Below are 57671 nucleotides of genomic sequence, written 5' to 3' on the forward strand. Positions count from 1 at the left end.
GCGTGGTTCCGCCGCCGCCCCTAAGATCTTCCGATCATGGACATGGTTATGGGCGGCAACGAGATGATCGCCATCCCTCCGGGGCGAGTGACGCTGTCGGACCGGCGGACGCGGCGCAGTTGGCAGGTCGAGCTCGCGCCCTACCGGCTCGGGGCGTTTCCGGTCACCCAGGCGTTGTACGCGCGGGTCACAGGTCGGCGGCCGAGTGCCGCCCAGGGCGACCGGCTCCCCGTCGAAGGGGTTTCCTGGTGGGACGCGGTGCGGTTCTGCAACGAGCTGTCCCGGCGTGAGGGGTTCACGCCCGCGTACCGCTTCCGCACCGACGGCGAAGGCGAAGGCGAAGGCGTCGAGTGGGACGCGTCCGCCGACGGGTACCGGCTGCCGACCGAGGCCGAGTGGGAGCACGCGTGCCGTGCGGGTACGACAGGGCCGCGTTACGGGGAGCTGGACGAGATCGCCTGGTACCGGGGCAACTCGCGCGAACGGATCCATGATGTGGGCGGGAAGAGCCCCAACGCGTGGGGGATGCACGACATGCTCGGCAATGTCTGGGACTGGTGCTGGGACGTCTACGACGCCGAGGTCTACGGCGAGTACCGGGTGCTCCGCGGCGGTGGCTGGTTCGATGAGCACTGGAGCTGCCGGGCCTCGGCGCGACGCCGCAGCCACCCGACCTTCCAGGTCGACGACGTGGGTTTCCGTATCGCGCGTTCGGTCGTGTGACGGCCGGTCGCCGGTCCCTGGTTCAGCGGTGCGGGCGGGCGGCGACCATCGCGTCGTGGAGTTCCCCGGGGCCGGGCGCCGGGGGCAGTGTCGACGTCGGCCGGTCGGCGCGGCAGGAATCGAGGAGCAGCGCGACGAGGCGCTGCCACGCGCCCGGTGCGGCGTGGCGGGTCGAGGACAGCACTCCGGCGTTGGCCATCAGGAACAGCATGACGTCGCCGCTCGTCAACTCGGGGCGCAGGCTGCCCTGTTCCTGAGCGCGGCGGATCAGCGCGTCCACGGCGGCCAGGGCGCGGGACCTCGGCTCCTCCATGCCCGGTGAGTCGGGGAAGCAGGCGGTGAAGCCCTCGGTCACTCCGCGGTCGGCGGCCTGCATGGCGCAGACGTGTTCGACGAAACCCCGGAATCCGTCCCACGGGTCGGCGGCGAGCGAGGCCTCCTCGGCGAGACGGGCCAGTTCGTTCATCCGGTCGGTGAGGACGGCCTCGATGAGCGCCTCCCGTTCGGGGAAGCGCCGGTAGAGCGTGGCGATGTTCACCTCCGCCTGCCGGGCGATCTCCTCCAGTGGCGCCCCGAGCCCGCGCTCCGCGAATACGGTGCGCGCCGCCGATGTGATGCGCGTCCGGTTGAACTCCGCGTCCTTGCGAAGCCCCCGGCGCTCGTCCGATGTCATGCGCCCATCCTACAAGTGAAGGATCGACTGCGGTTCTGCTAGGTTGACGCCCGCCATCAAAACGCAGGCATCCCTTCACTTTTGGAGAACGCACCGTGAACGTCGTTCTGTGGGTCGCCCGGGCCCTCCTTGCCGTGCTGTTCGCCGGAGCGGGCGGCATGAAGATCGCCCTGCCGCCGGACTCGCTGATTCCACTGATGCCCTGGGTCGTCGACTTCGCCCCGCTCGCGGTACGGGCCATCGGAGTGGCCGAAGTACTCGGCGCGGCCGGGCTGATCCTCCCCGCCGCCACCTCGATCGCCCCCGTGCTGACCCCGATCGCCGCCGCCGCGCTCGGTGTCCTCATCACCGGCGGAACGGTCGTGCACCTCGCCAGATCCGAGCACCCGGCCGCCCTCGCCAACATGGTGGTGCTCGCGGCAGCCGTACTGGTCGCCCGGGACGGATTCCGGCGCCTGGCGGCCCCGTAGGGCCCGCAGGGAATCCACCGTCCCACTGTGCGTGCGCGGCCCGCGATCCTATGCTGACCACCGGGGGGCGGAGACGACCTGAAGGGCATGCCTCATGAAGGCGGCGGGCAGGGGAACGTCAGCGGTGAGGTCCGGGGTGAAGTCAGGGGTCAAGCGGCTCCTGGGACGCGCCGGATTCGACATCGTGCGCAGCACCAACAACCTGGGAGGCGTCGACGACTTCATCCCGTTCGAGGCGACGATGCGAGCCGCGCGGGCGGCGGGCCTCTCGGTCGGCGACCACATCGACCAAGTCATGAACGGCACACCCGGCGCCACCCAGTCCACCATCGACGAACTGCGCGCCCTCGGCGTCTTCGCCGCCGCCCCGGACACCGTGCTGGAGATCGGTCCCGGCTCCGGCCGGTATCTGGAGAAGACGCTGAAGGAGTGCTCGCCGAGCCGCTACGAGATCTACGAGACGGCCGCGCCCTGGGCCAGCCATCTGGTGGAGACCTTCGGCGTCGTCGCCCGGCCGGCCTCGGGGAGCAGCCTCGCCCCGACACCCGACGCCAGCGTCGACCTCGTCCAGGCCCACAAGGTCTTCAACACCGTGACCTTCCTCTGCGCCTCCCGCTACTTCTTCGAAATGGCCCGGGTCACCCGCCCCGGCGGCCGAATCGTCTTCGACGTCATGACCGAGACCTGTCTCGACCCGGCCACCGTGCGCGCCTGGGCCACCCAGGGCGGCGCGGGCCACGACTCCTATCCCGCCGCGATGCCCCGCCGCACCTGCGTGGACCTCTTCGCGACCCTCGGCTGCGTCCTGGAGGCCGGCTTCCTCGCGCCCATGGGCGTCGCCTCCACGGAGGTGCTCGTCTTCGCGAAGACGGCTTGACCCTCAGACCGAAACCGGAAGGTCCTTTCGGACGAGCAGGTGAATCGCCTGAAACTGCCGCAGGTCCGCGGGCCGGGGCTCACACACCATCCGGGCCACCTCGGCCAGCCCCGATTCGAGCAGCATCGCGGCGAGACGGTCGGGCCACCACCGATACGCGGGCGCGACCGCGTGGTCGAAGACCCGCGTCGGGCGGGAGGGGTCGCCGCCTGCCCAGAAACCGAGCAGGAGGCAGCCGCCGGGCGCCAGCACCCGGTGGAACTCCGAAAGGACGGCCGGGAGTTCCCGCGGCGGGGTGTGGATGATGGACCAGCGCGACAGTACGCCGCCCAGCTCACCGTCGGCGAAGTCCAGCGCGGCCATCGAACCGACGTCGAACCGCAGGCCCGGATACGCCCGCCGAGCCAGCCCGATCATCTCGGGAGAGGCGTCGACGCCGGAGACCTCCAGCCCCAGCCCGTCCAAGTACGCGGTGACATAACCGGGCCCGCACCCCAGGTCCGCGACCCGACCGCTCCCACTCGCGCGCGAGAGCTCGGCGAAAGCGCCCAAGAGCGCGCGGTCGAGGGGCTCGTCGCGCAACGAGTCGGTGAACCGGTCCGCGTAGACGGGGGCGACGGCGTCGTACGCGTCGCGGACGAGACTGAGGGCATCGTGTTCGGCCATGCCCGTGACCGTACCCCTGGCGTCCCTGGCGCTGTTGCCCCATTCGGCCCTTGGCGCTCGCACGGGCCGGGTGGCGATGCCCCGCCCCGCCCCGCGTCCCGCCCATACTGGGCGGATGCCGCCCGCTCCACGGGCCCTGACCGGCCATCAGAGGAGATACCGATGAGGATGCTGATCAACACCCCGGAGACCGTGGTCGCCGACGCCCTGCGCGGGATGGCCGTCGCCCACCCCGAGCTGCGCGTGGATGTGGAGAACCGGGTGGTGGTGCGGCGGGACGCGCCGGTGGCGGGGAAGGTGGGGATCGTGTCCGGGGGCGGGTCCGGGCATGAGCCGCTGCACGGGGGTTTCGTCGGGCCGGGGATGCTGACGGCGGCCTGTCCGGGGGCCGTTTTCACGAGTCCGGTGCCGGATCAGATGGTGCGGGCGGCACTCGCGGCCGACAGCGGGGAGGGGGTGCTGTTCATCGTGAAGAACTACACCGGAGATGTGCTCAATTTCGACATGGCCGCCGAACTCGCCGAGGAGGAGGGCGTACGGCTGGCGAAAGTCCTGGTGGACGACGATGTCGCGGTCACCGACAGCCTCTTCACGGCGGGGCGGCGAGGTACCGGGGCGACACTCTTCGTGGAGAAGATCGCCGGGGCGGCGGCCGAGGCGGGCGCGCCCCTGGAGGAGGTGGCGGCCGTGGCGCGGCGGGTGAACGAGAGCTCGCGCAGCTTCGGTGTGGCCCTCAGCTCGGTGACGACTCCGGCGAAGGGCACCCCGAATTTCGATCTCCCGGACGGTGAGCTGGAGTTGGGCATCGGGATCCATGGGGAGCCCGGGCGGGAGCGGCGTCCGATGATGACCTCGCGCGAGATCGCCGATGTCGCTCTGACAGCGGTGGTGGAGGACCGGCCGCCGACGGGTCCGGTGCTGGTGCTGGTGAACGGCATGGGGGCGACCCCGCTGCTGGAGCTGTACGGGTTCGCGGCGGAGGTGGGCCGGGGGCTCGCCGAGCGGGGGATCGAGGCCGCCCGTACCCTCGTCGGGAACTATGTGACCTCGCTCGACATGGCCGGCTGCTCGGTGACGCTCTGCCAGGTGGACGAGGAGTCGCTGCGGCTGTGGGACGCTCCGGTGCAGACCGCCGCGCTCCGCTGGGGCCGCTGAGGGCCGCTGAGCCGAACGGGTATCGACCGGACCGACCGGGGTCTACCGGGATCTACCGGGAAACGACGACCGCAGGGAGTTCATGTGCTCGACGCCGATTTCTTCCGCCGCTGGCTGATCGCCTGTGCCGCCCTGGTCGACCGTGACGCCGCGCGGCTGACCGAGCTGGACTCGGCGATCGGCGACGCCGACCACGGCAGCAATCTCCAGCGCGGTTTCACGGCGGTGGCGGCGGCCCTGGAGAAGGAGCCGCCCCCGACGCCCGGGGCCGTGCTGACGCTCGCGGGCCGGCTGCTGATCTCGACCGTGGGCGGTGCGTCCGGTCCGCTGTACGGGACACTGCTGAGGCGTACGGGAAAGACCCTCGGCGACGCGGCCGAGGTCACGCCCGCGCGGCTGGCCGAGGCCCTGCGGGCGGGGGTGACCGCCGTCGCGGAGCTGGGCGGGGCGCGGCCCGGCGACAAGACCATGCTGGACGCGCTGGAACCGGCGGTGGAGGCCCTCGGCTCCGCCGACGCGCCGTTCGCCGCCGCCCGGGAGGCCGCCGAGCGGGGCGCGCTGGCGACCGTGCCGATGCGGGCCCGCAAGGGCAGGGCCAGCTATCTGGGCGAGCGCAGCATCGGGCATCAGGATCCCGGCGCGGCCTCGTCGGCGCTGATCGTGGGCGCGCTCGCGGAGGTGGCGGCCGGATGAGCGGGGACGGCCGGACGGCGGTCGGCGGGCAGGTCGGCATCGTGCTGGTCTCGCACAGTGCCAAGGTGGCCGCCTCCGTCGCGGAGCTGGCCAGGGGGCTGGCGGGCGGGGGCGCGACCGCGCCCGTCACCCCGGCGGGCGGCACCCCGGACGGCGGGCTCGGCACCAGCTCCGAGCTGATCGCCCGGGCGGCCCACGCGGTCGACGGCGGTGCGGGGGTCGCCGTGCTCGTCGATCTCGGCAGCGCGGTCCTCACGGTGAAGTCGCTGCTCGCGGAGGGCGACGAACTGCCCGGCGGAACCAGACTGGTGGACGCTCCCTTCGTCGAGGGCGCGGTCGCCGCCGTGGTGACGGCCTCGGCGGGCGGGGATCTCGACGCGGTGGTCGCGGCGGCGGAGGAGGCGTACGGCTACCGCAAGATCTGACGGACAGGACACAGGGCGGCGGTCGGTGAGAGGACCCCTCCGAGCTGTCGGCGCGCGGCGGTGGACGGGGAGCGGTACGAGACCGTCCGCGAGTGAGCGTACGACCGCTTCGGCATGAACACGCGGGGGCGGCGGGGCGACCGTTCGGCCCTCCAAGAGTGGCAGGGGCGCGGCGGCGCTCCTAGCGTCGGTCTCCTGTGATGTCCACCCAGCATCGGAGGCCTGCCCATGTGTGCCGTGCGTGCCGGACGTGTCGTGTCCCTCACCCTGGCCGGCGTCGCCGCGCTCGCCCTCGGCGCACCGGCCGCGCTCGCCGACGAGGAGGTGCCGGGCGGTGCCGCCCCCTCCGTGGCCGGGGAGGAGGTGCCGGGCGGTGCCGCGCCCCTGGGCGGCGACGAGGAGGAGGTGTCGCGGTTGGACACGCCCTTCGGCGCACCGGACGGCGGCGGGCCTGACGGCGGCGGCCCGGGCGGCGGCGGTCACGAAGACGGCGGGCAGCAGTCGGGTACCGGGCCGCACACCCCGGCGGACCCGGCGGAGCGGATCGGCCCGGAGAAGCCGGGCGGCGGGGTGCGGGCGGGTACCGGAGGGAGTCCGGCCGGGCCGGACGCGGGGACGCTCGCCGCCGGGTCCGCGCTGGTCGCGGGCGCGGTCGGCGGGGGCGCTCTGCTGGCGTACCGCCGCCGCTCCGGAGCCCGTGGCTGACCCGGTACGGACCCGGGTGCGGCACCCGGTCCCGTACCCCGCCAGGCCCGCCCACCATCCGGCGGCCCGGCACAGCCCCTGGTTCGCCCTGCTGTCCGTGCTGCTGTTCGGGGTCTTCCTGCTGCGCGCCGGTACGGCGGGGAGCGCGGCCGGGCCGCCGCCCGCGCCCCGCGCCGAGGCGGCGGTCCCGCACCGGGCCGCCGCGACCGCCGCAGCGACCGCCACGGCCGCCGGGCGCCCGGCCGTGCCGGACCCGCTCCCCCGCTCCCGGCCGCTGCGGATCGCCATCCCCTCGCTGCGGGTGGACGCCCCGCTGGTCGGGGTCGGTCTCGGCGCGGACCGCCGGATCGCGGCCCCGCCGGCGGCGGACGGCGGGTCGGCGGGCTGGTACGCGGGGGCGGCGGCGCCCGGGGAGCGGGGCACGGCCGTCGTGGTGGGCCATGTGGACAACGCGGCCGGGCCCGCCGTGTTCTATCCGCTGGGCTCGCTGGAGCGGGGCGGCCGGATCGAGGTCCTGCGCGAGGACGGCAGAACCGCCGTCTTCACGGTCTACGGCAATGAGGCGCACCCGCTGGCGTCCTTCCCCGCCGAGCGGGTCTACCGGGACGGCCCCCGGCCCGAGCTGCGGCTGATCACCTGCGGCGGCCGGTACACCGAGAGGACCGGCTACGACGGCAATGTGGTGGTCTTCGCCCGGCTGACGGAGGTGCGCTGAGCCCCGGCCCCCTCGGCCCCGGACTCCCCGGGCCCGGGCGGCTGGCAGACTGGGGGTATGTCCGCTCCTCGCCGTCTGTGCCCGGTCTGCCGTCGTGAAATCGCCGTTGTCGCGGGCCGGTTCGCCCGCCATGATCCTGCGGGTTCCCGGGTGGCGGCGGAGTTGGTCTCCTGTCCCGGCTCGCGGCGGCAGGCTCCGTACGACTCCGCCCTCCAGCCCTCGCTCGACGGCTCCGTGGTGCCCGTCTTCCCCGGTCAGCTGCCCCTGTTCTGAGGTGTTCGGGGCGCGTGCGCGGGGTGCGGCGGGACGGCCGGTCCCCCGGCGGGTCCCCGGCCGGTCCCCGGTCCGGCGGTCCATCCCCTGGCGGGTACGCGACAGATGCCCCACCCACCCGGTAGATTGGTCTACACCATTGCGCATACCGAGACGCACACAGAGACAGGGATCTTCGTGGAAGTTGTCATCGTTCCGGACGCCGCCGCAGGCGGCGAGCTCATCGCCGAGGCCATGGCCGACCTGCTGCGCCGCAAGCCCGACGCCCTGCTGGGGGTGGCGACCGGGTCGACGCCGCTCCCGATCTACGAAGCCCTCGCGGCCAAGGTGCGCGCCGCCGAGGTGGACCCGTCCCGGGCCCGGATATGCCAGCTCGACGAGTATGTGGGGCTCCCGGCGGGACACCCCGAGTCCTACCGCTCGGTGGTGCTGCGCGAGGTCGTCGACCCGCTCGGGCTGACCGAGGAGTCCTTCATGGGCCCCGACGGCTCCGCCGAGGACGTCGCCGCCGCCTGTACCGCCTACGACCGCGCCCTCGGCGAGGCCGGCGGCGTCGATCTCCAGTTGCTCGGCATCGGGACCGACGGGCACATCGGCTTCAACGAGCCGTGCTCCTCGCTCGCCTCGCGCACCCGGATCAAGACGCTCACCGAGCGGACCCGCACCGACAACGCGCGGTTCTTCGACAGCCTCGACGAGGTCCCGCACCACGTGATCACCCAGGGCATCGGCACCATCCTGGAGGCCCGCCACCTGGTGCTGCTGGCCACCGGGGAGGCCAAGGCCGACGCCGTGGCGCTCGCCGTCGAGGGCCCCCTCTCGGCCCTGGTGCCCGCGTCGGCGCTCCAGCTCCACCCGCACGCCACGGTCGTCGTCGACGAGGCCGCCGCGTCCCGGCTGAAGCTGGCCGACTACTTCCGCGCCACCTTCGCCGCCAAGCCGGACTGGCAGGGCATCTAGGCCATTCAGGCCGTGTCCTCTTGAGGACGTCCGGGCTCTCTCGTCCGATCGGGTCCCCGCCGCACGGCGGGGACCTCGCGGAACCTTCGCACCACGGCGGCGGGCCGGTCGGCCGCCACTCGCGCACCGGCCCGTGTATCAATTTCGCGTCCGCCGGAACAATTCCGCGCCCAACGGCTCGTTTTCGCCGTTGAGTTGATACGGTGCGCTCGCTCGGCACTTGTCGCACGTCGAACTGACGCGCAACCGTGCAGCCCCGGGGGATCTTCATGGACGACGACAGCGCCCGCGACCTTCTTGTGGTCAGGGAGAGCCTGGAACGTGTCAGACGGCGGGCCGGTCACGCGGTCCGCTACTTCTACGCCCATTTGTTTAGTCACCATCCTCATCTGCGGGCGCTGTTCCCCGCCGTGATGGCCGACCAGTACGAGAGGCTCTTCGCCGCCCTGGTCCACGCGGTGGACCATCTCGGCCATCCCGGGCTGCCCGCCCATCTGGAGCGGCTCGGCCGGGACCACCGCAGATTCGGGGTGGTGGACGAGGACTACGCGGCCGTCGGCGACAGCCTGCTCGCCGCGATCCGCCGGCACTCGGCCTTCACCTGGGACGAGCCGACGGAAACGGCCTGGCGCCGGGTGTACACGGGCGTGGCAGAGGCCATGAAGGAGGGGGCGCACCGCTCCGAGGCCTCGGGGGAGCCCGCGTTCTGGGAGGCCACCGTCGTCTCGCACCGGCTGCACGGCGATCACACGGCCGTGGTCCGCGCCGCCGTGCGCACCCCGTATCCATGGCGTCCCGGGCAGTACGCCACCGTCGAGCACACCGGGCTGCCCGGGGTGTGGCGTCCCTACTCCCTGGCGGGCGGCTCCTCGGGGGCGGGCGACCGGGAGCGGATTCTTGAGTTCCATATCGGCCGGGTGCAGAACGGGCTGCTGAGCACGGTCTTCTGCGACCACACCGAGCCCGGCCAGCTGCTCCGGCTGGGCGCGGCCTCGGGCGCGGCGCTCGCCCCGCCGCCCGGCACCCCCGCCGTCACCCTGATCGCCGCCGGCACGGGCTGGGCCCCGGTCAAGCCGGTGCTGGACGAGTTACTCGCCCGCAGACCCGCTCCCCGGGTCAGGATCGACGCCGTGGCCAGGGGGGAGTCGCACTTCTACGACGGCGCCTCGCTCGACGGGCTGCTGCGCGACCATCCCTATCTCAGCGCCTACTGGTGGTACCAGGAGTACGGCGAGGGCCGGATGAGGGCGGCGGAGCGGCTGCACACCCATCTGCGGGCGCGCCGCGACTGGGCGGGCGAGAGCGTCTATCTCTGCGGGCCGGTGAAGTTCGTCCAGGAGACGGCCGATCTGCTGTACGAGAGCGGATTGCCGCACTCCTCTCTGATCCGCGATCCGCAGCCGTACTCACAGCGCCAGCGCGGCCATGTCTCGCACGCGGAGGCGTTCCTCGACCCCGTGCCGGTGAACTGGATCGATCCCCAGGCGCGTACCGAGCCGCTCCGGGCACCGCTGCCCGCGACGCTCCAGGCCCCGGTGGCGGCGCCCGGCGGCTGACCCGGGGGCCGTTCACGGCTCCCGCCCGCCGGCCGGTCCGTACCAGAGCGTGGTCACCTCGCAGAACTCGCGGATGCCGTGCGCCGAGAGCTCCCTGCCGTAGCCGGAGCGCTTGACGCCGCCGAACGGGAGGGCCGGGTGGGAGGCCGTCATCCCGTTGAAGAAGACGCCGCCCGCCTCGATGTCGCGGGCGAAGCGCTCCTGCTCGCCCTCGTCCCGGGTCCAGGCGCTGGAGCTGAGCCCGAACGGGGTGTCGTTGGCGAGGGCGACCGCCTCGTCGGCGTCGGCGACCCGGTAGACGGCGGCGACCGGGCCGAAGGTCTCCTCGCGGTGGATGCGCATGGTGTCGCGGATCCCGGTGAGCACGGTGGGCTCGTAGAACCAGCCCCGGCCCCGGCCCGGCGGTCGGCGGCCCCCGGTGAGCGCGGTCGCGCCCCGGCGTACGGCGTCGTCCACGAGTGCTTCGAGGTCCTCGCGGCCCTGCTCGGTGGCGAGCGGGCCGATCTGGGTGGCCTCGTTCAGCGGATCGCCGACGGTCAGCGCGCGCATGCCCTCGGTGAAGCGCTCGCAGAACGCGTCGTGGACGTCGGTGTGGACGATGAAGCGCTTGGCGGCGATGCAGGACTGGCCGTTGTTCTGCGCCCGCGCGGTGACGGCGGTGTCGGCGGCCCTTCGGACGTCGGCCGACGGCATCACGAGATAGGGGTCGCTGCCGCCCAGCTCCAGCACGGTCTTCTTCACCTCGTCGCCCGCGACGGCGGCGACCGCGCGGCCGGCGCCTTCGCTGCCGGTGAGGGTCGCGGCGGCCACCCGGCGGTCCCGGAGGATCGCCTCCACCGCGCCCGAGCCCACCAGCAGGCTCTGGAAGCAGCCTTCGGGCCAGCCCGCGCGCCGGAAGAGTTCCTCCAGGTAGAGGGCGGTCTGCGGCACATTGGACGCGTGTTTGAGCAGGGCGGTGTTCCCCGCCATCAGGGCGGGGGCGGCGAAGCGGACGACCTGCCAGAGCGGGAAGTTCCAGGGCATGACGGCGAGCACCACGCCGACCGGGCGGTAGCGGACGACGATCCGGGCGGCCCCGGAGTCCTCGGTGTCGGCGGCGGACGGGTGCTCGTCGGCGAGCAGGGCGGGGGCGTGGGCGGCGTACCAGCGCATCGCCCTGGCGCATTTGGCGGCCTCGGCCCGGGCGGCGGTGATCGGCTTGCCCATCTCGGTGGTCATGGTGCGGGCGATGGAGTGGCGGTCCTCGTCGAGCAGATCGGCGGCGTGTTCGAGCAGCCGGGCGCGGTGGGCGAAGCCGGTGGCGCGGTGCTCGTCGAAGGCGCGCCGGGCGAGGGCGACGCGCCGGTCGGTCTCCTCGGCGGTCAGCGGCTCGAAGGTTCTGCGGGTCTCCCCGGTGGTGGGGTCGACGGTGGCGATGGGCATCGCGCTCTCCTCTCCTCCGCGCTCGCCCGGAAGACGTGTCTAGAGCCTGCTCTCCAGTCTCAGCTGGACGTCCTTCTCCTGGTCGCCCGCCGCCATGCCCTCGTCATGGACGACGAAGGCGGCGGCGAGGGTCTCGCGCATCCGGTCGACGGCCCAGTAGCCGCCCTGGACCTCGGCCTCCACGGGGGAGCCGAGCCGCTTGGGGCCGGGCGCGGGCCGGGCGGCGGTGACGTCGAAGGTGGCGGTCCACACGGTCGTACGTCCCTCGGAGACGTACTGCGGGACGTCGTCGGCCGCGCGATCGGACGCGTAGGACTCACCCAGGAGGTGGAACACCGTGTCGGCGTCCTCCCTGGTGCAGCCCGCGATCGTCACCACGACCGGCGAGACGGGCTGTTCGCTGCTGTTCACCGTTGTTCCTCGCTCTCCTGGACCGTTGTCCCGCGAGCCGTCCGCGCACGGGGCGGGCGTCGTCTCCCGGGCTCCAGGCTCACCCGTCGTCGCGCCGCCCGCCACTCGTCGACCGTTTCGATGGCGGGGCCGACGGGCGGCGGACGGCGGGCCCGGGGCGGACGGTCCGGCGGGCGGTCCGGTGGGCGGGCGGGCGTCAGAGCCTGCGGTTGGCCAGCACCGGTACCAAGGCGCGTACGGCGGCGACCTCCGCCACGTCCACATCGGCGATGAGCAGCCCGGGAGCGGCCTCCAGCCGGGCGCGTACGGTGCCGTCCGGCCCCACGAGGGCGCTGTGGCCGATTCCGGCGGGGGTCTTCGGCGGCGCGGGGCGGCCGGACGCGACCGGGTCGGCCTGGTCGACGGCGGCGACCCAGAGGGTGGCGTCGAGCGCCCGGGCGCGGACGAGCAGCTCCCACTGGTCGCGCTTGCCGGGGCCGTCGCCCCAGGAGGCGGGGAGCAGGGTGAGGACGGCTCCGGCGTCGGCGTGCGCCCGGAACAGCTCGGGGAAGCGGACGTCGTAGCAGGTGGCGAGGCCGGTACGGACTCCGGCCACCTCGATGGTGACCACTTCGGAGCCGGCCGCGACGGTGGCGGACTCGGTGAAGCCGAAGGCGTCGTACAGATGGATCTTGTCGTAGGAGGCCTCGACGCCGGGGCCGGTGGCCAGCAGGGTGTTGGTCACCCTGCCCTCCCCGGCGGGGGTGAACATCCCGGCGACCACGACGAGTCCGGCGTCCTGGGCGATCCGGCGCACCTCGGTGGCCCAGGGGCCGTCCAGCGGTTCGGCGAGGGGGGCGAGCGGGGTGCCGAAGCAGGCCATGGTCGCCTCGGGGAAGACAACGGCGTCCGCGCCGGAGTCCGCCGCGCGGCGGGCCTGTTCCCGTACGGTGGCAAGGTTGTGCGCGGGGTCGGGGCCGGTCGTGATCTGGCTCAGTGCGATACGCATGGCGGTCCTTGGGGTGAGACGGTCGTCGAGGGCGCGCGTCGAAGGCGGAGTGCCCCATCTTCCCCGTGCCGCCGCTTCCGCGCACGGGTGTTCCCTTTCATCGCTTCATGTCGCCCGGTGTCGCTCAATGTGGCTTCCTGCGCGCTTTCATGGCCGCGAACAGGACAACGGAGGGAGGGAGTCCGGTTTCTCCCGGGATGTAGTGCATCAGGGATGCCGAATCAAGGCCGACTCGGCGTATACAAGATCACAGAGCATTGGCCGCTGCCTCACCGCGTGATTGTCCTAGCATCCGAACCATGACGGTCATCCCAGACGACGGGTTCCCCCTGGCCGCCGAGTTCCCGGACGCCTCACAGGAGCAGTGGCGGCGGCTGGTGGCCGGCGTGCTGCGCAAGACCGGCAAGGACGTCTCCGACACGGCGCCGGAGGAGATGCTCTCCACAGTGGTGGAGGACGGCCTCCGCACCCGCCCCCTCTACACGGCGGACGACAGCACGGCCCCCGAGGGGTTCCCGGGCTTCGCCCCCTTCCTCCGGGGCGGTACGCCGGAGGGCGGCGCGGTCTCCGGCTGGGACGTCCGCCAGCGGCACGAGCGGCCGGACCCCCGCCGCACCAATGAGGCCGTGCTCGCGGACCTGGAGCACGGCGTGACCTCGCTCTGGCTCTCCGTCGGCCCGTCCGGAATCCCCCTCTCCGGTCTCGCCGCCGCGCTGGAGGGCGTCTATCTGGACCTCGCCCCCGTGGTGCTCGACGCCGGGGACGGATTCGAGGCCGCCGCCGAGGAGTTCCTGCGGCTGCTGGACGAGCGGGGCGTCGAGAGCCCCGGCGGGAACCTCGGCGCGGACCCGCTGGGCCACGCGGCCAGGACCGGGTCCTACGAGGAGGTCGCGGAGCTGACGGCGGCGGCCGCCCGGCTCGCCCTGCGCTGCCACGACACCCGCCCCGGGCTGCGGGCGCTGACCGCCGACGCGCTCCCGTACCACGAGGCCGGGGCCTCGGCCGCGCAGGAGGTGGGCTGCTCGCTGGCGACCGGCGTCGCCCTGCTGCGCGCCCTCACCGACGCGGGTCTCTCCGCCGAGGCCGCCCTCGGCCAGCTGGAGTTCCGCTACGCGGCCACCGCCGACCAGTTTCTGACGATCGCCAAGCTGCGGGCCGCCCGCCGGGTCTGGGCCAGGGTCGCCGAGGCCTGCGGGGCGCGGGACGCGGGGGCCCAGCGCCAGCACGCGGTGACCTCGCCGGTGATGATGACCCGGCGCGATCCCTGGGTGAACATGCTCCGCACCACGGTGGCCTCGCTCGCCGCCGGAGTGGGCGGGGCGGACTCCGTGACCGTGCTCCCCTTCGACCACGCCATCGGACTGCCGGACGACTTCGCCCGCAGGATCGCCCGCAACACCTCCACAATCCTGCTGGAGGAGTCGCACGTGGGCCGCGTCATCGACCCGGCCGGCGGCTCCTGGTACGTGGAGCGGCTCACCGACGAACTGGCGCACAGCGCCTGGGAGTGGTTCCAGGAGATCGAGGGCGCGGGCGGCCAGCTCGCCGCGCTCCGCTCCGGCCTGGTCTCCGAGCGGATCGGGACGGCCTGGACCGAGCGCCTGGCGAAGATCGCCAAACGCCGTGAACCGATCACCGGGGTCAGCGAGTTCCCACTGCTCTCCCAGCCCCCGGTGGAGCGCGATCCCGCACCCGCCCCGCCCTCCGGCGGACTGCCCAGGGTCCGCCGCGACGAGGCCTTCGAGGCGCTGCGCACCCGCTCGGACGCGCATCTGGACACCACCGGCTCCCGGCCGAGGATCTTCATCGCCGCGATCGGCCCGGCCTCCGCGCACACCGCGCGCACCACCTTCACGGCCAACCTCTTCCAGGCGGGCGGGATCGAACCCGTCCACGACCCCGTCTCGGTCGACGCGGCCTCCGCCGGTGAGGCGTTCCGGGCCAGCGGGGCGAGTGTGGCGTGCGTCTGCTCCAGCGACGCGCTCTACGCCGAGCAGGCGGCTCCGGTGGCGAAGGCGCTGAAGGAGGCAGGGGCGGTGCGGGTGTATCTCGCGGGTCGCCCCGGCGAGCTGCGGGAAACCTATGTACGGGCCGGAGTCGACGAGTTCGTCGCCGTCGGCGGCGACGCGGTCGCCGTCCTCTCCCGCGCCCTCGACCGGATCGGAGTGGCGTGATGGGTATTCCGGACTTCACGGGCATCGCGCTGGGCCCCGCGGCGGGCACCGGCTCGGTGGACCAGTGGCGTGCCGCGGTCAAGGAGTCCACCGGCCGCCGGGACGCCGATCTGATCTGGGACACCCCCGAGGGCATCCCGGTGAAGCCGCTCTACAGCGGCCAGGACACCGCGGGCCTCGACTTCCTCGGCGGCTACCCGGGCATCGCGCCGTATCTGCGCGGCCCGTACCCGACGATGTATGTGAACCAGCCGTGGACGATCCGGCAGTACGCCGGGTTCTCCACCGCCGAGGAGTCCAACGCCTTCTACCGGCGCAATCTGGCCGCCGGGCAGAAGGGCCTGTCGGTCGCCTTCGACCTGCCGACCCACCGGGGGTACGACAGCGACCACCCCCGGGTGACCGGCGACGTCGGCATGGCGGGCGTCGCCATCGACTCGATCTACGACATGCGGCAGCTGTTCGACGGGATCCCGCTGGACCGCATGAGCGTGTCGATGACGATGAACGGCGCGGTGCTGCCCGTTCTGGCGCTGTACATCGTGGCCGCCGAGGAGCAGGGGGTGCCGCCGGAGAAGCTGGCGGGGACCATCCAGAACGACATCCTCAAAGAGTTCATGGTCCGCAACACCTATATCTATCCGCCGACCCCGTCGATGCGGATCATCTCGGACATCTTCGCGTACACCTCGCAGCGGATGCCGCGCTACAACTCCATCTCGATCTCCGGCTATCACATCCAGGAGGCCGGAGCGACAGCCGATCTGGAACTGGCGTACACCCTCGCCGACGGCATGGAGTATCTGCGCGCGGGGCTGGGAGCCGGGCTGGACGTGGACGCGTTCGCGCCCCGGCTGTCGTTCTTCTGGGCGATCGGCATGAACTTCTTCATGGAGATCGCCAAGCTGCGGGCGGCCCGGCTGCTGTGGGCGAAGCTGGTGCGCACCTTCGATCCCAAGAACCCCAAGTCGCTGTCGCTGCGCACCCACTCGCAGACCTCGGGCTGGTCGCTGACGGCGCAGGACGTCTTCAACAATGTGACCCGCACCTGTGTGGAGGCGATGGCGGCGACCCAGGGGCACACCCAGTCGCTGCACACCAACGCGCTCGACGAGGCGCTGGCGCTGCCGACGGACTTCTCGGCGCGCATCGCCCGCAACACCCAGCTGCTGCTCCAGCAGGAGTCGGGGACCTGCCGGGTGACCGACCCCTGGGGCGGCAGCGCCTATGTGGAGCGCCTCACCCACGATCTGGCCCGGCGGACCTGGCAGCACATCGAGGAGGTCGAGGCGGCCGGGGGCATGGCCAAGGCCATCGACGCGGGCATCCCCAAACTGCGGGTGGAGGAGGCGGCGGCGCGCACCCAGGCGCGGATCGACTCCGGACGGCAGCCGGTGATCGGGGTCAACAAGTACCGCGTCGAGACCGACGAGCAGATCGATGTGCTGAAGGTCGACAACTCCTCGGTGCGCACCCAGCAGATCGCCAAGCTGCGCCGGCTGCGGGAGGAGCGGAACGAGGACGTCTGCCAGGACTCGCTGCGGGCGCTGACCGAGGCGGCCGCGCGCGGCTCCGGCCCGGGTCTTGAGGGCAATCTGCTGGCGCTCGCGGTGGACGCGGCGCGGGCGATGGCGACCGTGGGAGAGATATCAGACGCCCTGGAGAAGGTGTACGGGCGGCACGCCGGCCAGATCCGTACCATCTCCGGTGTGTACCGGACCGAGGCAGGAGAGTCCCCTTCCGTGGAGCGCACCCGGACGCTGGTCCAGCGGTTCGAGAAGGCCGAGGGCCGCCGTCCGCGCATCCTGGTGGCCAAGATGGGCCAGGACGGGCACGACCGCGGCCAGAAGGTGATCGCCACGGCCTTCGCGGACCTCGGCTTCGACGTCGACGTCGGCCCGCTGTTCCAGACCCCGGGCGAGGTGGCCCGTCAGGCGGTGGAGGCGGACGTCCATGTCGTCGGGGTCTCCTCGCTGGCCGCCGGGCATCTGACGCTGGTGCCCGCGCTGCGGGAGGAGCTGGCGGCGGAGGGCCGCGAGGACATCATGATCGTGGTGGGCGGGGTGATCCCGCCGCAGGACGTGCAGACCCTCCGGGACGAGGGCGCCGCCGCCGTGTTCCCGCCGGGCACGGTGATCCCGGACGCCGCGTACGAGCTGGTGCGCACCCTGGCCGACTCGCTCGGCCACGAGCTGTGAGACAGGGCCACCGATGCCACAGACGATCGATGTAGACAGCTATGTCCAGGGTGTCCGGGCCGGTTCCCGGGCCTACATCGCGCGGGCGATCACCCTGTTGGAGTCCACCAGGGCCGATCACCGCGCGCTGGCGCAGCGGCTGCTGACCGAGCTGCTGCCGTACGCGGGCGCGGCCCGGCGGGTGGGCATCAGCGGGGTGCCCGGGGTGGGCAAGTCCACCTTCATCGACGCGCTGGGCACCATGCTCACCTCGCTCGGCCACCGGGTGGCGGTCCTGGCGGTGGATCCCTCCTCCAGCCGGACAGGGGGTTCGATCCTCGGCGACAAGACCCGGATGGAGCGGCTGGCGGTCGACCCTTCGGCGTTCGTCCGGCCCTCTCCGACCTCGGGGACGCTCGGCGGGGTGGCGAAGGCGACCCGCGAGACCATCGTGGTGGTGGAGGCGGCGGGCTACGACGTGGTGCTGGTGGAGACCGTCGGGGTGGGGCAGTCGGAGACGACCGTCGCCCAGATGGTCGACTCCTTCCTGCTGCTCACGCTCGCGCGCACCGGGGATCAGCTCCAGGGCATCAAGAAGGGCGTCCTGGAGCTGGCCGATGTGATCACGGTGAACAAGGCGGACGGCCCGCACGAGCGCGACGCCCGCTCGGCGGCCCGCGAGCTGGCGGGCGCGCTGCGGCTGATGCATCCGGCGGACGCGGCGTGGACCCCTCCGGTGCTGTCGTGCAGCGCCCGTGAGTCCAGCGGTCTGGACACCGTCTGGGAGCGGCTGGAGCAGCACCGGACGCTGCTGGAGTCGACCGGCCGGCTGGCGGCCAAGCGGCGGGACCAGCAGATCGACTGGACCTGGTCGATGGTCCACGACGAGCTGCTCGACCGGCTGCACGGCCACCCCGGGGTGCGGGAGCTGGCCCCCGCCCTGGAGCGGCTGGTGCGCGACGGCGAGCTGACGGCCACGCTGGCGGCGGAGCGCATCCTGGAGGCGTTCCAGGGGCCGGGCGGGGTGTGAGCCCGGCGCGGCCGGGAACGCGGGCCGGGAGTACGGGCCGGGAGCGCGCGCCCTACCCGAGGCGGTAGAGGTTGAAGCGGCAGGCCTGGATCTGACGGCGCATCACGGTCGCCATGGCGCGCAGCATTCCGCGCTGGGCCATCGGCAGCCGGGCGCTGACGGCGGCGGGCAGCCGGGCGAAGGTGCAGGACTGGGCGAGGGCGATGGAGTCGTGCCAGCCCTCCGGTTCGGCCGGGTCCTCGCAGCGCCAGCGCGGCCGGGCGGCGGGGCCGCCGAGGACCTCGTGGCCGTCGTGGCCGTCGTGGCCGTCGTGACTCTCGTGCCCGTCTCGCTCGTCGGTGCGCCCGGAGGCGGTCTCCAGGGCGAGATGCGCCCCCGGCAGCCGTTCGGCGGCCATCCGGAAGACGTCGCGGACCTGCTCCTTCGCGAGCTGGATCAGGGTGGACTCGCCGACCAGGAAATACGGCCCCGGGCTGGCGCGCACGGCGTCGACCCAGCCGGGGTCGGTCACGGACGCGGCGATGGCCCGGCGGCGGCCGGTGTCCTCGCCGAAGGCGTGCCCCAGCGTCGTCACCTCGGGCAGTCCGAGGTCGAACCAGTGGACCGTGCCGTTGTCGAGCCGCTCGAAGCGGGTGCTGGGGCCCGTGCCGAACTCGACGACGGTCCCGGCGGGGTGGCGGCCGAGGAAGTCCTCGATCCAGGTGTCGAAGAGCAGGGTCCGGGTGGTGGGGCCGATCGGGCCGCGCGCCCCGCCGAAGCGGACGGCGCCGTCCTCGTCCAGGGCGTCGGCCGCCTCCGCGGCTCGCGGGGCGCGGCGCGTTCCGTCGCGCTCGCGGAGGCTCACCGCGCCGGTGCGGAGCGGGGAGCGCCGCGCTTCGAGGGTGCCGCCGAGTCCCGGCGGTCGTCCGTCCCGATCTGCCATGGCTGCCTTCTCTGGGGTGTGGGGCCGTCGGCGGTGCGCCGATGGAGCGCCAGTGTAGGTTAGGCAAACCTAAGTCGATGTCGGGTGGTGGGTGTTTCGGCCGTGACCGGGGTGTGGGTAATCTGCCGGAGGCATGATCAAGTGGTCGGCGTACCGGCCCGGACCGCGCCGGTACGCCGGTACGCCGGTACGCCGAGGTGCCGGTAGGTCTCCCGGCCCCGGGCCGCCGCATCGGGCCGTTGGCGGGCGTTCGGGGTTCCGGCCGGACCGGCTCGGGAGCGCCGCGACGGCACGGCTCGGCCACACGGCTCGACCGCACGGCACGGCGGCCGGTGCCACACAGTGGCCGACGGCACGGCGGCCAGCCCGGAAGAGGAAGCTGAGGGGTGCGATGAGGCTCACGATTCTCGGCGGCGGCGGTTTCCGGCTACCGCTGGTGTACGCGGCGCTGCTCGGCGACCGCTCCGATGGCCGGATCACCCGGGTCGTCCTGCACGATGTCGACGCCGGCCGGCTGGCCGCCGTCGCCCGGGTCCTCGCCGACCAGGCGGCGGGGGTGGCCGACGCGCCCGAGGTGACCGTGACCACCGATCTGGACCTGGCGCTGCGCGGCGCGGACTTCGTCTTCTCGGCGATCCGGGTGGGCGGGCTCGCGGGCCGGGCGGCGGACGAGAGCGTCGCGCTGGCGGAAGGGGTGCTCGGCCAGGAGACGGTCGGCGCGGGCGGTATCGCGTACGGGCTGCGGACCGTCCCGGTGGCCGAGGACATCGCGCGCCGGACGGCCCGGATCGCGCCCGACGCGTGGGTCATCAACTTCACCAATCCGGCCGGCCTGGTCACCGAGGCGATGGCCCGCCATCTGGGCGAGCGGGTGATCGGGATCTGCGACTCCCCGGTGGGGCTCGGGCGGCGGGTGGCCCGGGTGCTCGGCGTCGACCCCGAGCGGGCCTGGTTCGACTACGCGGGCCTCAACCATCTGGGCTGGCTGCGCGGGGTCCGGGTGGCGGGCCGCGACGAACTCCCCCGGCTGCTGGCCGATCCGGGACTGCTGGAGTCCTTCGAGGAGGGCCGGCTCTTCGGTGCGGAGTGGCTGCGCTCGCTGGGCGCGATCCCCAACGAGTATCTGCACTACTACTACTTCAACCGGGAGACGGTGCGCGCCTACCGGGCGGCCGAGCGGACCCGGGGCGCGTTCCTCCACGATCAGCAGGCCCGCTTCTACGCCGAGATGGAGCGGCCCCAGACGCCTGCGCTGGCGACCTGGGACCGTACCCGGGCGGAGCGCGAGGCCACCTATATGGCGCACAACCGGGAGGCGGCCGGGGCGGGCGAGCGGGACGCGTCGGACCTGGAGTCCGGCGGCTACGAGCAGGTCGCCCTCGCCCTGATGCGGGCCATCGCGCACGACCGGCGCACCACGCTGATCCTCAATGTCCGCAACCGGGGCGCGCTGGCGGCGCTGGACGCGGAGGCGGTGGTCGAGGTGCCCTGTCTGGTGGACGCCAGCGGCGCGCACCCGGTCGCGGTGAGCCCGCTGCCCGACCACGCCACGGGGCTGGTGTGCGCGGTCAAGGCGGTGGAGCGAGAGGTGCTGGCGGCGGCGGCCTCCGGCTCGCGCGCCCGAGCGGTGGCGGCGTTCGCGCTGCATCCGCTGGTAGACTCGGTGGCGGTCGCGCGCCGGCTGGTGGAGGCGTACACCGCCGCCCATCCCGGGCTCTCGTACCTCCGGTAGGAGTGCTCCCCAGCGGGTAGACAGCTGGGTATGCACGATGAACGACGGCGCATCGAGGACCGTGTCGAGCGTGCGCTTGTCCAGCGCGTCCGGCCGGCCGTCCACTCCCGTTCGCTTCCGCTGACGCTGACGGCCTGGCAGGCCCCGGGCGAGCCGGTGCCCTTCGCCGAGGCCGTCGCGCGGCGCTTCGAGCCGTTCGCGGTGGGCGAGGCCTGGGGCCCGCCGTGGGGGACCACCTGGTTCCGGGCGCGGGGCGAGGTGCCCGCCGACTGGGCGGGGAGCCGGGTGGAGGCCGTCTTCGACCTCGGATTCACCGGCGCGGGGCCCGGTTTCCAGGCCGAGGCGCTGGTGCACACGGCCGGGGGCGTCCCGCTGAAGGCGGTCAATCCGCGAAACCGTCATGTCCCCGTCGCCCGGCCCGCCGTCGGCGGGGAGCGGGTCGATCTCCTGCTGGAGGCCGCCGCCAACCCCGACATCCTGGGCCGGGGCTTTCTGCCGACCCCGCTGGGCGACCCGGCCACGGCGGGCGGCGAGCCGCTGCACGTCTTCGCCGGCGCGGATCTGCGGGTGCTGGACGAGGAGGTGTGGGAGCTGGCCCACGACCTCGACGTACTGCGCGAGCTGGCGGCGGAGCTGGGCGAGCACGAGCCGCGCCGCCACGAGATCCTGCACACGCTCGACCGGGCGCTGGACGCCCTGGACCCGGACGACGTCTCCGGTTCGGCGGCGGAGGTACGGGCGGTGCTGAGGCCGTCGCTGGCGCGGCCCGCCCACGCGAGCGCGCACCGGCTGTCGGCGGTCGGCCACGCCCATATCGACAGCGCCTGGCTGTGGCCGGTCCGGGAGACCCGGCGGAAGGCCGCCCGTACCTTCGCCAACGCGACGGCGCTGGCCGAGGAGTACGAGGAGTTCGTCTTCGCCTGCTCGCAGGCGCAGCAGTACGACTGGGTCCGCGAGGGACAGCCCCTGGTGTGGGAGCGGATCGTGCGGGCGGTGGAGCGCGGCCAGTGGGCCCCGGTCGGCGGCATGTGGGTGGAGTCGGACGGCAATCTGCCCGGCGGGGAGGCGCTCGCCCGGCAGTTCACCCATGGGAAGCGGTTCTTCCTGGAGCACTTCGGCGTCGAGACCAAGGGGGTGTGGCTGCCCGACTCCTTCGGCTACAACGCCGCGTTCCCGCAGCTGGCGAGGTTGGCGGGGTTCGAGTGGTTCCTCTCCCAGAAGATGTCGTGGAACCAGACGAACCAGCTCCCCCACCACACCTTCTGGTGGGAGGGCATCGACGGGAGCCGGATCTTCACCCACTTCCCGCCGGTGGACACCTACAACGCCGAGTTCACCGGCCGGGAGATGGCGCACGCCGTCCGCAACTACCGGGAGAAGGGCGCGGGGACGCGCTCGCTGGTCCCCTTCGGCCACGGGGACGGCGGCGGCGGGCCGACGCGCGAGATGATGGAGCGGGCCCGGCGCCTCGCCGACCTGGAGGGCTCGGCCCGGGTCGAGGTCGGGCATCCGGACGCGTTCTTCGCCGCCGCCCGGGCGGAGTACCCGGACGCTCCGGTGTGGTCGGGCGAGTTCTACATGGAGGGCCATCGCGCCACGTACACCTCGCAGGCGCGCACCAAGCGGGGGAACCGGCGCAGTGAGCATCTGCTGCGGGAGGCGGAGCTGTGGGCGGCCACCGCCGCGCTGAACGTCCCGGGGTACGCGTATCCGTACGAGGCGCTGGACCGGCTGTGGAAGACGGTGCTGCTGCACCAGTTCCACGACATCCTGCCGGGGTCCTCGATCGCCTGGGTGCACCAGGAGGCGGAGGCCGAGTACGCCCGGGTCGCCGGGGAGCTGGAGGAGCTGATCGCGGCGGCGCTCGCCGCCGCCGGGCCCGGCGACCCCCGGGTCTTCAACGCCGGGCCGCGCGAGCGCGCCGAGGTGCTCGTCACCGGGGACGGGCCGGTGTTCACCCGCACGCCCGGCGGCGGCAGCGCCCCGCGGGCCGCGGAGGCGGCGGCGGCCCCCGCGCCGGTGCGGGTGGAGGTGAGCGGCCCGGTGCTCGACAACGGGCTGGTGCGGGTCGAGTTCGCGCCGGACGGCACGCTCTCCTCCGTACGCGATCTGACCGCCTGCCGGGAGGTGCTGGCGGGGCCGGGCAATCTGCTGCGGCTGCACACCGATCTGCCCAACCGCTGGGACGCCTGGGACATCGACCGGCACTACCGGGGGCGTTTCACCGATCTCCTGGACGCCGAGTCGGTGACGGTCGCCGCATCGGGGCCGCTGCTCGGCGCGGTCCGGGTCGAGCGGGTCTTCGGCGCGGGCTCGCGGATCGTCCAGACGGTCACCGTGCGGGCGGGCAGCCGGCGGATCGATGTGGAGACGGAGATCGACTGGCATGAGCGGGAGAAGATCCTCAAGGTCGCCCTCCCCCTCGACGTCCACGCCGAACGGGCCACGTCGGAGATCCAGTTCGGGCATGTGCACCGGCCCACCCACACCAACACCAGCTGGGACGCGGCCCGTTTTGAGGTGTACCACCACCGGTGGGCCCAGCTGGGCGAGCCGGGGTACGGGATCGCCGTCGTCAACGACGGCACCTACGGCCACGACGTGGTCCGCACCACCCGCGAGGACGGCGGCACCACGACCGTCTTCCGGCTCAGCCTGGTGCGCGCGCCGCGCGTCCCGGACCCCGGGGCCGACCAGGGCAGGCACCGTCTCGTCTACGCACTGCTGCCGGGAGCGACGGTCGAGAACGCGATCGCGGAGGGGTACGCGCTCAATCTGCCGCTGCGGACGGCCTTCGCCGAGGGCTTCGAGCCGGTGGTGAGCAGTGACGCCCCGGCGGTCACGGTGGAGTCGGTGAAGCTCGCGGACGACCGCTCGGGCGATGTGGTGGTGCGGCTGTACGAGTCGCTCGGCGGGCGGGCGGAGTCGACCCTGCGGACCGGGTTCCGGGCTTTGGGGGCGCGGGTCACCGATCTGCTGGAGCGCCCGGTGGCGGGCGGCGAGCGGGCCCTGTCGGAGGACGGGACGGCGCTGCGGGTGGCGCTGCGGCCGTTCCAGATCCTGACGCTGCGCTTCTCCCGGGCGTGAGCGGGCCGGGGGCCGCTCCCCCGGCTCTCCCCTCGGCTCCCCGGCTCCCCGGCTCCCCGGCTCCCCGGCTCCCCGGCTCCCCGGCTCCCCGACTCCCCGACTCCCCCCAGGCGAATATCGTGCCAAATAGCTAGAATTCAACTATGGCAGAGCGGTCCGCCGCTCCGACCGCACCCGAACTCGTCCTGGAGACCGAGGACGGTTCCACGGTGATGAGCCCGAGCCGGGACTACCGCGTCGGACGCGACCCCCAGAGCGACATCGTGCTGGACGACGCCCGGGTGTCCTGGCACCACGCGGTGCTGAGGCCCGAGCGGGACCACTGGACGATCGAGGACGAGGACAGCACCAACGGCACCTTCATGGACGGCAGACGCGTCCATGAGTGGGATGTCGCGGCCGGCAGCGTCATCCGCTTCGGCAGCGCCGCCGACGGCCCCCGCGCGGTCGTCGTCTCCCCCGCTCCGGCCCCTGCCCCCGCCCCCGCCTCGCCTTCGGCCCCGGCCCCGACCTCCGTCTCCGCGCCGTCGGCGACCGGGACCTTCCGGCGGCCCACCACGGTCCGCCCGCTGCCCGCCCGGACCGTACGCATCGGCCGCGGCGCTGACAACGATCTCGTCGTCGACGATCTGACCGTCTCCCGGCACCACGCGGAGCTGCGCGTACGCCCCGACGGACGGCACGAGATCGCCGACCTCGGCTCCCACAACGGCACCTTCCTCAACGGCGGCCCCGTCGCCCGCGCGCTCGTCTCCCCCGGCGACGTCGTCGGCATCGGCCACTCCGCCTTCCTTCTCGTCGGCGGCGAACTCCAGCAGTACGTGGACACCGGCGAGGTCTCGCTCGACGTCCAGGACCTGGCGGTCACCGTGGACCGGGGCCGCAAGACCCTGCTCGACGGAGTGTCGTTCCCCGTCGGGGAGAAGTGCCTGCTCGCCGTGGTCGGCCCGAGCGGAGCCGGAAAGTCCACCCTCCTCGGCGCGCTCACCGGGCTGCGCCCCGCCGACCGGGGCACCGTCCTCTACGACGGCCGCGACCTCTACCGCGACTACGCCGAGCTGCGGCAGCGCATCGGCCTGGTGCCGCAGGACGACATCCTGCACACCCAGCTGACCGTGCGCGCCGCGCTGGGGTACGCCGCCGAGCTGCGCTTCCCGCAGGACACCGCGCGCGAGGAGCGCCGGGGGCGCGTGGCGGAGGTGATGCGCGAGCTGGGTCTGACCGAGCGCGCGGACCAGCCCATCCACAAGCTCTCCGGCGGCCAGCGCAAGCGGGTGAGCGTCGCGCTGGAGCTGCTGACCAAGCCGTCGCTGCTCTTCCTGGACGAGCCGACCTCCGGTCTCGACCCGGGGATGGACCGCTCGGTGATGCACATGCTGCGCGGGCTCGCGGACGACGGCCGCACGGTCATCGTCGTCACCCACAGCGTGCTGAGCCTGGACGTCTGCGACCGGCTGCTGGTGCTGGCCCCGGGCGGCCGGATCGCCTACTACGGGCCGCCCGCCAACGCGCTGGCGTTCTTCGGCTTCGAGCAGTGGCCGGAGGCCTTCGAGGCGTTCGAGAACGACCGACAGCGGGACTGGGCAGGGCAGTGGGCCGCGTCCCCGCTCCGCGAGCGGTACGCCCCCTCGGCCCGGCCGCACCCCGGAGGGACCGGCGGCGGAAGGGGCGAAGGCACCCCCGCGGACACCCCCGCGCCACCGCCGAAGGCGCAGAGCTGGGGCTCCCAGCTGTGGACCCTGATCCGGCGGTACACGGCCGCGCTCGCGGCGGACCGCACCTTCCTCATCATCATGATCGCTCTGCCGTTCGTGATGGGCGCGATGGCCCGTGCCCTGGCGGGCGGCGCGCTCACCGCCGAGACCGCGATGAACGCGCTGCTCATCCTCTGCATCGGCGGGGTGCTCACCGGCGCGGCCAACGCGGTACGGGAACTGGTCAAGGAACGCGTGATCTACCAGCGGGAACGGGCCGTGGGGCTCTCCCGGTCGGCCTATCTGATGTCCAAGGTGGTGGTCCTGGGCACGATCACGGTGCTCCAGGCCGTGGTCCTCACCCTCGTCGGCCTCGGCGGCGTCGATCTCGGCGCGCCGGACGGCGCGGGGGTGCTGATGCCTCCGCTGCTGGAGATCACCCTCGCGGTGGCGCTGCTGTCGTTCACCGCGATGACGCTCGGGCTGCTGGTCTCCGCGCTGGTGCGCAAGGAGGAGGTCACCATGCCGCTGCTGGTCCTCCTCGCCATCGTCCAGGTGGTGTTCTGCGGTGCGCTGCTCTCCCTGAGCGGGCTGCCGGTGGCCGAGCAGCTGGCTTGGCTGGTGCCCTCGCGCTGGGCGCTGGGCGCGATGGCGGGCACCGTCGGACTGGCCGGGATCGTGCCCGGGAAACAGGCCGCCGACCCGCTGTTCGAGCACTCGGCGGGGGTGTGGCTGACCAATATGGGCGCGCTGGCCGGGCTCGCGGTGGTCTTCGGCCTGCTGGTGCTGTGGCTGCTGCGCCGCCATGAGCCCGCCGTGATGCGGAAGTAGCCCGGGAGACCGCCGTGGCCGCCGAGGGCTTCGAACCGACGCATGTCGTCCCGGGCAGCGGCCTCCCCGCGTGGGAGGCCCCGGACGTCTCCCGGCCGACCGAGCCGCTGGACCCTCTCCTGCCGGTGCGGCTGATCGACCGGTACGGCGACTGGTCCCGGATCCTGTGCGCGAACGGCTGGTCGGCCTGGGTCGACGGCCGGCTCCTGATCACCGTGGGCCGCGAGCCGCCCGCCCCCGGCCTCTCACCCGCCCGCACCGCCGATCCGCGCCCCCTGCTGACGCGCGTCGAGGAGACCGTCGCCCGCTACCGGCGGGCGGCGGACGAGCTGGCGGCGGGCCGCATCGACGCGGAGTCCTTCCGGGAGCGCACCCGGGGGCTGCGGGCCGGTGCGGTGGTGGAGGGCGATTCCGTGTGGCTGTACGACGCGGAGCACGAGCGCTGGGTGTACGCGGACGGCGCGGGCGCGACCGCCTTCGCGGTCTCCTCCGGCCCCTCCGGACCGGCCCCCGCCCCGGAGGAAGCACCCGGGGACGCGACCCGGGACGCGAGCCAGGTGCGGCCGGAGCCGACACGGGTGGTGGACCCGGCCCGGGAGACGGGACGGGAGACGGAGCGGGAGACGGAGCGGAAGACCGCGGACGGCGGTCCTGCCGGGCCCGGTGAACCCTGATGGCGGGGGCAGGACAGAACGGCGGGCTGCCCGCCGGGCGCGCCTCCGACCTGATCGGCAGCCGGATCGCGGGGTACCAGGTCGAGGCCGAGATCGGGCGGGGCGGCATGGCGGTGGTCTACCGCGCCCGGGATCTGCGGCTGGACCGCACCGTCGCGCTCAAGCTGCTCGCCCCCGAACTCGCCCGCAACGACACCTTCCGCAAGCGGTTCACCCATGAGTCCCGGGTGGCCGCCGCCATCGACCACCCCCATATCGTCCCGGTGTTCGAGGCCGGGGAGACCGAGGGGCTGCTCTACATCGCCATGCGCTATGTCGCCGGGCAGGATCTGCGGGCCCTCCTCAACCGCGAGGGACCGCTGCCCGTCACCACGGCCGGCCGGATCGCCGCGCAGGTCGCCTCCGCGCTGGACGCCGCGCACAGCCACGACCTGGTGCACCGGGACGTCAAACCGGGCAACATCCTGATCGCCGAGGGCACCGACAGCGACCACCCCGAGCATGTCTATCTCACCGACTTCGGGCTGACGAAGAAATCGCTGTCGCTGACCGGATTCACCACGGTCGGACAGTTCGTCGGCACCCTCGACTATGTGGCCCCCGAACAGATCTCCGGGCGGCCCGTGGACGCCCGGTGCGATGTGTACGGCTTCGCCTGTGTGGTGTACGAGACGCTGGCCGGGGCCCCGCCCTTCAAACGCGACGACGACATGGCCCTGCTGTGGGCCCATCAGTTCGACGCGCCCCCGCCGCTGACCCTGCTCCGCCCCGATCTGCCGGGGGCCGTCGACACGGTGGTGGCGAAGGCGCTCGCCAAGCGGCCGGACGACCGGTACGGCTCCTGCGGGGAGTTCGTCGCCGCACTGCGGTCCGCGGTGACGGCCCGGCCGCGCGAGGCGGCGGCGCATCCGGCGACCCGGGTCGACGTACCCGTGGCGGCTCCCGATCCGGGCCCGCCGCCGGAGTTGCCCGGCTGGGCGCGTCCGGCCGTAGGGATCACTCCCCGGGCCCCCGGTCCCTGAGCGGCGGTGTCCCGCCGCGCCGCCGGGCCGACCGGGCGAGCAGCCCGCCGAGGCAGCCGGTGGCCAGGCCCCAGAGCGCGGCGAGACCCAGCGCGGACCAGAGCCTCGGGCTCAGGGCGGCCTCGGCCGAGAGCCCGCCGCCGAGGTCGCCGATGCCGAAGAGGGAGAGCCCGTACCGCGCCTCGAAGCGGACGGCGAGACAGATCATCAGCACGGTGAGGACGAGCGCCGCCGCCATCCGGACGGCGTGCTGCCAGAGCCGGGTGCGGGCGGGTGAGCGGACGGCCATGAGGTAGGCCGCGCCGAGCAGCAGGACCGCCGCGGCGACCGGCAGCCACCGGACACGGCCGTCGTACTCGGCGAGGGTGCCCAGATTGACGACGCCTCCGTCGGGGGCCCGGAGCACCTGTTCCAGCAGCCGGGGCACGGGCAGCCCGAACGGGCCCTCGACCTTGCCGTCCCAGGTCGCGCCCATGCCGAGGGTGAGCGCGAGCCAGGTCAGATTGGGCAGCCCGAGGAGCATCACGGCGAGTGTCTCGGCCGGCTTGCCCCGGGTGGCCGCGACGACGATCCCGACGGCCGCGCCCACGCCCACACAGACCAGCAGCAGAACGACCATGGCGTGCGCGGCCGGACGCACCGGCTCCTGGTACCGCAGCAGGGCGCCGGGGAGCGGGGCGGCGCGCGACACCGCCAGGGTGATCAGCAGCAGAGCCGCCAGCCACAGCAGTCCGAGGACCACGGTGAGCGGCACATCGGCGCGGAAGCCGGCCCGGGGGGCGTCCACACCGAGCAGTTCCCCGATGTCGGAGACCGTGCCGCCGGGCCGGACGGCGAAGCTCTGCCGGGCGAAGAGGGCCAGGGCGAGCAGCGCGAGCGTCCACAGCAGGGCGATTCTGGCGGCCCTCGCGACCAGTTCGCGGGTGCCGACGACGGCCCGGTGGCGCAGCGGCCGCAGAAAGCCGGCGGCGAGGACGAGCGCTCCGGCGAGGGTCACCGAGAGCGGGAGCGCGGTGAGTTCGGCCCGGGCCGCGGCGATGCCCCCGGCGTCCCCCGAGACGTCGACGCTGCCGCCGACGGCCATCACGACGACCGCGGCGACCACGCGCGGGAAGGCGCTCCCGGGCAGGGCGGCCGCGCCCGCCGCCCACACTCCGAGCGCGGCGGTGACGATCAGGGCCGCCAGGGTGGCGGCCACCGTCGCCAGGGCCTGGGCCCAGCCGTTGGGGTGGTGCGCTGTCGGCCCGCGGTCCGGGGTTCCCTGCTGGCTCACGCTGCCACGCTATGCAGCTCCGATCGGCTCCGCCCGCCGGGGAGGTCCGGATGCGCCGTCGGCTTGCGGACTCCGGGAGGCCGGGGCACACAATTGCCGGGTATATCCAGATGTGTGAGCTGTCTGGCTTCTGTTCCTACCGTGGCAGGAAGAGCCCGTGAGCGCCGAACCCCCCTCGTCCGACCGCCCCACCGGGCCCCCGTCCGGCCCTCCGTCCGGTCCGCCGTCCGGCCCGCTGTCCGGCCGGCCCGAGCGGGGGTCCGTACCGCCGCCGCCGGACCGGCCGTCCGAGCCGGAACGGCCGGGCGGTACGGGCGGTACAGGCGGTACAGGCGGTACGGGTGACTCGGGCGGCAGCGGAGGCCCGGGTGAACCCGGTGAGCCCGGTGGCGGAGGTCCGGGCGGGGCGGGCGGAGCGGCGGGCGGCGGGCCCTGGTGGCGCTCGGTCCCCAAGGTGGCGGCGATCGCGGCGGCCGTGGTGGTCGCCGTGGTGCTGGCGGTGGTCCTCACCCGTCCGGACGGCGGTTCGAAGGCCCAGAGCGAGGTGTTCCTCCAGGCGGCGGGCTCGACCGGGCCCGACCCGTACACCCCGTCCACGGCGACCGCCACCGGGACCGCCCCCTCCGACCGGCCGACGGGCTCGCCCGGGGCGGCGACACAGCCCCGGGTCACCCATGAGGTGTCGGGGTCGACGCCGGGGCTGTACGGCGGGACCCGGAATGTCGCGGGATGCGATGTGGAGAAGCAGATCGGCTATCTGACCTCGGATCCGGCGAAGAACAACGCGTTCGCCTCCGTCCTCGGCATCGGCCCCGACACCGTGCCGGACCGGCTGCGCTCCCTGACGCCGGTCACCCTCCGGCTGGACACCCGGGTGACCAACCACGGCTACAAGGACGGCTCGGCCACCGCGTACCAGGCGGTCCTCCAGGCCGGCACGGCGGTGCTGGTGAACGACCGGGGCGTGCCCGAGGTCCGCTGCGCCTGCGGCAATCCGCTGCTGCCGCCCACGGAGCTGAAGGGGACCCCGAAGCCGGTGGGCGACTCCTGGCCCGGCTACGACGCGGCGGCCGCGGTCGTCGTGCTGCCCGCGGAGCGGGCGGTGGACCGGTTCGTCCTCTACGACTGGCGGAACAAGGACTGGATCACCCGGCCTTCGGGACACGGCGACGGCGGCGGGGACCGTCCCACGACCCCGCCGACCCGGGATCCGCTGGCGCCGTGCGACTCGCCGTCCGGGGCCGGGGTGACCTGCCCGCCGCCCTCACGGCCCGGCGAGCCGTCCGGGTCCAAGTCCGCGTCGCCCGGTACGTCTCCGTCCTCCGGCGACACGGCCTCCGCCGGCCCCTCGGCTCCCGGCTCCCCCACGGCCGACTCGCCGCCCTCTCCCGAGCCGCCGGGTTCGCCGGAGCCGCCGCCGTCCCCGGCGGAGCCCCCTCCGTCGCCGGAGCCCCCGCCGGCGGTGAACTCACCGCCGCCGGAGGCCCCGGCCTCACCGGGCTACGGCACCGAGGGGACCCCGGCACCGCCCGAACCTCCCGCCGCCCCCTCGTAGTCGAGGGTTTCTAGCCGAGTTCGAGCGAGGTGACCCCGAAGATCCGCTCGGTCCGCACCTCGGGAGCCGGTCCGGTGTACATGCGTACGGTGGGGAACTGGGCCGTCAGCCCCCGGGCGGCGGCCAGCGCCCCGGCCTCCTTCTGGGTGTCGGGCATGTCGACGGCCACCGTCTCGTCCGGGCCGAGACCCGAAGTGAGGCTGTCGAACAGCGCCTCCGCGTCGGCGGCGGTGTCGGCGAAGAGCGGGCCGATCCGATGGGCGTCATGGCCCGGCCGGATGGCCCCGTAGCCGGTGACCTCCCCGTCCCGCAGCCGGACGTACGCGCTGTGCCCCGGAGCGGTGAGCCAGCGGGAGACGAAGGCGCTCCGCTCGGCGGGGAAGCAGTGGCGGTCGTACGCGGCGATCGCGTCCAGATGCTCCGGGCCGACGGGCACGGTGCCCGGGGCCACCGCTCCGGTGCGCCGGGGCCGGCCGGCGTGGCGGACGGTGCCGTACGAGGGGTGGAAGCCGGAGCGCTGGTAGTTGGCCTGCTGGGCGGGGACCGCGTCGAGGCCGACGACGCGGTTCCCGGCGTGCGGGAAGGCGGCCCGCCAGGTGGCGAGGCCGAGGCCCTTGCCGCGGAGGTCGGGGCGGACCAGGTAGTAGCCGAGGAAGGCGAAGTCGTCGGAGTAGGTGACGACGGAGACGGCGGAGACGGGCTCCCCGTCGAGACGGCCGATGAAGAAGCCCCGGGGGTCGGTGGGGTGGAAACAGGCGACATCGCCGTGCCCCGGGTTCCAGCCTTCGGCCGCCGCCCACTCGGCGATCCGGTGCCAGTCCTCGGGCGAGGCGGCGGCGACGGTCAACGGGCCGGTCTCCTGGGCGAGGGGGTCGTTCATACGGGGTGCTCCCTTTCCGCCCGGCTTCTGTCCGGGCTTTCTCTCTGCGGGCTCTGCGGGCTCTGCGGGCTCTGCGGGCTTCTCAGATGAGGTCCATGGCGGCGACTTCGTCGGGGCTGCCGTAGCTGACGGGCCCCTGGAAGCGGCGGCGGGCGGTGGTGAACCACCAGGCGGTGGCGATGATCAGGACGACCCCGAGGGCGATGGGGGCGTAGTTGAAGGTCGTCGGGGTGATCGGGGAGGCGTGCGGCAGCATGAACAGGACGCTGCTGAACACGATCCAGACCACGGCCGTCAGCGCGACGGGCTTGCCCCAGCGGCCCAGGTGCCAGGGGCCGGGCTGGAACTCGTCGCCCAGGCGCAGCCGCAGGAAGATGGGGACGCCGTAGGCGAGATAGAGGCCCACCACATTGACGCTGACAATGGCGGTGAACGCGGTGTGCGACCACCACGCGGGAGTGATCAGCACGAAGGAACACACGGCGGCCAGCCATACCGCCTTGACGGGTGTGCGTGTACGGGGCGACACCGAATGCCACAGGCGTGAACCGGGCATCGCGCCGTCGCGTGCGAAGGCGAAGATCTGACGGGTATTGCTGGTCATGTTGGCGAGTCCGCAGAACAGCATCGCGCCGATCACGATCAGCAGAAGCAGCTTGGCGGCACCGGGGCCGAGGGCGTCAATGAGAATCTGCACGGGGGGCGCCGAAGCACTCGCTGTAGCCGTGTAATCGCGGATCGCATACACCAGGGCGAGCATAAGGATCAGTCCGGCGACCGCGGAGCCTCCGATGGCGCGCATGATGCCCTTGGGAGTGTTGACGGTCGCCTTCACCGTCTCTTCCGACATGTGGAAACTTCCGTCGAACCCGGTGAACGTCCAGCTGGTCACCAGGAGTCCGAGCATCGCCGCGTACACACCGCTGCTGAAGCCGGTGCTGTTCACGAAATGCGTGGCGAACGAGGCGGATTGATGGTGCGTGGGGACCAGGACGAGAGCGAGGACGATCACCGTCATTCCGATGAGCAGCCACCACACGGAGATCCGGTTGAGGGTCGCGACGAGCTGGACGGTGTAGGTGTTGGCGAGCGCCTGAAGCAGCAGGATCACCGTGATGATGATCACCGTGCTCTGGCCGGTCACGGTGTAGGAGGGCCACTGCATGACGATGAACGCCTGGATGAAGGTGGCGGCGGCGTAGCCGGTGGCCGCCGTGCCGCCGATCTGGCCCACGAAGTTGAGCCAGCCCGTGTACCAGGACCACGCGCCCCGGTGGTGCTTGGCGAGCTTGCCCGCGGAGAAGTAGAGCGCTCCGCTCGTGGGGTAGGCGGAGGCGATTTCCCCCATGGCCGCGCCGACGAACAGAACCATGATGGAAACGCTGATCCAGCCGAAGACCAGAATGAGCGGGCCGCCCGCTCCCATGCCGAATCCAAAGGCGGAGAAGATTCCGGAGATTATGTTGATGATGGTGAAGGAGATGGCGAAGTTGTCGAATCCGCGAAATCTCCTGGTGAGCTTCCTCGGATAGCCCATCGCATGCAGTGTCGCATCGTCGTCGAGAGCGACGGAATCATCACCCTGACGGTGTTTCCGTTGCGACGGAACAGCTGTTCGCTCGGACATGGGCGCATCCTTTCCCTTTGTCTTCGGCGAGGCATGCGACGGGTCTCAGTGAGAGCTGGGAATGGGTAACCCGCATGCGCGTCTCGCCTTGGTCAGTTGTTCGTCGGGAGCCCCGAAAGCACTCCATGGCATACGAGCGGCATAAGGGCCCATGGCCAGGAGGACTTCACGCGCCTCCAATTCGCGAGAACCCATGTAAAGGGCATGGGCGAGATAGGAGAGATCGAGGACGGGGGTGAATCGGTACTCCGAGAGCCGGGGAAACCAATGGGTGTAGCTGCCGGTCGCGGTGCCCACCCACTGGGGCTGCCGCCAGGTGCGGTAGGCGAGCAGCGAGGCGGGGTCGTACTCCTCGGCGAGGGCGACGAGCGGGAGCAGCCGCAGCGCCGAGGTGGCGGGGGCGCGATGGCTGAGAAAGGTGGCGACGTCCCAGCGCGCGCTGGCCGTGCCGCCGTACCGGGTGAAGAAGAACGCGAGGAAGCGGTGGTGCGCCTCCCGGTTCCAGGGGTCGAGTCCGACGATGCGGGAGAAGACCCGCCAGGGGCCGGGCGGCGCGGTGAGCAGCCCGCGCGGGGCGGGGTCGAGGGGGCGGCGGATACGGGAGAGGGCGAGCTGGGCGACCCAGGGCGTGGGGTCGCGGGGGAGCATCCGGGCGGCCCGTTCACAGGCGGCTCTGGCTATGTCGACGAGGGTGTCGGTGTGCGGGTCGTGCCCGTCGGCGGCGCGCAGCGCCCTGAGCATCGCCACCCTCGCCCAGAGCAGGGCCGCCTCGGGACAGGGGTCCTCGCCGAGCCAGCGTTCGGCGAGATCGGAGTCGGCGGCCTCGGAGGCGAGGACCAGGGAGCGGTGGGCGCGGACCTCGAAGTCGTCGCGGCACTCCCGGAGCACTTCCTGCGCGCTGAAGTACCGGCCGGCCTGGACGTCGATGCAGGCGCGGGCCAGTCCGTGGTCGTCCGCCGCCGGATGCCACACGTACTGCCCGTCGAACGAACCAGCAGGCACGATCCCCTCCCCCGTTCCCCCGGATGACACGACACCATCCGCAGGCATTCACGCCAGCCCGATTCAGGCCGGATCACTGTGGATCACCGAACAGCGGGACCACACCCTACTCACGATCAAGTGAGAGAGAAAACACTCGTCCGAGTATCCGCCACAGTGGTTAATTGCGAGCACCGGGGGGAACTCGACAGGGGTTGGCATATGCCGCCATCACACCCGCCCCAGCGTTTCCGGACCCTCCCGTAACGAACGAATTACCTGGTTGAACCCTTCACCACCTCCTTCCGCCGACCGGCCGACAATCAGAATAGAAGGCGCATCACCCGTTCGCATGGACATACGAAACCTTCGGCACACTCGCTCGTTGGGCGAGCATGATCAACGCACGACGCACCATGCTCATTTCCGCGGCCTGCATCGCCGCCGCCCTGACCACCGCTCTGGTTCCCGGGTCGGCCGGCGCGCAATTCGCCCCGGACACCATCACCATCGCGCCCAGGGGCCAGATCGCGAAGGACGGGACCCTCGTCCTCAGCGGCACCTACCGGTGCTCGTCACTGCGGTCGGGGCCGGTCCTCATCGGCTCCAACGCGACCCAGGGCGAGGCCCGGGCCGAGATCGACGGCGCGCTGGCCACCTGCGACGACCGGGTGCACACCTGGCGCGAGACCACCGACCCGGCCGTCGGCTTCGCCCCCGGGAAGGCGCGGGGCACCGCCGCCCTCATCCATCTGGACGCCTCCCGCTCGTTCGTCCCGCTCCCCGTCATCCTCAACACCGACGACCGGGAGGTGACCCTGCGCAGAGGCTGACCCGCCCCTCCCGCCGGGCGGGGGCCGGTCACGCTCAAGCCCGGGCTCACGCACCGGCTCAAGCCCCGGCTCACGCCCAGCGGGAGGCCAGCAGCAGGGCGATGTCGTCGGGGCGGTCGGAGGAGTGCACGGCCTCGCGGATCAGACGGTCGGCGGTCTCGGCCAGCGGGATGGAGCCGCACTCGGCGAGGGCGGCGCGCAGCCGTTCGACCCCGAGGTCGATATCGGTCCCCGGCCGCTCCACCAGTCCGTCGGTGTAGAGGGCGAGCACCGCGCCGGGCTCCAGGCGCAGTTCGGTGACGGGGTAGCGGGCCTCCGGGTCGACGCCCAGGACGACGCCGCCCGCCAGGTCCAGCACCTCGGTCGGGCCGTGCGGATGGTGCAGCAGGGGCTGCGGATGCCCCGCCCGTACCGCCTGGGTACGGCCCGTCACCGGGTCGACGAGCACATAGCAGCAGCTGGCGAACTGGCCCGGATCCAGGTCGATCAGCAGCCGGTTGGTGCCGCTCATCACCTCCTGGGGATCGTGCCCGCTCAGCGCGAACGCCCGCACCGCGCTGCGCAGTTGCCCCATCGTCGCGGCGGCGGCGACCCCGTGGCCCTGGACGTCCCCGATGACCAGGGCGAGTTCCCCGCCCGTCACCACGACGTCGTACCAGTCGCCGCCGACGTCCATGCCCTGGGTGCCGGGGAGATAGCGGCCGACGGTGGTCGCGTTCCTCAGCACCGGCAGCCGGTGCGGCAGCAGGGCGTCCTGGAGCCCCCGGGCCAGGGCGGACTCGGAGTCGTAGCGCTGGGCCCGCTCCAGGGCCTGGGCGATCAGCCCGGCGAGCGCGGTGAGGACCGTGCGCTCCTCGTGGCTGAAGACGCGCGGCCGGTCGAAGCCGAGGATGCAGGAGCCCACCGGACGCCCGGAGGCGATCAGCGGCAGAAAGGCCCGCGCGCCCACATGGGCGTCCAGCGGGATCCCGGGGTACGCGGCGGCCAGATGGCGCATCGACTCGTAGAACAGCGGGCGGCCGGAGGTGAGCGTCTCGACGCCGGGCAGCCGCGCGTCGAGCGCCACACCGTCGAAGCGGTCCAGGAAGCCCTGCGGGAAGCCGGTCTCCCAGGCGAGGAAGAGATGTCTCTCGTGCAGCAGATAGATCGCCAGACCGCCGCCGCCGAAGGCCGGCAGCAGCTCCTCGGTCACCACGGCGGACACCTGGCGGGCGGTCACCGCCTCGGTCAGCGCGATGGCGAGGGCGACCGGGCGGTACAGGACGGAGGCCCGGTCCGCCGGGGCGACCAGCCCGGCGGCGGCGCCCGCCGGCTCCCCGGCGGCCTGCTCCTGTGGCGGCCCGTCCGCCGGCGCGAGGACGACGGTGACACCGTCGTGGCCGGGCTGGAGGGAGAAGGAGAGCCATTCGTCCGGCGGCCGGCGGGCGGTGAAGCCCACCGGATCGTGGGAGATCATGGCGGCCCTGAAGTGGTCCTCGAAGAGCGGCTGTCCGAGCCAGGGGAGCGCCTCCCACAGCACCCGGCCGACCAGTTCGGGCCGCCCGAGGCCCAGCGAGGTCTCGGCGCTCCGGTTGAGATGGACGATCCTGCCGAGCCGGTCGAGGGAGAGCAGGCCGCGGGTGAGCCGGTCGGTGGCCTCGGTGGTGACCGGCCCCGATCCCAGATCCAGTACAAAACCGCTCAGCGGCCCGGCGCTTCCGCCGGACGGGCCGGTCCCGCGGCCGGACAGCTCGATCAGATAGGGGCGGCCGTCGGGGCCGCAGACCCGGATCCGGCGGGTCGTCGGCAGGACCGAGGCCGCGATCTGGCGGGCGAGCGCCCAGAGCCCGAGCACGTCCTCCCCCGCCAGCCCCTCGGTGAAGGCCTCGACGGTGCCGGGGAACTCCCCCGCCGGGGAGTCGAGGATCGTGTGCGTCCCCGCGTCCGCCGCGACCTCGCCGGTGGCCAGGTCCCAGGTGAAGCGCCCCAGCCGGACCGGGGGCGTGCTGGTGGCGGGCGACTGGACGGAGACCGGATCCGCGTCCCACTCCACGCCGACACCCCGGTCCGCGAGCGTGCCCAGCGCCGCCCCGAGCCTGCGGGCCGCGTTGTGCATCCGGTGGCGGTCGCCGTTCTCGATCGGCTGTCCGGGCGTGGCCCGGCGCAGCACCGCGAGGACCCCGGCCCGCTCGCGCCCGGCGGCCACCGGCGCGTACATCGAACCGAACGGGAACGGCAGTCCCGCCATCAGCTGCGGAAACCGGCGCATGGCCTCCTCTGCGTCGGCGAGATGGACGGCGCGCCCCAGCCGGTAGGCCTCTGCGATCGGGAAGGGACGGTTCACATGCATCCGCCACCAGGGGTGGAACAGCCCCGGCGGCAGCCCGGTGAGCGCGGCCAGTCTGAGCAGCCCCTCGGTGCGGGAGCGCAGATAGATCCCGCCCGCGAAGCCGCCGACCGCCTCGACCGCGCTCACGACCGACTGCGAGAGCACCAGCTCCAGCTCGCCCGGCGGCCGCCCGCCGCTCCTGCGCGTCCCGGGCGCCGCCCCGTGTTTCCCCGGCTTGCCCGGCGGGGTGCGCCCGGCCGCGTCGTACCAGGTCACACAGCCAGCATGCCCCTTGGCCGCCGCCACGCGCATCTCCGTCGGGCGCGGATCCCGCACGGCTGCCCCCCCGGGACGGAACACCGGCGCCCGTCCCGTCCGCCATCCGAGACGGCGGACCGACGGGCTCGACCGGCGGCTCGGTTCACGGGCTCCTGGGCTATGTTGAGCGGCAGCGGGACGAGAAGGAGTGACTCCGGTGCCATCAGATCAGCAGGCACGCGCACAGGCGTCTGCGATCACCCCGGGACGGCTGTCCCCCGACGCGGAGCCCGCCCCCACCGACAGGGTTCTCGCCCTCTTCGGCGGCCACCGGCTCTCGCCGGGGCAGCGGCGGATCGCCCGGTACATCACCGACCATCTCACCGAGGCGGCCTTCCTCTCGATCACCGACCTCGCCGAGCGGGTCGGGGTCAGCCAGCCCTCGGTGACGCGCTTCGCCGCCTCCGTCGGCTTCAGCGGATATCCGGCGCTGCGGGAGGCCCTCCAGCCGATCGCGCTCTCCGCCGTCGCGCCCTCCCCCGCCCCGGACGGCCAGGACCGCCGCAACGAGCTCCAGGCAGCGATCGACGCCGAGATCGAGAATCTGGAGCAGCTGCGCCGGGGGCTCGCCGACGCCGGCCAGGTGCTCGACATCGGCCGCGAGCTGGCCCGCTCGGTGCCGCTGACCGTTCTGGGCCTGCGGATCTCCGCCTCGCTCGCCGAGTACTTCGCCTACGCGGCCCGCCGGATCCACCCCGATGTACGGGCCGTGACCCGGGGCGGCAGCGTCGCCTACGACGCCCTCCTCCAGTCCAGGGAGGCCGGCGGGAGCTGGGTGCTGGCGTTCGCCATGCCCCGGCACGCCCATGAGACCCTCGCGGCGATGCGCACCGCCCGGGCCTCCGGGCTGAAGATCGCCCTGGTCACCGATCCGGCCCTCGGTCCGCTGCTGGACGAGGCCGACGCGACGCTGACCGCCGCCACCGGGTCACGGCTGGTCTTCGACTCCTACGCGGCCCCCGGGGTGCTGTCGGCGGCCCTGCTCCAGGCGATGGCCGACGCCGATCCGCAGCGCACCCAGGCCCGGCTCGAAGGCTATGAACACGCCGCCGAACAGCACAACTTCTTCCTGGAGGAGTGAGCGGGGGACCGCCGGACGGGGGGTTTTCCGTCCACCGATGTGCATGAAATTTTTCATACCCTTGCTTACTCGACGGTATATATATTTACTGCTCTGGTACCGCCGGATCCCACGGGACACCGGTCGGCTCACGCTCACCAGGAAAGTCGGCAGCGCGCCACCATGCACTCATTCCCCCGCCACACCCCCAGCCACATCCGTCATGGCGAGCCCTCATGGGCCCCCGAGCCCTCGTGGGCCGGCTAGACCGGAGTCCGGGGAACGACGCTTCTCCTCCTCGCGTCACCCTCCGCGGCGCTCCGCCCCGCGGGCAGCTCCGACCCTGCGGACTGCCCGCACCGGCGGCCTCGGTCAACCCCTGGACCGGGGCCGCCAGAACACTCGCGGGCTAGGACTCCCCGCCTTCCTGCCCCTTCTCCTTCTTGTGAGCGGCGAGAACGGCCGCCACGAACTCCGCGATGTACGCCTCGGCGGCCGCCTTGTCGACACCGGCGCCGGTGAGCACCCCCGTACCCTCCGTACCTTCCTCCTGTTCCAGCAGTGCGAGCAGGATGTGCTCGGTGCCGATGTAGTTGTGCCCCAGCCGCAGGGCCTGGCGGTACGTCAGCTCCAGCGCCTTGCGTGCGCCCGCGTCGTACGGGATCAGCTCCGGCACCTCCTCGACGGCGACGGGGAGCGTCTCGGCCGCCGCCCGGCGGACGGCGTCCAGTGGGATGTCCTGGGCGAGGATCGCCCGGGCGGCCACGGCCTCGCGCTCGGTCACCAGTCCGAGCACGAGGTGCGCCGGGGTGATCCGCTCATTGCCGGCCGCCCGGGCCTCGTTCTGCGCGGCCATGATCACGCTCTTGGCGCGCGGGGTGAACCGGCTGAAGCCCTGGCTGGGGTCGAGGTCCTGGGCCTCCCCGCCGTCCTTCGAGACAAAGCGCTTCTGCGCGGCCTGTCGGGTGACCCCCATGCTCTTGCCGATCTCGCTCCAGGACGCGCCCGAGCGCCTGGCCTGGTCCACGAAGTGCCCGATCACATGGTCGGCGACCTCCCCGAGGTGGTCGGCCGCGACGATCGCGCCGGAGAGCTGGTCGAGGGCGCCCGAGTGGGCCGCCTTGATGGCCTCGATCAGATCGTCGAGGCGAACCGGATTCGTTGTCCGTGCGGAATTCTCCATGCGTCAACCTTAGGTTGACACACCAGGGTGCGTCAACCCTTGGTTGACATAGGGGAATCGCGTTCGAGGGCCGTCAGGCGGGCCGGAACCAGGCGGGGCCCTCCAGCTGGGCCTGCGCGATACGGAAGCGGGCGAACTCATTGAGCTCCGGCAGGGCGTCCAGGTCGAACCAGCCGACCTCCAGCGACTCGTCGTCGTTCACCCGGGCCTCGCCGCCGATCGCGCGGCAGCGGAAGGTGATGTCCATGTACTGGCACTGGTCGCCGTTGGGGTACGTGATGGGCTTGGGCAGGCCCTGGACCAGCGCCACCCGCTCGGCGACACAGTGGACCGCCGTCTCCTCGTACACCTCGCGCACGGCGGTCACGGCCGGCTCCTCGCCCGGTTCGGCGATGCCGCCGATGACCGACCAGGCCCCGTTGTCGGCGCGCCGGTCCAGCAGCACCTGGCCCCGCTCGTTGAAGACGACCGCGCTGACCCCGGGGAGGAACAGCAGTTGATGGCCGGCGGTGACCCGAATGGCCCGGATGAAGTCAGGAGTTGCCATGGCTGCGACCCTAACCGATTAATTCTGGCCCGGATTTGACCTGAATACGGGGAAGTCGGGAGCTACCCGGCGGCGGACCGCTTACGCCGCCACGCCCGCGCGGAACCCACCGCGACCCAGCCCAGCCCGCCCGCGGCCACGGCCATCAGCACGATCTCGGGAGCCACGCCGAGCCGGGTCGCCGGGGTGAGCGAGGAGCGCAGCGGCACCTCCGCGACCAGCGCGTCCGGGGTGAACATCCGGGTCCGCTGGACGATCTCCCCGTCCGGCATGATCACCGCGCTCACTCCGCTGGTGACCGGGACGACGACGGAGCGGCCGTGCTCGACCGCCCGCACCTGGGACATCGCCAGCTGCTGGTAGGTCATCTCGCTGCGGCCGAAGGTGGCGTTGTTGCTGGGTACGGAGATCATCTGGGCGCCGGCCTCGACGGTGTCCCGGGCCATGTCGTCGAAGGCCGCCTCGTAGCAGGTGACGAGGCCGACCTTGGTGCCGGCCAGATCGAAGACGCCGACCTTGTCACCGGGCCCGAAGTCGCGGCGCACCCGGTCGACGTCCGAGCTGAAGAGCCGTACGAACGAGCGCATCGGGATGTACTCGCCGAAGGGCTGCACATGGCGCTTGTGGTAGGTGTCGACCGGGCCGCGCTCGGGGTCCCACTTGATGAGGGTGTTGCTGAGCTTGCCGGTCTCGGGGGTGAGCACCGCGCCGACGGCGGTGGGGACGCCGATGGCCCGCACGGCGTCGTCGATGACCTGGCGGGCATCGGGGTTGCGGTAGGGATCCAGGTCGGAGGAGTTCTCCGGCCACAGCACGAAGTCCGGCTTGGCCACGCGGCCGGCCGCCACGTCCTCGGCGAGCTGCTCGGTGCGGCGGGCGTGGTTGTCGAGGACCGCGCGCCGCTGGGAGTTGAAATCGAGCCCCAGCCTCGGCACATTGCCCTGGATCGCGGCGACGGTCGCGGTGCCGTCCTCGGCGGAGTCGTCCACCAGCGGGAGCGCGGCGAGGGCGGCCGTGACGGGGACGAGGAGGCTGAGCAGCGCGGCGGCCAGCGGGCCGCGCGGCAGGGCGCGGGTGCGCCGGAATTCGAGGCCGCGCCGGACCGTCTCGTACAGCCCGAAACCGCACAGGACCACGGCGAACCCGAGCACGGGGGTGCCGCCCAGGGCGGCGAGCGGCAGAAAGAGGCCGTCGGCCTGCCCGAAGGCGACCTTGCCCCAGGGGAAGCCCTCGAAGGGGAACCGGGCGCGGGCCGCCTCGCCGAGGATCCAGACGGCGGCGGCGAGGACCGGCCAGAGGGGGAGCCGGGTGACGACGGCGATGCCCAGCGCGGTGAGCGCGATGAACAGCGCCTCCACGGCGGCCAGCGCGATCCAGGGCACCGGGCCGACGTCCTCGCCGGTCCAGCTGAGCAGCGGCAGCAGAAAACCGAGGCCGGCCAGGTATCCGAGGCCGAAGGCGGAGCGCGGCCGGCGGCCGTGCAGGCTCCAGGCGAGGAGGGCGAACGCGGGCACCGCCAGCCACCACAGGGGCCGGGGCGGGAAGCTCAGGAAGAGCAGCACCCCGGAGAGGGCGGCGGCCCCTGGCCGGATGAGCCGCCGCAGTGGCGAGCCGCTCGCGGCGGGGGCGGGCTGGGTGTCGACGGCGGTGATGGTGGCGCTCACCCTGCGGAGTCTACGGTGGGCGGCCGGGGGCCCTCCCGAGCGGGCCGGACGGGTGGCCGGTTGTCCGCGCCGCTGCCGCGTTCGGGTGACGGCCGGGAAGAGGGTCTCAGATCTGTGCCGGGGCGCCGGTGCCCCCGCCGGCGGGGCGGAGGAGGTCGCGGATGGCGCGTACGGCCGCCTCGGCGTCGTCCACGGTGACGGTGAAGGTCCTGCCGTCGCCCAGGGTGACGATCAGGCCCTCGCCCCGGCGCACGACGACCGCCGTGCCCTTCTCGGGGAGCCAGCGGTAGCCCCAGCCGCCCCACTGGCGCGGGGTGACGCGCGGGGCGAACTCCGCGCCCACCACGTGGGAGAGCGGAATCCTCCGGCGTGGCAGCCCGATGTGTCCGCAGCGCACCTCGACGCCGTCGCTGTCGACGCGGACCGAGACATGGACGAAGGCGAGAGTGCCGTAGAGCATCAGCAGGCCCGCCGCGACACAGCCGATCACGGACATCAGCAGCGGGACGATGCCCGAGGTCCATGAGCCGTTCACGGCCAGCTCGATGCCGAGCGTGACGCAGGCGACGCCCGCGATGGCGAGCAGCCACTGAAGGCGATTGGTCGCGCGGCCGGTCCACACCGCGGGCACGGGCTCCGCGGCGGTCGGCGGGTCGTGGGGGTGGTCCCTCATGCGAGCAGCGTACCCAGCTTCCGGCGGGTCGGCATCGAGCCTGCCGGACGGATGGCGAAACGGGTGAAAAGGGTCACAATGGGCGGCGGGCTGTGAACGATCGCCGAGTGCCGGACGAGTCGCCCGCGCCGGTCAGTGGACGGAGGGCACGGCCTGGAGGAGGCGGCCCTCGGCGTAGGCGGTCGCCCGGCCGGGCAGGCCGGACTCCCGGCCGTTGAGGAGCACGGTGAGCGAGCCGGTCGCGGCGGCGTCCGGCGCGGGCCGTGACCCGATCCGGCGCAGCGCCTGCGCCGCCACCGGTTCGGCGGAGCCGAGGAGCGCCACGGACGCCCCGACGGCGGCGCGGATGCGTTCGGCGACCAGTTCGTAATGGGTGCAGCCCAGGACGACGGCCCTTACATCGGCGGGGGTGCGCGCCGCAGCGGCGGCCACCGCCCGCTCGATCGCGGCCTCGTCCGCCTGCTCCACGGCGTCGGCGAGCCCCGGGCAGGGCACCTCCGTCACCGGGACCGAGTCGGCGAACTCGCGGATCAGACCGCGCTGGTACGGGCTGCCGGTGGTCGCCGGGGTCGCCCAGATGGCGACCGGACCGCCGCCCGCCGCCGCCGGCTTGATCGCCGGGACGGTGCCGATGACCGGTACGGAGGGCTCCAGCTCGGCGCGGAGCGCGGGCAGGGCGTGCACGGAGGCGGTGTTGCAGGCGACGATCAGCGCGTCGGGCTCGTGCGCGGCGGCGGCGCGGGCCGCCGCGAGCGCCCGCTCGGTCAGATCGGCCGGGGTGCGCGGACCCCAGGGCATCCCGTCGGGGTCGCACGACAGCAGGAGGTCGGCGTCGGGGCGCAGCCCGCGTACCGCCGCGGCTGCCGCGAGGAGGCCGATTCCGGAGTCAAGGAGCGCGATCTTCACCCGGTCACCATAGTCGACAGGGCTTGTCGGAGCCGTTCGGTGGGGCAGACTGCGGCGCATGAGCGCCCTCGCGTGGACCGCCCTCGTCTCGCTGGCCGCCTGGGGATGGCTGCTGCTGGGGACCGGCTTCTTCTGGCGTACGGATCAGCGGCTGCCGCCTCATGGGGAACCGGACTCCTGGCCGGATGTCGCCATCGTCGTGCCCGCCCGGGACGAGGCCGCCGTACTGCCCGCCGCGCTGCCCTCGCTGCTCGCGCAGGACTATCCGGGGCGGGCGGAGATCTTCCTGGTGGACGACGGCAGCACCGACGGCACGGCGGCACTCGCCCGTGAGCTGGCCGAGCGGCACGGCGGGCTGCCGCTGACCGTGGTCCGGACCGGCGAGCCGGAGCCTGGCTGGACCGGGAAGCTGTGGGCGCTGCGGCACGGCATCGCGCTGGCGAGGGCCCGGGGGCCTGAGTATCTGCTGCTGACCGACGCCGACATCGCCCATGCCCCGGACAGTCTGCGCGCCCTGGTGGCCTCGGCCCTGGCGGGCGGTCTGGACCTGGTGTCGCAGATGGCGCGGCTGCGGATCGTGAGCGGCTGGGAGCGGCTGGTGGTGCCCGCGTTCGTGTACTTCTTCGGCCAGCTCTATCCGTTCCGCCGGGTCAACCGCCCCGGCGGCCGGACGGCGGCCGCGGCGGGCGGCTGTGTCCTGCTGCGCACCGCGGCGGCCGAGCGCGCCGACGTGCCCGCGTCGATCCGGTGTGCGGTGATCGACGATGTGGCGCTGGCCCGCGCGGTGCGGCGCTCCGGCGGCCGGATCTGGCTGGGGCTCGCCGACGGCGTGGAGAGCGTACGGCCCTGTCCGCGGCTGGCGGATCTGTGGCGGATGGTGTCGCGCAGCGCGTACGCGCAGCTTCGGCACAGTCCGATCCTGCTGGCGGGGACCGTCGCCGGGCTGGCGCTGGTCTATCTGACGCCGCCGGCCGCGCTGGCCGCCGGGGCGTTCGGCGGTGACGCGGTCGCCGCCGGGGCGGGGGCGCTGGCCTGGGCGGTGATGGCGGGGAGCTATCTGCCGATGCTGCGGTACTACCGGCAGCCCGCGGCGCTGGCTCCGCTGCTGCCGTTCATCGCGCTGCTCTATCTGCTGATGACTCTCGACTCCGCCCGACTGCACCACCGGGGGCGGGGCGCGGCCTGGAAGGGCCGCGTCTATCCGCGCCCCCGGGCCGCGCCGGAGCCCTGACCGGCGGCGGAGCCACCGTCACTTGCGGCCCGGTGTCCAGTCCATGCCCCAGCCGTAGGCGCGGTCCATGGTCCGCTGGGGGCTCACTCCGCGCTCGGGCACGAGGAAGCGCGCCTCCCGCTGGACCACGAGGTCCGAGCCGGTGTTGGTGATCAGCGCCAGCGCGCAGACGGTGGAGGGCTCGGTGCACTCGCCCAGCGAGAACTCGATGGGCGTGCCGTGCTCGGGCCGGAGGGTGACCGTCGCGTCGAGGTCGGCGAAGCTGCGGGCGCCCTCGTAGACGGTGACGAAGATGACGACGCGGCGGAGGCTGTCCCGGTGGTCGAGGTTGATGGTGAGGTTCTCGCCGGACGTGCCGCCGGTGCGGTCGTCGCCGTCGAGATGGATGTACGGGGGCTGCTGGAGCGAGCCGAAGGCGTTGCCGAGGGCCTGGACGACTCCCTTGCGGCCGTCGGTGAGTTCGAAGAGCGCGCACAGGTCGAGGTCGAGCGCGGCGGGCGCGCCGAGGGCGCGGGTGAGCTTCGCGCCCCAGCCCTCCTTCTTCGGCTGGGAGCGCGTCTGCCAGCTGAGGTTGACGCGCATGGCCCCGGAGGTGCCGCCCGCCTTGGTGAGCGAGACGGAGGGGGACTCCTTGGTGAGGGTGACTTTGGTGAGGCGTACGGGGGTGGCCGGGGCGGCCTGCGCCGGTGCGGGGGCGGCGGCGGGCGGTGTCACAGCGGGTGCGGGCGGAGACGCGGGCACGGCGGCGGGCGCGGGCACGGCGGCAGTGGCAGTGGCGGCGGTGAGGCGCAGCGCGTCGGCGGTGACGCCGAAGTCCTGGGCCAGCCCCTGCGGTCCCGAGCTGTAGCCCTGTCCCACGGCCCGGAATTTCCACGCCCCCTGACGCCGGTACAGCTCGCCGAGGACGAGGGCCGTCTCGACGGTGGCGTCCTCGCTGTCGTAGGCGGCGATCTCCGTGCCCGACTCGGCGTCGACCAGGCGGAGCCGGAGCCAGGAGAGCGCGCTGGGCTCGCCCTCGCGGGGCACGGCGGTGAGCACGACCTTCTCGACGCCGGGCTCGACGGCGGCGAGGTCCACCGTGACGGCCTCGACCGGTCCGTCCGTCTCGGTCCCCGCGGCCTCGTGGCGGACCGAGCCGGAGGCGTGCGCGGGCCGGTCGCGGGAGACCGCGTCGGCGTCCGAGCGGACTCTGCCCGTGTCGGCCGCGAGAAGGAGGGCGACGGCGTCGACCCCGGGCGCGCCGGGGGCGGCGACCCGGCCCAGCTCCAGCCGGACCTTCCGGGCCGTCACCTGGGTGTTGGCTCCCTTGGACATGGACATGTTGGCTCCTGTCACGAGTGGCGGCGACCGGCCGGGCCGCCGGACGTCATTCTCGTCCTCACCTGCCCCGGGCACGGCTGCTGACCCCCGGGTAACCCGCTCTCAGCTCGCTCTTTACAGGATCCTTGCCCTGTCGAGCGACCGATTTTCCCGAGTTCGCTCGCTTTGGGGATCCATGGGTACGCGCATCCACCGAAACAACCCACATACCGGCCTCCCCAACCGGCACTCGTGGGCTTACCTTAGGTCCCATGACCTCCCCCCGCTCCACCTACGGCGGCGGCTACTACTCCGCTCCGTCCTTCGCCGACACCCCGATCTACGACTCCCTCGTCGCGGAGCGGGGCACGCCTCAGATCGCCCCGATCCGAGTGCCTTCCGCGTACGACAACGGCAACAGCCATCTGCCGGCGCTCCCATCGGCGCTGCCCGCCCTCCCGGCGGGCCCGTCGGCGCATCAGCCCGCGCCCGGTTACGGGTATCAGCAGCAGGCTCCCGCGCCGATGCCGCTCCAGCAGGCCGCGGCTCCGTACATCCCGCAGCAGCAGCCCGCGCCGCGCGGCTACCAGCCGGGGCACCCGGGTCAGCCCCAGCAGCAGCGCCCCGTGCCGACCGGCTACGAGGCGATGCGCCCGGCCGCCACGCGCCCCGCGCCCGCTCCGGGCCCCTCCGGCTATCAGGATCCCTACCACCGCCCCCACCCGGGCCAGGGTTACTGAGCCGAGCCTTCGAGACATCGGGCCGCCGGTCACCGCCGGTTCCTCCCGTCCGACCCCCGCGCCACGGGGTTCCCACCCGACGAGGTCTGTGGGAACTCCGTGGCGTGTGTCGTTCGTTGGGCGGTCGAGGACATGGCGGGGGGAGAGGGTGACGTTCCTCTCTCTTCTCCCTCCTCCCGCCGGCCTGGCGCCCGTGCCCTCGCGGCGTCCGGCGCGGGGAGGCTCCGGCGCGCCCGGCGGGCCTCGCGACCCGTCAACTCCCCGCCCTCACGCGCGCTACGGTGGTGCGACCCCGCTCACGGGGCGGGGCCGACAGGCCCCGGGGCCCGCCGTCCGGATGTGGCAGATCTTCCGGGCACACCCGGCGGATTCCGGGCAGGCCGGGCACGGAGCGGAAGGCAGGACCCAAGGGGGCGTCCCCCTTCTCCGAGGCGCGGCGGAAGCAGATCACGAGGTGGGGGCAGAGCAGCACGATGGCACAGGGCACGGTCCAGGTGACCCACACCGGCACATCGCGGTGGCGGCGCCGCACGGGCGAGTACGCGTCTCTGGCGGCGGCCCTGGAGGCGGCGGCCGACGGTGACGTGCTGACCGTCGCCCCGGGGACGTACCGCGAGAATCTGGTGATCCAGCGGGCGGTGACGCTCCGGGGGCCGGAGGGCTCACTCGGTTCGGTGCGGATAGCCCCCGCCGACGGGGTCCCGCTGACGGTGCGGGCGTCGGCCACCGTCCAGGATCTCCATGTGGAGGGGCAGGACACCACCGCGCCCGCGCTGCTGATCGAGGAGGGCACACCGGAACTGTCCGATCTGCGGATCTCCACGCGTTCGGCGGCCGGTCTCGAAGTGCGCGGCTCGGCCCGCCCCACCGTGCGCCGCTGCACCGTCGACAATCCCGCGGGCGTCGGCATAGCCGTGCTGGACGGCGCGGGCGGGGTGTTCGAGGAGTGCGAGGTGGTCTCGGCGGGCCAGTCGGGCGTCTCGGTGCGCGGCGGCGGCCATCCCCGGCTCGACCGCTGCCGGGTGCACCACGCCTCGGGCGCGGGCCTCGCCGTCACCGGCGAGGGCAGCACCCTGGAGGCCATCGGCTGCGAGGTGTACGAGATCAAGGGCGCGGGCGTACAGATCGCCTCGCGCGCCTCGGCGCATCTGACCGACTGCACCGTGCACCGCACCTCCGCCGACGGCGTCACCCTGGACACCGACGCCCTGCTCACCCTCTCCGACTGCGACATCCACGACGTCCCGGAGAACGCGATCGATCTGCGCTCCCGCTCGGTGCTCACCCTCACCCGCTCCACGGTGCGCCGCTTCGGCCGCAACGGTCTCTCGGTGTGGGACCCGGGCACCCGGGTGGACGCCAATCAGTGCGAGATATACGACAGCACGGGCGACTACCCGGCCGTGTGGATCAGCGACGGCGCGACAGCGGTCCTGGACTCCTGCCGCGTCCACGATGTTCCGGACGCGCTGTTCGTCCTCGACCGGGGCTCGCGGGTCGACGTGGTCGACAGCGATCTCTCCCAGATCCGCAACACGGCGGTGTCGGTGAGCGACGGGGCGACCGCGCAGCTGGACGACTGCCGGATCCGGGAGGCGTCCACCGGAGCCTGGTTCCGCGACCACGGCAGCGGGGGCACGCTGGCAGGCTGCACCATCGACACGGTCCAGACCGGAGTCATCGTCACCAAGGGGGCCGACCCGGTGATCGAGCGCTGCACGGTCACCGCACCCGCCGAGGCCGGGTTCTATGTGTCGGCCGAGGGGCGCGGCACCTTCCGGAACTGCCGGGTCACCGGCAGCGGGGGGTACGGCTTCCATGTGATGGCCGGCTGCCGGGCGACCCTGAGCCGGTGCCGCACCGAGCGGTGCGCGCGCGGCGGTTACGAGTTCGCGGACCCGGGTCTGCTGTTCGTGGAGGACTCCACGAGCGACGAGAGCGGCATGCGCGGCGCGGTGGAGTTCGCCGGCGCGCCGGCGGCGATGCCTTCGGCCGGGGGACTCACCCCGGTGCTCCCCGTACTGCCGGTGCTCCCGCCGATCCCCGCGGTGCTCCCCTCCCCCGCCGCCCCCGCGGCGCTCCCGGCCGCGCCGCCGGTGGCGGACGAGCCCCGGCGTACCTCGGACGCCGTCCTCGGCGAACTGGACGCGCTGGTCGGCCTGGAGAGCGTCAAGCGGGAGGTCCGCTCGCTGATCAATATGATCGAGGTGGGCAGACGCCGCCAGGAGGCGGGGCTGAAGGCCGCGTCCGTGCGCAGGCATCTGGTCTTCACCGGCTCCCCCGGCACCGGCAAGACGACCGTGGCCCGGCTCTACGGCGAGATACTGGCCTCGCTCGGGGTGCTGGAGCGCGGGCATCTGGTGGAGGTGTCCCGGGTGGATCTGGTCGGTGAGCACATCGGCTCCACCGCGATCCGCACCCAGGAGGCGTTCGACCGGGCGCGCGGCGGGGTGCTCTTCATCGACGAGGCCTACGCCCTCTCCCCCGAGGACTCCGGGCGGGACTTCGGCAAGGAGGCCATCGACACCCTGGTGAAGCTGATGGAGGACCACCGGGAGGCGGTGGTGGTCATCGTCGCCGGGTACACCGCGGAGATGGAGCGCTTCCTCTCGGTGAACCCCGGGGTCGCCTCCCGGTTCTCGCGGACCATCACTTTCCAGGACTACGGGGCCGACGAGCTGCTGAGGATCGTCGGCCAGCAGGCCGACGAGCACGAGTACCGGCTCGCGGAGGGCACCGGCGAGGCGCTGCGGAAGTACTTCGGCGCGCTGCCCAAGGGCCCCGCCTTCGGCAACGGCCGCACGGCGCGGCAGACCTTCGAGTCGATGGTGGAGCGGCACGCGGGCCGGGTCGCCGAGCTGAGCGACGCCGACACCGACGATCTGACGCTGCTCTACCCGGAGGATCTGCCCGAACTGCCTGAACTCCCTGAATCGCCCGAACTGCCCTGACCGTTCTCGGTGCCCCGGCGCTCCCCGTGTTGCGGGGACTGCCGGGGGATCATCGGATGGATCCGGTCCAGCAGGCCCCGGCGCTCCTCGGCGAAGGCCGGGTCGGCCTGATAGTCGGAGTGGCCGAGGATCGGTTCGGGCAGCGGGTGGACGCTGGTCCTGCCGTAGACCACCGGGTCCCGGAGGACCTCGTGGTCGACCGCCCGGCGGCCGGTCTCGTCGAGGACCCGCACCGGGCCGCCGATCGGGTCGGTGTGCCGCCACAGATTGCGCCAGCCCTCGACCTCGTCGCGGAGCTGGAGCAGGGCGGTGGGCCCGAAGTAGGCCGGGAACCAGCGGCCGTAGAGCCGCTCCAGCGGGGAGCCGTAGGTGAGCAGCGCGACCCGGCCCCGGGTGGCGGCGGGCAGCTGCCAGACGGCGGAGGCGGCGAGCACACTGCCCTGGGAGTGGCCGGAGATGACGAGCCGTCCGCCGGTCCGCTCGGTCCAGGTGGACATCCGCCAGGCGAGGTCGGGGACGGCCCGTTCGGCGTAGCACGGCGGGGCGAAGGGGTGCGCGGCGCGCGGCCAGAAGGTGCCGACGTCCCAGAGGATGCCGATGGTCCGGCGGGCGGAGGCGTCGCGGTAGGCGCGGCGGCCCCAGGTGACGAACAGTATGAAGCCGAAGCCGATCAGCCAGGAGCCGAGGTACTGGGCCGCCCCGGCGACGGATTCGTCGAGCCCGCTGTCGCCGAAGGCCCGACCGGGCACCTCTCCGCTGGCCCAGGCCCCGGCGACGGAACCCGCGCCGAGGATCAGGGTCGCGCCGGAGATGAGCCCGACCAGGCTGGGCGCGGTGTCGGTGAGATCGGCGCGGGCCCGGGCCCCGGCGATCCTGCGGGTACGGATCGGGTCGGGCCGCCAGCCGCCGGAGCCCGGGCCCGCCTCCGCCGCCCCGTACTCCTCCTCGACGTCCCGGGCGAACCGCCGGGCCGTCAGCCAGGTCCGCAGAGCGAGCCAGGCGAGGGGGGCGAGCAGCGCGAGCAGCAGGACGGGGATGACGGAGGCCTGCCAGCTGAGGAGTACGGGAGGTCCGGGGATGGTTCCGTCGCCGTCGAGCCCCGCGGTGCTCGGGCCGTCCAGCCAGTCGGCGACCCGCTGGGCGATGCCGCCGGTCATCACGCCGCCGAGGGCGCAGGCGAGCATGGCGACGGCCGGGCCGCCGAGGCCCCACAGCGCGGACCTCGGGTGGCGGGCGCGGCGCTGGAGCGCGAAGGCGACGGCGGCGAGCGCGACGGTCAGCGCGCCCTGTGCCAGCACGATCAGCCGGAAGGCCCACTCGCCGGGGAGGGTGCCGGTGGAGGCCCAGCCGGGCCGGTCCCAGAAGGCGTAGAGCAGGCAGAGCGCGAGGAGGGCGAGCGCGGCGCCGGGCAGGGCGCTGACGGCGGCGCGGTCCAGCCGGGCGTCGAACCGCCGTTCGCTGCGGCCCCTTCGGGCGATCACGCACACCACGAAGACGAAGAGGAGGCCGATCGCCGTCTCCAGCGTCCGGCCCGCGATGTCGAGCAGGGTGCTGTCGCCGTCGCGGTCGTGCCGGGCGGCGGGTCCGGCGACGGCGGCGGCCACGACGAGGAATCCGGCGGCGGTGTGGGCGGCGCGCAGCCGGGCGACGAGGCGTCTCCCGTACCAGAATCCGGGCCGTCCCAGAGCGGGCCGCAGGGTGGCCCCCGGCTCCGTGCCGCGGCCGGTCCCGGAGGAGGGGACGGAGGGGTCGGGGGAGGGGTCGGGGGAGTCGGGAGCCGTCTCCTCGCTCTCCTCCTCCTCTTCGTCGTCCGCTCCCGTGTCGCCCTCCGAGACGCCCGCTCCGGTGGGCGGGCGCTGGGACTCGTAAGCGCTCCAGGTGCGATTGGAGAGATACCAGAGCAGGACCACCAGACCCGCGGGCAGCACCGCGGCCAGGGCGAGCCGACGGCCGGGCTGGGACCACCAGCCGCCGTTCGCGCTGGAGAGGAAGCCGAGCCAGCCACGCCCGCGCGAGCAGTCGGGGGTGCCCGCGCACTGCCAGGCCGGCAGATCGAGGGTGACCTCGGCGGCGGCGGCCGTCATCAGCACGGTGAGGCTCAGCGCGATCAGCCGCACCAGCACCCCGTACAGCCGGGTGGTGCGGGGCATCCCCTTGGCGCGCGGGCGCATCCAGTGCGCCAGGTTGGCCACCATGAAGGGGAGCAGCAGCAGCCACAGGGCGCGGGCGCTGTTGCCGGAGGTGAGGTTGGACCAGCAGTACGCCTCGGGGATGGGCTGCTCGCGAGGGAAGGCCGGGTCGTTCTCCGCGTGTTCGTCCTCGGTGCGCCGGAAGACGGCGGCCTGCGCGTCGCCGGAGATCCTGACCGTGCGGGGGTCGCCGAGCATGTCCTGGGGGAAGGCTCCGCCGACGCCGTGGACCAGCAGTTCGAGCGCGGGTCCCTCTCTCTGCGAGTCCGGAGTTGCGGAAGACATGTCTGTGACTCGCTCTCTTGAGGGGGAAGACCGACCGGTGCGCGACCGCGCGTTCCTCGTTTCTCAGCGTCCCGGATCCGGGCACTTCATGACATGCCTCTCACCGAATCTCCGCGAGTGCGCACCGAAGGGGCCGTGAGAGGATGTGCGCCCTAGGTCCTGTCTTCGAAGTCCCGTCTGCCTGTCGTGCCCTGGCACGCCCGCTCGCGGCGTTGTCGTCGGTCGCCGACGCTCCGCGTCGACTCCCTCCTCCGCCTTGCGATCGCCCGCACCAGACCCCGCCAGACCCTCCCTACGGGAGGACGACGCTACTTCGAAGACACTCCCTAGCCGCTGGCGGAGCGTACGACGGATGACGACGACGTGGAAGGACCGGCCCCGGTAGTGACCGACAATCAGAACCTGCTCGCGGAGCAGCGGCGCGCACTCATCCTCGACGAGGTGCGCCGGCGCGGCGGGGTCCGGGTCAATGAACTCACCCGCAGGCTCAGTGTCTCCGACATGACCGTACGCCGGGATCTTGACGCGTTGGCCCGTCAGGGCGTCATCGAGAAGGTCCACGGCGGGGCGGTCCCGGTGGTGGAGGCGAGCACTCATGAGCCGGGGTTCGAGGCCAAGTCGGCGCTGGAGCTGAGCGCCAAGGAGGACATCGCCAGGGCGGCGGCGCGGATGGCGGTGCCCGGCAGCGCGATCGCGCTCTCCGGGGGTACGACGACGTTCGCGCTGGCGCACCATCTGCTGGAGGTGCCGGATCTGACGGTGGTGACCAACTCGGTGCGGGTGGCGGATGTGTTCCACTCCGCCCAGCGGCTGGGCGCTGCGGGCGCGCCCCGGCCGGGCGCGGCGACGGTGGTGCTCACCGGAGGGGTGCGCACTCCCTCGGACTCGCTGGTGGGGCCGGTCGCCGATCAGGCGATCCGCTCGCTCCACTTCGATGTGCTCTTCCTCGGGGTGCACGGGATCTCGGTGGAGGCGGGGCTGTCCACGCCGAATCTGGCGGAGGCCGAGACCAATCGGCGTTTTGTGCAGGCGGCGCGCCGGGTGGTGGTGGTCGCCGACCACACCAAGTGGGGCACGGTGGGGCTCAGCTCCTTCGCCCAGCTTTCGGAGGTCGGTGTGCTGGTCACGGACGCGGGGCTGTCGGCGCGGGCCCGGGAGGAGATCGCCGAGCATCTGCCGGGGCTGGTGGTGGCGGGTGCCCCCGAGGGCGGGGACGGAACGGACGACGGACGGGAGGTCTGAGGTGCGGACGCCAGGGCTCCGGTCGAGCGGACGCCGGTACGGGGAAGACCGGTACGGGTACGGGTACGGGGAAGACGGGCGCGGGTACGGGCGATGACCGTGTTCCGGCTGACGCGCGCGGTGACGCTGCCCGCCGACGAGACCTGGTGCCGCGTCACCGACTGGCGGGCCCACGCGGCGCGGGTGCCCGCCACCTCGCTCGCCTCGGTGACCGCCGGACCGGTCCGCGAGGGCACGGTGCTGGTGATGCGGTCGGCGGTGGGACGGATCGGCTTCGACGACCCGATGGAGATCGTCCGCTGGGAGCCGCCCGGTCAGGACCGCGCGGGGCGCTGCCGGCTGGAGAAGCGGGGCGCCCTCATCACCGGCTGGGCCGAGATCGAGGTGCTCCCGCGCGGCCCCGGCTCGGTGGTGGTCTGGTCCGAGGAGCTGCGCGTCCGTGCGCTGCCGCGTCCGCTGGACCCGCTGGTGGCCCGGGTCGGCCGGCGGGTGTTCGGCCGCGCGCTGGACGGGCTGCTGCGAGGGCGCTGACGCTTCAGGCAGCCGTCTCGGGCCAGCGGCCGGTGGCGAGGAAGGCGTCGAGTTCACGGGCGTAGGGCGCGATGTCCAGCCCCTGTTCGGCGAGCCAGTCGTCGGAGTAGTACTTGTCGAGATAGCGGTCGCCCGGGTCGCAGAGGAGGGTGACCACGCTGCCCCGCCGTCCGTCGCGGACCATTTCCGCGACGATCTTCAGCGCGCTCCACAGCCCGGTGCCGGTGGAGCCGCCCGCCTTCCGCCCGATCGCCGCGTCGAGCGCCCGTACGGCGGCGACGCTGGCCGCGTCGGGGACCTTCATCATCCGGTCGACGGCCCCGGGGACGAAGCTCGGCTCCATACGGGGGCGGCCGATGCCCTCGATGCGGGAGCCCGCCTCGGTGGACGCGTTGGGGTCGCCCCGGGTCCAGCCGTCGAAGAAACAGGAGTTCTCCGGGTCGGGGACGCAGATCCGGGTGTCGTACTGCATGTAGTGCACATAGCGGGCGATGGTCGCCGAGGTGCCCCCGGTGCCGGCGGTGGCGACGATCCAGGTGGGCTCGGGATAGCGCTCCAGCCTGAGCTGCTGGTACATGGACTCGGCGATGTTGTTGTTGCCGCGCCAGTCGGTGGCCCGTTCGGCGTAGGTGAACTGGTCCATGTAGTGGCCGCCGGTCCGTTCGGCGAGCGCGGCGGACTCCTCGTACATCCGCCGGGGGTCGTCCACGAAGTGGCACCTCCCGCCGTGGAATTCGATCAGGCGGATCTTCTCGGCGCTGGTGGTGCGCGGCATCACGGCGACGAAGGGGACGCCGATGAGGCTCGCGAAGTACGCCTCGGAGACGGCGGTCGAGCCGCTGGACGCCTCGATGACGGGCCGGTCCGGGCGGATCCAGCCATTGCAGAGCCCGTAGAGGAAGAGGGAGCGGGCCAGCCGGTGCTTCAGACTGCCGGTGGGGTGGGTGGACTCGTCCTTGAGATAGAGGTCGATCCCCCACCGCTCGGGCAGCGGAAACCTCAGGAGATGGGTGTCGGCCGAGCGATTGGCGTCGGCCTGGACCTTGCGCACCGCTTCCTTCAGCCAGGCCCGGTACTCGGGGTCGCTGCGGTCGACATCGACGGTCGCGACCGCCTCTTCCGTCACACGCCTGTCCTCGTTCTCCATGCCCGCCATCCTCGCCCGCGCCGCCGCCCTGACCTCCGTACTCGCCACAGTAAGCCCCCCACCAGCAGAAACGATCACTTGGGGGATCCATAGGAAGTACTTGTGGTTCAGTTGGCCGTGGCATGCGCCTATCCCCTGGTATCCCCGGCGGGAGTTGGGCAGACTGCCACCAGGAAAGCCAGGAAAGCGATGAAGGGGGTGGGGGCATGGCGATGGCCGAGCCGGAGTTCCGTGCCACAGGCGTACGGATCGAACGCTGGCCGCGCTCGCTCACCAAGGCGGGTCAGGTCCTGATCAAGGACGGCAAGCTGGAGCTGCTCACCAGCTACGGACGGGTGATCGACAGCGCCCCGGTCCGCGCGGTGCGGGCGGGGAAGGCCTGGTTCACCGACGAGTCGAGCACCGCGCTGACGGTGAACGGCAAGCGATATCGGCTGACCATGGGTCAGCGCGACCACCGGGCCGACCCGGAGACGCTGGCCGGGCGTTTCCTCAAGGCCGTCCGGGGGGCGGGCGCCGCCGAGGACTGACCGAGCGCGCCCCGTCCGGGGCCGTCCGGCCGAAGGCCCTCGTGGAGCACGCCGAGTTGCGGGACGGTGATCACTGCCTCACTCTGGTGTCATATCACTCAGGGTGCCTATGCGGTGACACTGCGATGCTCGCGGTGGATCGTACGCATCACCGGGCACGACTCAGCAGGCAGCCACACTGCTGGATCCGACCTTCGTCTTCTTCCGGACCACTTCGGGGAGTCGCAGCCGTGATCAGCAAGTCAAGCAGGCACTGCACGGTGGAGCTCCAGGCGCTGCCGTCGCGGATCGGTCAGGTCCGCAGAATCGTATCGGCGCAACTGCGCTACTGGCATCTCGATCCTCTGATCGACCAGGCGGCGCTCGGCGTCACGGAATTGCTGACCAATGTTCATCGGCACGCCGAGCCCGACAAGATGTGCGTCGTGGACATCGAGCTGCTGTCCGACCGGCTCACGGTCTCGGTCCATGACCACGACCCCCGGATCCCGGCCGCGCCCGCCGTGCCGGACGGCGATCTCTTCGCCACCTCCGGGCGCGGGCTCTCCCTGATAGCGGCGGTGAGCGACCAGTGGGGCGTACGGCCCAGGGGCGAGACGGGCAAGACGGTCTGGTTCACGCTCGCCGCCCCTCCGGCCGAGGAGGACGCCCCGCCCCCGCCGGAGGCGGCCGCCCCGGTGCGGGAGGCGCACGACGTGCACGAGGCACATGAGGTACACAAGGTGCACGAGGTGCATGAGGTGCACGAGCCGCTGGCCGCGCCGGCCGCGGCGGGCTGAGAGCGCACACCACGGCCGTCAGGGCCCGCCCCCGCCCGGGGGCGGGCCCAGTTCGCGTTCCAGCCGCCGGCGCACCCTCCCCTCGTGGACGAGCCGGCCGACCAGCGCGCCGCCGTAGACGACCACCCCCACGCCGACCAGCCAGGACTGAAGCACCAGCACGGTTCCGAACGGCCCGTAGGTGACCGCGTTCGAGGCGATCAGCGGGGAGAAGACGAACTGGGAGAAGATCCGCAGCCCCAGCATGGCCAGGGCGGTCACCAGCGCGCCGGGCAGCAGGGCCCGCCAGCGGACCCGGCCGCCGAGCAGCAGGCGCTGCGCGATCCAGAAGAAGAGGAAGGTGCCGGTCACATCGGCCAGCGCGGCGCCCGCCGTGCCGACGGCGGAGTCGGAGGGGGCCGGGGTGTTGACGAAGACCAGCAGGGAGAAGACGAGCAGGGCGAGGAAGACGACATGGCGCCACATGGTGTGCCAGCGCGCGGTGGGCAGGTCCCAGACCTTCTCGTACCCCGTCTGGACGGCGGATCCGAAGGTCAGCCCGAAGGCGGCGAGGGCGGCGAGACCGAAGGCCGTGGTGCGCTGGAGCGCGGTGCCCGGCACCCCGAAGAGCCTCTCCACCTCGTCCTGCGAGGCCTGGGTGACCCCGAGCGCCTGCCCCAGCCAGCGGGCGAAGCCCTGTCCGCTCGCGGGGTCGGCCGCCGCGACGACGACCAGCAGCGGTACGAGGGTGAGGAAGCCGAGCGCGGCGAAGCCCATGGCGCGGTGCAGCAGCTCGATCTCCCTGGCCCGGTTCCAGGCGAGGGCGGCCTGCGAGGAGAGCAGCCGTACGCGCAGTCGCTGGACGCGGTACGAGGGGGGTCTCGCGCCGGCGGGCTGAGGGCTCA

The 57671-nt window shown here is 73.1% G+C and carries 49 protein-coding genes (1 of these 49 running past the window's edge); 29 read left to right on the top strand and 20 right to left on the bottom strand.

Annotated features, from left to right (window positions below):
- The first annotated feature begins 36 nt into the window (after nt 1-36).
- Nucleotides 37-723 (top strand): formylglycine-generating enzyme family protein, encoded by a 687-nt coding sequence (locus tag IE247_RS12260; RefSeq protein WP_190123054.1) that lies wholly within the window; start codon nt 37-39, stop codon nt 721-723.
- Between the two features lie 22 nt (nt 724-745).
- Here IE247_RS12260 and IE247_RS12265 read toward each other — a convergent pair whose 3' ends face one another.
- A complete protein-coding gene (locus tag IE247_RS12265; RefSeq protein WP_190123055.1) occupies nt 746-1396 on the bottom strand; it encodes a TetR/AcrR family transcriptional regulator in 651 nt (216 codons plus the stop codon).
- Between the two features lie 95 nt (nt 1397-1491).
- Here IE247_RS12265 and IE247_RS12270 point away from each other — a divergent pair, with 95 nt between their 5' ends.
- The gene (locus IE247_RS12270) at nt 1492-1866 is read left to right on the top strand and encodes a DoxX family protein (RefSeq protein WP_190123056.1); all 375 of its coding nucleotides are present in this window, start codon (nt 1492-1494) and stop codon (nt 1864-1866) included.
- A 160-nt stretch (nt 1867-2026) separates the two neighbouring features.
- Entirely contained in the window at nt 2027-2743 is a 717-nt protein-coding gene (locus tag IE247_RS12275; protein ID WP_190123133.1) for a methyltransferase domain-containing protein, read from the top strand.
- Nucleotides 2744-2746: 3 nt separating this feature from the next.
- On the opposite strand, the gene IE247_RS12280 is transcribed toward IE247_RS12275, so the two are convergent.
- The gene (locus IE247_RS12280) at nt 2747-3409 is read right to left on the bottom strand and encodes a class I SAM-dependent methyltransferase (protein WP_190123057.1); all 663 of its coding nucleotides are present in this window, start codon (nt 3407-3409) and stop codon (nt 2747-2749) included.
- 162 nt (nt 3410-3571) lie between these two features.
- Between IE247_RS12280 and dhaK the strand changes: the two genes are divergently transcribed.
- The 8 genes from dhaK to IE247_RS12320 all read left to right on the top strand — a co-directional run bounded on the left by dhaK (nt 3572) and on the right by IE247_RS12320 (nt 9891).
- Entirely contained in the window at nt 3572-4564 is a 993-nt protein-coding gene (dhaK, locus tag IE247_RS12285) for a dihydroxyacetone kinase subunit DhaK (protein ID WP_190123058.1), read from the top strand.
- 84 nt (nt 4565-4648) lie between these two features.
- Entirely contained in the window at nt 4649-5257 is a 609-nt protein-coding gene (gene dhaL, locus IE247_RS12290; RefSeq protein WP_190123059.1) for a dihydroxyacetone kinase subunit DhaL, read from the top strand.
- Complete coding sequence (locus IE247_RS12295) at nt 5254-5682, top strand: PTS-dependent dihydroxyacetone kinase phosphotransferase subunit DhaM (protein ID WP_190123060.1); 429 nt, start codon at nt 5254-5256, stop codon at nt 5680-5682. The genes dhaL and IE247_RS12295 overlap by 4 nt, the downstream gene beginning before the upstream one ends.
- Before the next feature lie 228 nt (nt 5683-5910).
- Nucleotides 5911-6387: a hypothetical protein gene (locus IE247_RS12300; RefSeq protein ID WP_190123061.1), complete on the top strand. Its 477-nt coding sequence runs from the start codon at nt 5911-5913 to the stop codon at nt 6385-6387.
- A gap of 88 nt (nt 6388-6475) precedes the next feature.
- Nucleotides 6476-7102 (top strand): class F sortase, encoded by a 627-nt coding sequence (locus IE247_RS12305; RefSeq protein WP_373305547.1) that lies wholly within the window; start codon nt 6476-6478, stop codon nt 7100-7102.
- Between the two features lie 57 nt (nt 7103-7159).
- Nucleotides 7160-7375: a hypothetical protein gene (locus IE247_RS12310; RefSeq protein WP_190123062.1), complete on the top strand. Its 216-nt coding sequence runs from the start codon at nt 7160-7162 to the stop codon at nt 7373-7375.
- A gap of 177 nt (nt 7376-7552) precedes the next feature.
- The gene (nagB, locus tag IE247_RS12315; protein WP_190123063.1) at nt 7553-8335 is read left to right on the top strand and encodes a glucosamine-6-phosphate deaminase; all 783 of its coding nucleotides are present in this window, start codon (nt 7553-7555) and stop codon (nt 8333-8335) included.
- A 269-nt stretch (nt 8336-8604) separates the two neighbouring features.
- Nucleotides 8605-9891 (top strand): globin domain-containing protein, encoded by a 1287-nt coding sequence (locus IE247_RS12320; protein WP_190123064.1) that lies wholly within the window; start codon nt 8605-8607, stop codon nt 9889-9891.
- Nucleotides 9892-9903: 12 nt separating this feature from the next.
- Here the strand turns inward: IE247_RS12320 and IE247_RS12325 are convergent, their stop codons facing one another.
- From IE247_RS12325 to IE247_RS12335, 3 genes are all read right to left on the bottom strand, one after another.
- The gene (locus tag IE247_RS12325; RefSeq protein WP_190123065.1) at nt 9904-11313 is read right to left on the bottom strand and encodes an NADP-dependent succinic semialdehyde dehydrogenase; all 1410 of its coding nucleotides are present in this window, start codon (nt 11311-11313) and stop codon (nt 9904-9906) included.
- Nucleotides 11314-11352: 39 nt separating this feature from the next.
- The gene (locus IE247_RS12330; protein ID WP_190123066.1) at nt 11353-11724 is read right to left on the bottom strand and encodes a hypothetical protein; all 372 of its coding nucleotides are present in this window, start codon (nt 11722-11724) and stop codon (nt 11353-11355) included.
- A gap of 196 nt (nt 11725-11920) precedes the next feature.
- Complete coding sequence (locus tag IE247_RS12335) at nt 11921-12712, bottom strand: carbon-nitrogen hydrolase family protein (protein WP_190123067.1); 792 nt, start codon at nt 12710-12712, stop codon at nt 11921-11923.
- A 299-nt stretch (nt 12713-13011) separates the two neighbouring features.
- On the opposite strand from IE247_RS12335, the gene mutA reads away from it, so the two are divergent.
- The 3 genes from mutA to meaB are packed head-to-tail and all read left to right on the top strand — an operon-like array spanning nt 13012 to nt 18093.
- Nucleotides 13012-14886, top strand: a complete 1875-nt coding sequence (mutA, locus tag IE247_RS12340; RefSeq protein WP_190123068.1) for a methylmalonyl-CoA mutase small subunit — start codon at nt 13012-13014, stop codon at nt 14884-14886.
- Nucleotides 14886-17084 (top strand): methylmalonyl-CoA mutase, encoded by a 2199-nt coding sequence (gene scpA, locus IE247_RS12345; RefSeq protein ID WP_190123069.1) that lies wholly within the window; start codon nt 14886-14888, stop codon nt 17082-17084. The genes mutA and scpA overlap by 1 nt, the downstream gene beginning before the upstream one ends.
- A 13-nt stretch (nt 17085-17097) precedes the next feature.
- A complete protein-coding gene (meaB, locus tag IE247_RS12350) occupies nt 17098-18093 on the top strand; it encodes a methylmalonyl Co-A mutase-associated GTPase MeaB (protein ID WP_190123070.1) in 996 nt (331 codons plus the stop codon).
- Between the two features lie 52 nt (nt 18094-18145).
- Here meaB and IE247_RS12355 read toward each other — a convergent pair whose 3' ends face one another.
- Nucleotides 18146-19015, bottom strand: coding sequence for a class I SAM-dependent methyltransferase (locus tag IE247_RS12355; protein WP_190123071.1), 870 nt, complete (start codon nt 19013-19015; stop codon nt 18146-18148).
- 391 nt (nt 19016-19406) lie between these two features.
- On the opposite strand from IE247_RS12355, the gene IE247_RS12360 reads away from it, so the two are divergent.
- From IE247_RS12360 to IE247_RS12380, 5 genes are all read left to right on the top strand, one after another.
- Nucleotides 19407-20747 (top strand): 6-phospho-beta-glucosidase, encoded by a 1341-nt coding sequence (locus tag IE247_RS12360; RefSeq protein ID WP_190123072.1) that lies wholly within the window; start codon nt 19407-19409, stop codon nt 20745-20747.
- Between the two features lie 30 nt (nt 20748-20777).
- On the top strand, nt 20778-23834 hold the full coding sequence (locus IE247_RS12365) for an alpha-mannosidase (protein WP_190123073.1): 3057 nt from the start codon (nt 20778-20780) through the stop codon (nt 23832-23834).
- Between the two features lie 143 nt (nt 23835-23977).
- Nucleotides 23978-26359 carry an FHA domain-containing protein gene (locus tag IE247_RS12370; protein WP_190123074.1) on the top strand — a complete coding sequence of 794 codons (2382 nt, stop codon included), beginning with the start codon at nt 23978-23980 and terminating at the stop codon, nt 26357-26359.
- A 14-nt stretch (nt 26360-26373) separates the two neighbouring features.
- A complete protein-coding gene (locus IE247_RS12375; protein WP_190123075.1) occupies nt 26374-27033 on the top strand; it encodes a hypothetical protein in 660 nt (219 codons plus the stop codon).
- Nucleotides 27033-28055, top strand: a complete 1023-nt coding sequence (locus tag IE247_RS12380) for a serine/threonine-protein kinase (RefSeq protein WP_190123076.1) — start codon at nt 27033-27035, stop codon at nt 28053-28055. Before IE247_RS12375 ends, IE247_RS12380 begins: the two co-directional genes overlap by 1 nt.
- On the opposite strand, the gene IE247_RS12385 is transcribed toward IE247_RS12380, so the two are convergent.
- A complete protein-coding gene (locus tag IE247_RS12385; RefSeq protein ID WP_190123077.1) occupies nt 28030-29328 on the bottom strand; it encodes a streptophobe family protein in 1299 nt (432 codons plus the stop codon). The genes IE247_RS12380 and IE247_RS12385 overlap by 26 nt on opposite strands.
- A 157-nt stretch (nt 29329-29485) precedes the next feature.
- Here IE247_RS12385 and IE247_RS12390 point away from each other — a divergent pair, with 157 nt between their 5' ends.
- Nucleotides 29486-30883: a DUF6777 domain-containing protein gene (locus IE247_RS12390; RefSeq protein ID WP_190123078.1), complete on the top strand. Its 1398-nt coding sequence runs from the start codon at nt 29486-29488 to the stop codon at nt 30881-30883.
- 10 nt (nt 30884-30893) lie between these two features.
- On the opposite strand, the gene IE247_RS12395 is transcribed toward IE247_RS12390, so the two are convergent.
- From IE247_RS12395 to IE247_RS12405, 3 genes are all read right to left on the bottom strand, one after another.
- Complete coding sequence (locus tag IE247_RS12395) at nt 30894-31763, bottom strand: GNAT family N-acetyltransferase (protein ID WP_190123079.1); 870 nt, start codon at nt 31761-31763, stop codon at nt 30894-30896.
- Nucleotides 31764-31845: 82 nt separating this feature from the next.
- A complete protein-coding gene (locus tag IE247_RS12400) occupies nt 31846-33390 on the bottom strand; it encodes an amino acid permease (RefSeq protein ID WP_190123080.1) in 1545 nt (514 codons plus the stop codon).
- Between the two features lie 45 nt (nt 33391-33435).
- On the bottom strand, nt 33436-34392 hold the full coding sequence (locus tag IE247_RS12405; RefSeq protein WP_190123081.1) for a hypothetical protein: 957 nt from the start codon (nt 34390-34392) through the stop codon (nt 33436-33438).
- Nucleotides 34393-34787: 395 nt separating this feature from the next.
- On the opposite strand from IE247_RS12405, the gene IE247_RS12410 reads away from it, so the two are divergent.
- Nucleotides 34788-35204, top strand: a complete 417-nt coding sequence (locus IE247_RS12410; protein ID WP_190123082.1) for a DUF6299 family protein — start codon at nt 34788-34790, stop codon at nt 35202-35204.
- A 70-nt stretch (nt 35205-35274) separates the two neighbouring features.
- On the opposite strand, the gene IE247_RS12415 is transcribed toward IE247_RS12410, so the two are convergent.
- The gene (locus IE247_RS12415; protein WP_373305545.1) at nt 35275-37788 is read right to left on the bottom strand and encodes a SpoIIE family protein phosphatase; all 2514 of its coding nucleotides are present in this window, start codon (nt 37786-37788) and stop codon (nt 35275-35277) included.
- Nucleotides 37789-37987: 199 nt separating this feature from the next.
- On the opposite strand from IE247_RS12415, the gene IE247_RS12420 reads away from it, so the two are divergent.
- The gene (locus IE247_RS12420) at nt 37988-38911 is read left to right on the top strand and encodes a MurR/RpiR family transcriptional regulator (RefSeq protein WP_190123083.1); all 924 of its coding nucleotides are present in this window, start codon (nt 37988-37990) and stop codon (nt 38909-38911) included.
- Nucleotides 38912-39299: 388 nt separating this feature from the next.
- Here IE247_RS12420 and IE247_RS12425 read toward each other — a convergent pair whose 3' ends face one another.
- The 5 genes from IE247_RS12425 to IE247_RS12445 all read right to left on the bottom strand — a co-directional run bounded on the left by IE247_RS12425 (nt 39300) and on the right by IE247_RS12445 (nt 43923).
- Nucleotides 39300-40073, bottom strand: a complete 774-nt coding sequence (locus IE247_RS12425; RefSeq protein WP_190123084.1) for a Clp protease N-terminal domain-containing protein — start codon at nt 40071-40073, stop codon at nt 39300-39302.
- Nucleotides 40074-40146: 73 nt separating this feature from the next.
- The gene (locus IE247_RS12430; RefSeq protein ID WP_190123085.1) at nt 40147-40620 is read right to left on the bottom strand and encodes an NUDIX hydrolase; all 474 of its coding nucleotides are present in this window, start codon (nt 40618-40620) and stop codon (nt 40147-40149) included.
- A 62-nt stretch (nt 40621-40682) separates the two neighbouring features.
- The gene (gene lnt, locus IE247_RS12435) at nt 40683-42284 is read right to left on the bottom strand and encodes an apolipoprotein N-acyltransferase (protein WP_190123086.1); all 1602 of its coding nucleotides are present in this window, start codon (nt 42282-42284) and stop codon (nt 40683-40685) included.
- Nucleotides 42285-42390: 106 nt separating this feature from the next.
- On the bottom strand, nt 42391-42957 hold the full coding sequence (locus tag IE247_RS12440; RefSeq protein WP_190123087.1) for a hypothetical protein: 567 nt from the start codon (nt 42955-42957) through the stop codon (nt 42391-42393).
- 132 nt (nt 42958-43089) lie between these two features.
- Entirely contained in the window at nt 43090-43923 is an 834-nt protein-coding gene (locus tag IE247_RS12445; protein ID WP_190123088.1) for a glutamate racemase, read from the bottom strand.
- Between IE247_RS12445 and IE247_RS12450 the strand changes: the two genes are divergently transcribed.
- Nucleotides 43922-45094, top strand: coding sequence for a glycosyltransferase (locus tag IE247_RS12450; protein ID WP_190123089.1), 1173 nt, complete (start codon nt 43922-43924; stop codon nt 45092-45094). The genes IE247_RS12445 and IE247_RS12450 overlap by 2 nt on opposite strands.
- 18 nt (nt 45095-45112) lie before the next feature.
- Here IE247_RS12450 and IE247_RS12455 read toward each other — a convergent pair whose 3' ends face one another.
- Complete coding sequence (locus IE247_RS12455; RefSeq protein ID WP_190123090.1) at nt 45113-46414, bottom strand: TerD family protein; 1302 nt, start codon at nt 46412-46414, stop codon at nt 45113-45115.
- 251 nt (nt 46415-46665) lie between these two features.
- Between IE247_RS12455 and IE247_RS12460 the strand changes: the two genes are divergently transcribed.
- Nucleotides 46666-47133 carry a DUF6643 family protein gene (locus IE247_RS12460; protein ID WP_190123091.1) on the top strand — a complete coding sequence of 156 codons (468 nt, stop codon included), beginning with the start codon at nt 46666-46668 and terminating at the stop codon, nt 47131-47133.
- A 473-nt stretch (nt 47134-47606) separates the two neighbouring features.
- Nucleotides 47607-50084: a right-handed parallel beta-helix repeat-containing protein gene (locus IE247_RS12465; RefSeq protein WP_190123092.1), complete on the top strand. Its 2478-nt coding sequence runs from the start codon at nt 47607-47609 to the stop codon at nt 50082-50084.
- Here the strand turns inward: IE247_RS12465 and IE247_RS12470 are convergent.
- Nucleotides 50027-52558: a hypothetical protein gene (locus tag IE247_RS12470; protein ID WP_190123093.1), complete on the bottom strand. Its 2532-nt coding sequence runs from the start codon at nt 52556-52558 to the stop codon at nt 50027-50029. The two genes, IE247_RS12465 and IE247_RS12470, sit on opposite strands and share 58 nt — an antisense overlap.
- Nucleotides 52559-52942: 384 nt before the next feature.
- Here IE247_RS12470 and IE247_RS12475 point away from each other — a divergent pair, with 384 nt between their 5' ends.
- Together IE247_RS12475 and IE247_RS12480 are read left to right on the top strand one after the other, a co-directional pair.
- Nucleotides 52943-53800: a DeoR/GlpR family DNA-binding transcription regulator gene (locus tag IE247_RS12475; RefSeq protein ID WP_190123094.1), complete on the top strand. Its 858-nt coding sequence runs from the start codon at nt 52943-52945 to the stop codon at nt 53798-53800.
- Between the two features lie 93 nt (nt 53801-53893).
- The gene (locus tag IE247_RS12480; protein ID WP_190123095.1) at nt 53894-54331 is read left to right on the top strand and encodes an SRPBCC family protein; all 438 of its coding nucleotides are present in this window, start codon (nt 53894-53896) and stop codon (nt 54329-54331) included.
- Nucleotides 54332-54335: 4 nt separating this feature from the next.
- Here IE247_RS12480 and cds1 read toward each other — a convergent pair whose 3' ends face one another.
- On the bottom strand, nt 54336-55478 hold the full coding sequence (gene cds1, locus IE247_RS12485; protein WP_190123096.1) for an L-cysteine desulfhydrase Cds1: 1143 nt from the start codon (nt 55476-55478) through the stop codon (nt 54336-54338).
- Between the two features lie 206 nt (nt 55479-55684).
- Between cds1 and IE247_RS12490 the strand changes: the two genes are divergently transcribed.
- Together IE247_RS12490 and IE247_RS12495 are read left to right on the top strand one after the other, a co-directional pair.
- Complete coding sequence (locus IE247_RS12490; protein WP_190123097.1) at nt 55685-56008, top strand: hypothetical protein; 324 nt, start codon at nt 55685-55687, stop codon at nt 56006-56008.
- Between the two features lie 230 nt (nt 56009-56238).
- Nucleotides 56239-56787 carry an ATP-binding protein gene (locus tag IE247_RS12495; RefSeq protein WP_190123098.1) on the top strand — a complete coding sequence of 183 codons (549 nt, stop codon included), beginning with the start codon at nt 56239-56241 and terminating at the stop codon, nt 56785-56787.
- A gap of 18 nt (nt 56788-56805) precedes the next feature.
- On the opposite strand, the gene IE247_RS12500 is transcribed toward IE247_RS12495, so the two are convergent.
- Nucleotides 56806-57671: the 3' portion of a YhjD/YihY/BrkB family envelope integrity protein gene (locus IE247_RS12500; RefSeq protein WP_190123099.1), read on the bottom strand. The gene runs 1 nt beyond the window's last position; 866 of the gene's 867 nt are visible here — the last part of the coding sequence; the start codon is cut by the window's right edge — 2 of its three bases fall inside, at nt 57670-57671; its stop codon occupies nt 56806-56808.

Origin of the sequence: Streptomyces inusitatus, assembly GCF_014651115.1 — a bacterium.
Classification (GTDB): Bacteria; Actinomycetota; Actinomycetes; order Streptomycetales; family Streptomycetaceae; genus Streptomyces; species Streptomyces amakusaensis.

Bases quoted from the DNA above. Each gene is read 5' to 3' on its own strand.
- IE247_RS12260 (WP_190123054.1), top strand. From the start codon at position 37: ATGGACATGGTTATGGGCGGCAACGAGATGATCGCCATCCCTCCGGGG.
- IE247_RS12265 (WP_190123055.1), bottom strand. From the start codon at position 1,396: ATGACATCGGACGAGCGCCGGGGGCTTCGCAAGGACGCGGAGTTCAAC.
- IE247_RS12280 (WP_190123057.1), bottom strand. From the start codon at position 3,409: ATGGCCGAACACGATGCCCTCAGTCTCGTCCGCGACGCGTACGACGCC.
- dhaK (WP_190123058.1), top strand. From the start codon at position 3,572: ATGAGGATGCTGATCAACACCCCGGAGACCGTGGTCGCCGACGCCCTG.
- IE247_RS12295 (WP_190123060.1), top strand. From the start codon at position 5,254: ATGAGCGGGGACGGCCGGACGGCGGTCGGCGGGCAGGTCGGCATCGTG.
- IE247_RS12300 (WP_190123061.1), top strand. From the start codon at position 5,911: ATGTGTGCCGTGCGTGCCGGACGTGTCGTGTCCCTCACCCTGGCCGGC.
- IE247_RS12310 (WP_190123062.1), top strand. From the start codon at position 7,160: ATGTCCGCTCCTCGCCGTCTGTGCCCGGTCTGCCGTCGTGAAATCGCC.
- IE247_RS12320 (WP_190123064.1), top strand. From the start codon at position 8,605: ATGGACGACGACAGCGCCCGCGACCTTCTTGTGGTCAGGGAGAGCCTG.
- IE247_RS12325 (WP_190123065.1), bottom strand. From the start codon at position 11,313: ATGCCCATCGCCACCGTCGACCCCACCACCGGGGAGACCCGCAGAACC.
- IE247_RS12335 (WP_190123067.1), bottom strand. From the start codon at position 12,712: ATGCGTATCGCACTGAGCCAGATCACGACCGGCCCCGACCCCGCGCAC.
- mutA (WP_190123068.1), top strand. From the start codon at position 13,012: ATGACGGTCATCCCAGACGACGGGTTCCCCCTGGCCGCCGAGTTCCCG.
- scpA (WP_190123069.1), top strand. From the start codon at position 14,886: ATGGGTATTCCGGACTTCACGGGCATCGCGCTGGGCCCCGCGGCGGGC.
- meaB (WP_190123070.1), top strand. From the start codon at position 17,098: ATGCCACAGACGATCGATGTAGACAGCTATGTCCAGGGTGTCCGGGCC.
- IE247_RS12355 (WP_190123071.1), bottom strand. From the start codon at position 19,015: ATGGCAGATCGGGACGGACGACCGCCGGGACTCGGCGGCACCCTCGAA.
- IE247_RS12360 (WP_190123072.1), top strand. From the start codon at position 19,407: ATGAGGCTCACGATTCTCGGCGGCGGCGGTTTCCGGCTACCGCTGGTG.
- IE247_RS12365 (WP_190123073.1), top strand. From the start codon at position 20,778: ATGCACGATGAACGACGGCGCATCGAGGACCGTGTCGAGCGTGCGCTT.
- IE247_RS12370 (WP_190123074.1), top strand. From the start codon at position 23,978: ATGGCAGAGCGGTCCGCCGCTCCGACCGCACCCGAACTCGTCCTGGAG.
- IE247_RS12380 (WP_190123076.1), top strand. From the start codon at position 27,033: ATGGCGGGGGCAGGACAGAACGGCGGGCTGCCCGCCGGGCGCGCCTCC.
- IE247_RS12395 (WP_190123079.1), bottom strand. From the start codon at position 31,763: ATGAACGACCCCCTCGCCCAGGAGACCGGCCCGTTGACCGTCGCCGCC.
- IE247_RS12400 (WP_190123080.1), bottom strand. From the start codon at position 33,390: ATGTCCGAGCGAACAGCTGTTCCGTCGCAACGGAAACACCGTCAGGGT.
- IE247_RS12410 (WP_190123082.1), top strand. From the start codon at position 34,788: ATGCTCATTTCCGCGGCCTGCATCGCCGCCGCCCTGACCACCGCTCTG.
- IE247_RS12425 (WP_190123084.1), bottom strand. From the start codon at position 40,073: ATGGAGAATTCCGCACGGACAACGAATCCGGTTCGCCTCGACGATCTG.
- IE247_RS12430 (WP_190123085.1), bottom strand. From the start codon at position 40,620: ATGGCAACTCCTGACTTCATCCGGGCCATTCGGGTCACCGCCGGCCAT.
- IE247_RS12440 (WP_190123087.1), bottom strand. From the start codon at position 42,957: ATGAGGGACCACCCCCACGACCCGCCGACCGCCGCGGAGCCCGTGCCC.
- IE247_RS12450 (WP_190123089.1), top strand. From the start codon at position 43,922: ATGAGCGCCCTCGCGTGGACCGCCCTCGTCTCGCTGGCCGCCTGGGGA.
- IE247_RS12445 (WP_190123088.1), bottom strand. From the start codon at position 43,923: ATGCGCCGCAGTCTGCCCCACCGAACGGCTCCGACAAGCCCTGTCGAC.
- IE247_RS12455 (WP_190123090.1), bottom strand. From the start codon at position 46,414: ATGTCCATGTCCAAGGGAGCCAACACCCAGGTGACGGCCCGGAAGGTC.
- IE247_RS12460 (WP_190123091.1), top strand. From the start codon at position 46,666: ATGACCTCCCCCCGCTCCACCTACGGCGGCGGCTACTACTCCGCTCCG.
- IE247_RS12465 (WP_190123092.1), top strand. From the start codon at position 47,607: ATGGCACAGGGCACGGTCCAGGTGACCCACACCGGCACATCGCGGTGG.
- IE247_RS12470 (WP_190123093.1), bottom strand. From the start codon at position 52,558: ATGTCTTCCGCAACTCCGGACTCGCAGAGAGAGGGACCCGCGCTCGAA.
- IE247_RS12480 (WP_190123095.1), top strand. From the start codon at position 53,894: ATGACCGTGTTCCGGCTGACGCGCGCGGTGACGCTGCCCGCCGACGAG.
- cds1 (WP_190123096.1), bottom strand. From the start codon at position 55,478: ATGGAGAACGAGGACAGGCGTGTGACGGAAGAGGCGGTCGCGACCGTC.
- IE247_RS12490 (WP_190123097.1), top strand. From the start codon at position 55,685: ATGGCGATGGCCGAGCCGGAGTTCCGTGCCACAGGCGTACGGATCGAA.